This window comes from bacterium, assembly GCA_030690305.1.
GTDB lineage: Bacteria > Patescibacteriota > Minisyncoccia > Phycocordibacterales > JAGLPS01 > JBBUCK01.
The window spans coordinates 1-57,102 of sequence record JAUYHB010000022.1; the positions used below are offsets into that span (position 1 = coordinate 1).

Here is a 57,102-nt window from a genome sequence, read left to right on the forward strand (position 1 = left end):
TTGACCCAGGAAACCATACTGCTGCGGGTTTTTTTTGCCCATTTGCTGACTCCGATTGACTCGTCGTTTTCCGAGTTAATACCGAGGAAACAGAGTCCGTAGGCAACTGACCACATTGTGTCGAGGTTCTCACCCTCGGCCCCTTTTGACTGGAATACAGCGCGTTTAGAGGGCAATTTGAGGGCAATACGGGCGAAATCCTCAATAGTACCGATGCCTGAGCCTCCTCCCGTAATAATGATGCCTGCCGGCAATAAACCGTTTCTTCCGATTTTTTTAAGGTGCGCCTCCACAAGTTCGAACATGTCCGAAAGGCGGGCGCTGATTATATTTTCGAGTTCTTTCTGCGGGTACGTTGTTTTGGTAAGTGCTCCAAGTTTTATACTCTCTGCTTCTTCAAGCGGGATACGCAAACCGAGGGCGATATCGTTTGTAATATCCGTCGAACCGATAGGAAACACTTCAAGCGAAATGGGAATGTTATTTTCAAAGACGACAATTGAAAGTGTTTCCGCCCCGATGTTTGCGAGAACGCACCCCGCGATTTTTTGAGTTTTTGAAAGTGTTACAAAACTTGCGGCAATGGGGGAAGCGTACGCGTCAATGACTTCAATTCCCGCTTCCTCGATTCCTTCAATCAAGTCGTCGAGGTGGTGTTTAAGACACGTGACAAACAGAGTTCGCACTTCAAGCTTGCTCCCTTTCATTCCAAACGGCCGTCCCAAGACGGGTTTGCCATCGATTTTGTATTGAAGGGGGATAGTATGAATAATGGTTCTATTTAAAGAAAGCGAGGTGGGAATTTCACTTTCGCATACCTCGAGAGCCTTTGCCATATCAAGTTCGGTAACCGTTGAATCGGCGCGCGTAATAATGGTTCCTCCTTGAGAAATAAAACTTGAAAGTCCTATACCGCCTACGGAAATAAAGGCGCGTTTGATGGGAATACCCGCCGCTTTTGACGCCTGGAGAATCGCTTGTTTGACGCTCCGCACCGTATCACCCGTATTGATAATGTAACCGTGCCGAAGCCCTTTTGATTCGGCCATTCCTTTACCGATAATACGCGGAACATAATTTCCGTTTTTTTGAGTACCTTCGGTGATAATAACTTTCACCTGGTATGTTCCGATATCAATTCCTGTGACGATGTTTCTTGCCATTACTATAAAGAATGTTAAACCCTTTCTGTCGAAATAAACAAAAAACGCTCGCAATATCTTTTTTCAGAACACGCATATTCGTCTGCTGACGAATTGCTCTGCTCCTTACAGGAGCTGTCCACTCATTGGATCTTTTCTAAGAAAAGCTCTCAATGAGTCTTGCAAAAGCTCCACGTGTTCGCTTTCTCACGGCCCGTCGACCTGTGCAAGATTCTGAAAAAATAATTGCTCGCTTCAACTAGGGGAAGGAAAATCTAAATCCGACGAACACCAAACCGCGCGAGTACCTTCCTTTCCTCTCTCTCCATTTTACTACCGTGCGCGTATCCTTTCAAATGGAACAACGCGTGGATAAAGAGATATATTAAAAAATCATTCGGTTTCATCTTGTACGCGGCCGCTTCCGAAACGGCTTTCGACAGAACGATAAATATTTCTCCCGAAGAAGGTGACAGAGGAAACGAGAGTACGTTGGGGACATAATTCTTGCCGCGATACGTCCGATTGAGAGTCGCGCCTTTTTTTGGTCCCACAAATACGAGGCCCACGGAAAAATTTTTCCCCGCGACTGCATCTTTTATGCGAGAAAAAGGCAAGCGGGGAAGCTTGCTCTTAAGTGTGGTATGAAGGCTGAAGGAAGGCGTACGCACGGGCTTATCTCCTTGTTTTGAGGACGATTTTTCCGAGTTTTACGAGTTCATCGATTTTTACCTTTTTGACGAGGCGCTTGAGAGTTTTTTTCTTGCGTACCATCGGGGACGCGGAACGGCTGTAATAGCGCTCTCCTCTCACTTTTCTTAGAACTCCGGAACCTTGAACACGCTTGGTAAAACGGCGGAGCAAGCTCAAGCCGTTCTCATTGCTGTTCTTTTCAACTTTTACGTTCATTGCCATATTGGTTCTCTATGCTAACACAAGGCCAACTTTGCTTCAAGCCTTTGAAATCGACTTAAGATGGGTAGGTAAAGAAGCAAATGCCACGGTGTCTTGAAAACGGGTTTTCGAATCTCTTACCAGCACGGTATTTTCAATGGCTTCTTTCTGGCCGAAGATAAGCAAATAGGGTGTTTTGGTATTCTCGGCGGTTGATGCCTGTCCGCTGAATTTGTCTTTTGTGAGCCCGTGCGAAACAAGAATCTTCGAACGGCGGAGGGTTTCGATAACGGGTAAGCTTTTGAGTTTTGCATTATACCCGAGGTGGATGAAATAGAATTTCGGTTTCGGTAGTTTTTTTACTACTGTCGCTCTCTGGTGTTTCCCTGCGCGTTTCCAAGAGAGGGTAATTCCCACAGCCGGTATTTCTTTCTTCAGACCGATTTTTCTTGACAAATGATTATAACGATACCCGTGTCCCAAAACGAGGCGTTTTCCTTCTCTTTCCCCGCTTATGGAAAACGTCGTTTGCGACGCGTACTGCTTGCTTCCGACAAGGTGGTTGTCGATGGTATAGGGGATGCCGGAGCTTTCTATGAACTCAAGCACTTCTTTAAAATGCGCACGGCTCATGTCCGAAAGCGTTGAGAGGGGTTGGGGGGCGCCGACGACAAAACTTTCGAGTTTGGTATCCGTTGTCCGCAGAATTTCAAATATGTCCTTCTTGAATGCCTGACGGTACGGAGCGGGAAGTTCTTCGATATGACGTCTGTAATAAGCGACGAGCTCTCGTTCCAGGCGGGAAAGGGATTCCCTGTCCCCGACGCTATTGATTGCAATTTCTATATTTTCAAAACCTTCCTCCGAAAGTATCGCGGTAGCAGTCTGAATAAGAAGCGCTTCGGCGACGCTTTTTGACGAGCCAATGACATCAAGTCCGCATTCGAAATTACTTCCTCGTCTGCGCCCGCTTCCGCGCATTGGTTTTTCATAATAAAAAAATACGTGTTGGGGAAAAGCGTCCATCTCTTCCATATACAAACGGAGCAAACGGGCTTTCTCTTGAAGTTCATACGCTTCCTCCTTGTCATCCTGTATTCCCGCGCTTTTTGCGACACCCCGTGCCCGTTTTCCATCTTCCGCGTTAATCGAGGGAGTTTCAATGGGGCTGAATCCGTAATAAAAAGCAACCTCGCCCGGTTTTTCCACGGATGAAGCCAAGGCAATTTTCTTCAGCTCTTTTTCTTGCGGAGGTGGTACGTTTTTTTTCATGACTAATAGGAATCGCTTGCGTCACCGGGTAAAAGGGAAACTTCTCCTACCGGGAGAAGGCGCACAAACGGCTTCCCGATGAAAAAGCTTCGTTTCAAAGGTCCCCATGTCCGCGAATCAAGACTTCCGGCCCGGTTGTCTCCCATTACAAAATATTCATCATCCGCCAAAGTAACAGTCATATAAGAAGACTGGACATACTTAACGTACTCTTCGGAAAGTTCCAAACCTTCCGGATACGCGTCATTTTTTACCGTAACGTGTCCGTTCTGTATTTCTAGCGTTTCGCCGGGAAGTCCGATAATTCTTTTTATAAAGGCTTGGGAAGGGTTTTTAGGGTACTTGAAAATAAGAACCTCTCCGCGTTGCGGTTCCCCGAAGCGGTAACTGATTTCATCGACAATAAGATAATCCCCGTTTTTAAATGTCGGGTCCATGGAGGCACCGCTTACCACGAATGGCTGAGCGATGAACATCCTGAAAGGAATAATGATAAGAAGGGATAGGACCACAAAACTCACCAATTCCTTGATGGATTCTCCGATGCCGGACGGACGCTTTCCGTCCGTTTTTGCAGGCTCCGTATCGTTTGGGATGGAAGGTTCCATAAGAAGTTTTTCAATTGTAATACGCATTCCTTACTTGACGCAAGCAGATATGGTCATTACAATGACCGTATCTTTTTAGTATGTATATAATCGTTGGACTCGGAAATCCAGGCAGTGAATACGAAATGACCCGCCACAATACGGGCCGCATTGTCGTTGACGCTATTCGCAAGAAGGGTGATTTCTCCGAATGGAAGGAAGATAAGAAAAAAAAGGCGATGGTATCGGCAGGAAGTTTGTCCGGGGGGAAAGCAACACTTATTTTGCCGCAAACATTTATGAACAAATCGGGAGAAAGTCTTAAAGGGCTTATTACAAGTAAGAAAAAAGCGGAAACGCTTGTTGTTGTGCACGATGACCTTGACCTTCCGCTTGGGACCTTGAAGATGTCTTTCAATCGCGGTTCTGGGGGACACAGGGGAGTGGAATCGATTATTCGCGCCATAAAAACGGAAACATTCATACGATTGCGTGTCGGCATTTCTCTTTCCGATTCAAAAGGACGCGCAAAAAAGCCCAATGGCGAAAAAGCGGTCAGTGATTTTATTCTTCACAAATTCAAAGACAGCGAACAAAAAATCCTCTCCAAAGTTTCCCGCAAAGCGGTGACCGTCGCCGAAACGTTACTTGCGGACGGCAGGGAAAGAGCAACCGAAATCTGCAATCAAAACTAAAAACCGCCTTTCGGCGGTTTTTAGTTTTCTTAAGATATTTCCTATTCAGATTATTCCGCGATATAGGAAAGCGCCATTTTTCTTTCTTTCGGGTCAAAGAGAGTAATCTTAAACGTGTATGACTTTCCAAGTTCAAGTTTTTCGCGCAATGTCGCTTCGTTTCCGAACTCCGAAATATGCACAAGACCGGCAATGCCTTCCTCGATTGAGGCAAGCGCCCCGTGCTTGTTGTATTTGATGATGACCCCTTTGACAACATCATCTTTTTTGTATTTCTTTTCTCCGGCTACCCAGGGGTTTTCCTTCAACGCTTTGATTGAAAGGGAAATTTTTCCGTCTTTGATTTCGATGATTTTTGCTTTTACTTTTTCACCGGGACGGTACAAGGCTTTGGGGTCTTCAACCAAAGACCAGTCGATTTCCGAAATGTGTACGAGCCCTTCAAGTCCTTCCTGAATTTTGACGAATACACCAAAGTCAACGACACCGGTGATTTCTCCTTCGATTTCGTCACCGAGCGTGTATTTATCGATAATTTTCTCCTTGTTTTTCTGTTCGGGGTCTTTTTCCGAGAAGATAAGCTTACCTTCTTTCGGTGCCGCCGAAATGATTGATACGGATAATTTTCCCCCGACAAATTTCTTCAGTTCCTCAAGAATTTTATCTTTATCTCCGTCGCTTACCCGCGGATAGTGTTCCGTTTTAAGCTGGGAAGCGGGCAGAAAACCCTGAATCCCTTGCCATTCAAGAATAAGACCTCCTTTGTTGGCATCCATTACCGAAAGCTCAAGCACGCTTTTGTTTTTGATATGCGTTTCCGCCTCTCCCCAAATGAGCGCCTGTCTCGCTTCCTTGAGCGAGATTTCAATATAGCCGTCTTTGTTTGCAACCTCGACAACTTTTCCGGCGACACGATCTCCGACATTTACTTTTTTGATAATGTCGCGCGCGCTGATGTATTCACGTCCGAATATAATTCCGGTACCGAATGGCACAAGATCAACGTACACCGCGTCTTTGGTAATAGCGATTACCGGACCCTCAATCAGGTCACCTTCAAGCGGAGGGTTTTGGGTCGCGTTGAAAAAGCCCACCATAGGGGAATCTTTTTTCTTTTTTGATTCCTTTTCTTCTTTCTCGTCTCTTTCTTCTTTTACTTCTTCCGTTACTTCTAACTTCTCTTCCTGTTCTTTAATAGTCATTGTAATTGCACAAAGAAGGTTCGTCATGTCAGAACATATCCATTATCCTGACGAGGTTATCTTCTCTGTTTTTAATAAAAGATGTACCATCTTTTGTTGCCGTCGCTAACTCGGAAGTGCAAATATCAAAACATTTCCACTTCTCTCGTTGCGCTAGGCAATAAAAAGTCCTCCAAGAGGATTCCACGTATTATATAGCAAAAAATGGCCCTGTCCAGCCGTTCCGTTTTCCTGAAAGGTAGGTTATACTGAAGCGGCATGATTATCACATATCACGGTTTGGAGGCTTTTAAGGCTCAATTTGGCGATACTGTTCTCGCCTTTAATCCCGTTTCCAAGGATTCATCGGGCAAAGTCACCCGTTTTGGGGCGGATGTGGCTTTGGTAAGTCTTTGGGACAAAGACTTTAACGGGGTGGAAAATGTCACTTTCGGAGAAAAAATTCCTTTCGTTATTTCACAGCCCGGTGAGTATGATGTTAAGGGAGTTTTCATTCAGGGATTTCCGTCAAAATCTTCTTACGGGGGCAAAGAAAGAATCAACACGATATATTCCGTAATGTTTGAAGATATGCACCTGTGTTTTCTCGGAGCCATCAAAGACGCGCAAATAGCAAACGAAACTCTCGAAGCGCTTGAGGCCGTCGATATACTTTTTGTGCCTATCGGAGGAAACGGAACATTGGATGCGGCGCAAGCGTACCGACTCGCTGTTTCTCTCGAGCCAAAAATTATCATCCCGATGCACGACACTTCCGACGGTAAGGCGCTCAAGACTTTTCTTAAAGAAGGAGGGGAGGAATCACAATCTCCCATTGATAAACTGACCATCAAGCGCAAAGACATTGAAGGGAAAAAAGGAGAGGTGTTTATCCTTTCCCCCCAATAACTTTTTTCTCTGCCCGTCTATCCGAGAACAGACGACCGGTAAAATTTCACCCATGTTTAATTTTTTGGAAAAAATTCGACAGAAACCCGAACACGAAAGACATCACATTCTTATCGCAAGTTCCGTTATCATTACACTTCTTATTGTGTTTATCTGGGGTTCTCTGTTGTATGCGCGGTATCTCGGAACCTCACAGCAGAAAAAAACATTGCAGCACACCGCCTCCCCGTTTGAGGTTTTTTTCAAAGATCTCGGTGGACATTTTGAATCGTTTAAAAGCGGGTATAAAAGTGTGGAAGATATTATCTCCGATGTCTCTTTGGAGATAAACACGGAAAACTTTGCCGTCTCTTCTTCAACCGAAACTGCGGGGACGACAACACAATCGGAGAATTTACCCTTATCAAAAGAGGAACAAAACCCTTAAAAAATAGCCTAGAATATGCTATAATTAAAGATTAGTATGGCTTCCGCGCAAGACAAAAACAAAGAGGAAAAGAGGCCCGAACAGGCCCTTGGTATCGTCCCCAGAAACATAACGACTGAAATGAAAGAGTCGTATCTTGACTATGCGATGTCGGTTATTACCGCGCGCGCCCTTCCCGATGTCCGTGACGGGTTAAAGCCTGTTCAAAGACGCATTCTCTACTCGATGCACCACATGGGTCTTACCTCATCGGCCAAATTCAGAAAATCCGCTGTTGTTGTCGGAGACGTGTTGGGAAGTTACCACCCGCACGGAGATGCTTCGGTTTATGATGCCATGGTCAAAATGGCCCAAGATTTCGTCATGCGGTATCCGTTGGTTGCCGGACAGGGAAACTTTGGAAATATAGACGGTGATTCTGCCGCCGCCATGCGATATACCGAGGCAAAGATGTCCCGTCTTTCTATGGAGACGCTTCGGGACATTGAAAAAGAAACCGTCAATTTTCGTCCGAATTATGACGGTACGAAAAAAGAGCCGGAGGTGCTTCCGGCGGGAGTGCCCAATCTTTTGTTAAACGGAACGCTCGGTATTGCCGTCGGTATGGCGACGAACATTCCGCCGCATAACCTCCGCGAAGTTATCGATGCCACCGCGTATCTTGTCGATAACACAGAAGCGACAACCGAGGATTTGCTGCAATTCGTCAAAGGGCCCGACTTTCCGACGGGGGGAATTATTTTTAATGAAAAAGACATCCATCATGCCTACGCGACCGGCCGGGGCGGAGTTGTCACGAGAGGCGTTGCCGAAATAACGGAGTCTAAAGCGGATACATATCAGATAGTTATCAGTTCCATTCCGTATCGCGTCAACAAAGCCGACCTCATTATGCGTATCGCAGACCTTGTACGGGAGAAAAAAATCGAGGGTATCAAAGCACTCCGCGACGAATCGGCCAAAGATATCCGTATCGTTATTGAACTCAAAAGCGGAAGCCAGCCGCAAAAGATTCTCAATTTTCTTTATAAACACACGCCGCTTGAGGACACATTCCACTTCAACCTCGTTGCGCTTGTTAACGGTGCGCCGCTCACGCTTTCTCTGAAGGCAATTCTCCAGGAATTTGTTTCCCATCGAATTAACGTTATTCGCCGAAGAACCGAGTACGACCTGAAGAAAGCCGAAGAGAAAGAGCATATTCTTCTCGGTCTCAAGAAAGCGCTTGACCATATTGACCAAATCATAAAACTCATCAAGGCCGCCAAGGATGTGGTTACCGCCCACGCGAACTTGATGAAGGAATTCAAGTTCTCTGACAGGCAGGCGACCGCCATTCTTGAAATGAAGCTTCAGAAGCTCGCCGGCCTCGAACGAAAGAAGATTGAAGACGAACTGAAGGCGACACAAGATTTGATTGCCGAACTCAAGAGTATTTTGGGAAGCCCGAAAAGAATTCTTACCATCATTAAAAAAGAATTGTCCGATATTTCTGAAAGGTATGGCGATGAAAGAAAAACGCGGGTAATAAAATCCGGCGCGCGCATTATGGCGCCCGAGGACCTTATTCCCGATGAAGAAAATGCCCTTGTTTTGACCGCGGGCGGGTATATCAAACGGACCAATCCGGACGAATTTCGCCGCCAGAAAAGGGGAGGAGTCGGGGTTGTTGATCTTGATACCAAGGAAGAAGATTTTGTTACGACATTTCTAAACGCATCAACGCACAGCGACCTTCTTTTCTTTACGGACCGGGGCAAAGCATACCAAATAAAGATGTACGATATTCCCGAAGGAAAACGCGCCACCAAAGGCAAATCAATTATGAATTTTCTGTCACTTGAAGCGGAAGAGCATGTTACCGCGGTGCTTCCGATGCCGAAATCCACAAAAGAAAGCGATGTGTCAATCCTCATGGTGACACAGAACGGAGAATCAAAACGCGTTGCGGCGAAAAGTTTTCATGATGTAAGGAGAAGTGGAATTATTGCCATAAAACTCGCCCCAGGTGACCAGTTGATTTCAAGTTCGTTTGCGGCAAAAGGGGACACGGTCATTGTTGTAACCGCGCACGGACAGTCAATTCACTTCAAAGAGTCCGATATTCGGGAAATGGGAAGAAATGCCGGGGGGGTCCGATGTATCCGTCTGTCTAAGTCAGACAAAGTCATCGGCGCCCGGGTGGTCAAAAAAGAGGCTCAAACCCCGTCGCTTTTGGTACTGTCCGCAAACGGTTTTGGTAAGAAAACGTCTCTTAAAGAATATAAAATTCAAAAACGGGGTGGCTCGGGAATTCGCACCGCAAAAGTGACGGCAAAAACAGGACCGATTATATCCGCCCGCATTGTCACCCCGGAAGAAGAAGAAATCGTCGCTATTTCCAAAAAAAGCCAGGTAATACGCGTTTCACTCAATGAAATTTCCACTCTCTCGCGCGGTACCCAAGGCGTACGCATTATGAAATTGCGTGAAGGGGACGCCATCGCTTCTTTGATTTGTTTGTAAGCCCGTTCCCGCTTCTTTACTCCTCTGTTATAATTGAATGTGAGATAGTCTCACACTTTTTATGTTTTCCGACCCGGAAAAAAATATTGAAGAGCTCGGCCTTATGCCCGGCATGCACGTTGCCGATATCGGCGCGGGTTCCGGTTTTTACAGCTTGTCCGCGGCAAAAGCGGTAGGAAACAATGGAAAAGTGTATGCCATTGATGTCCAGAAAGACTTGTTAAGCAGAATCAAGAATGAAGCACAGCGACAACACATAAAAAACCTTGAAGTGATATGGGGAAATGCCGAAGAACAGGGGGGAACCAAGTTAAGAGAAAGTTCCGTTGATGCGGCCATAGTCGCCAATCTTTTGTTTCAAATTAAAAACAAAGAAGGTCTAGTCAAAGAAATAAAACGCATTCTCAAGCCAAAAGGTCGCGTTCTTCTCGTAGACTGGCAGGACTCTTTCGCCGGTATGGGCCCGCAATCGGGAGACGTGGTGCTGCCTGATTCCTCAAAGGAACTTTTCGAAAAAGGTGGACTTATCTTTGAGCGCCGCATGGGAGCGGGAGCGCAACATTACGGATTTATTTTTTCAAAACCATGAGCAAATTCCAACTTCTTATAATGTTCGTATTCGGGGCGTTTATCGTGCTCGGTGTCATTATCTTTTCTGCCTCGCGTGGCACATCGACAAAGCCTGAAAATAAAGTGACGATTTGGGGGACATTGCCGCTTAGTGATTTCAATACGATGCTCAAGGAACACCCTGTGAGCGAAAATAAAGAATTCGCCATCACGTATGTCCAAAAGCGCTCTACCGAATTTGACCAGGCATTTATTGAAGCGCTTGCGGAAGGCAAAGGCCCCGACCTTGTCTTCTTGCCGCATGATTCCTTGTGGAAACATCAAGGGAAACTGTTTCCCATTCCCTATAAGAGTTATTCCGAGCGCCTTTTCAAAGACACGTTTATAGAAGAGGGGGAGTTATACCTTTCTTCCAGTGGAATCATGGGATTGCCGATTCTTGTTGACCCATTGATGATGTATTGGAATCGCGACGTATTTTCAAATGCGGGCATTAGCCGACCGCCGGAATATTGGGATGAAATGTTTACCCTCGCTCAGACGCTTACCAAAAAAGACGAGTCGTTCAATATCACCGAAAGTGCCGTAGCGCTTGGAGAATTCAGAAACATAGCCAATGCCAAAGAAATCATAAGCGCGCTTATTACTCAGGCGGGAGGTCCGATTACACAGCGGACGGACAAAGGGGCGACAGTGGTATTAAATCAAAAACTTGACCAAACGATTGTTCCCGCGGAAGCGGCTATTAACTTCTATACCGAATTTTCAAACCCCATAAAATTGTTTTATTCCTGGAATCGTTCACTCCCGCGTTCGGACAATTTCTTTACGGCGGGTGACCTTGGCATTTACTTTGGTTTTGCCAGTGAGTTGGACCAAATAAAAGCAAAGAATCCAAATATTAATTTTGACGTCGCTTTGTTCCCGCAATCGCGCGAAGGACAAAATAAAACAACATATGGCCGCGTGCAGGCGCTTTCCGTCGTGAAAAGCAGCCGTAACATCGCCGCGGCAGTTTCCATCGCGGCTATTCTTACCGACAAAGAACACAGCGCCGCATTGAGTACTATTGCGGGATTGCCCCCTGTACGCCGCGACCTGCTTTCAAAAGCTCCATCCGGCGACGCGTACAGCATTCTGTTTTATCAAAGCGCCCTCCGCGCCCGAGGCTGGCTCGACCCCGATAGCGTGGCGACAACGGCGATTTTCCAGAGCATGATAGAATCAATTACGGCGGGGCGTTTGCGAACGAGTCAGGCGGTTTCCCGCGCCCATTCGGAAATGCAGGATTTATTTAACCAAACAAAATGAAACGCACTCTTTTGGTAGTTGTTTTTTTTGCACTTCTCCCGATTCTGGTTTTTGCCCAAGGGGGCCTTATTCCTTGCGATGGGGTAGACACCAAATGTGGTTTTCCGCAACTCATTGAACTGGGTAATAACATCATTAACTTCCTGGTTATTGCTTCGATTCCGCTTGCTGTTATCAGTTTTATTTATGCCGGCTTTCTTTATCTTACTGCGGGAGGTAACGAGGGGAAAATCAAACAGGCACACAGTATTTTCTGGAAAGTTTTGTGGGGCTTCATTATCATTCTCACCGCTTGGCTTATCGTTCAACTTATTATTAACGCTTTCTTGGTGCCGGGTTATTCACTTCTTGAAAATTAATATGAAACGATTTTTATTGTCTTTTTCTTTTCTGTCACTTCTTCCGTATGTCGTACTTGCCCAAAGCGGCGGGGGAGGCGGAGGCACGATGCTTGAAAATCCTTTCAAAGGGGGAGCCGATTCGTTGGGTGATTTTGTTCAAATACTTGCAAACGACGTTGTAATGCCCCTCGGCGCGGTTGTTGTGGTGCTGTATATGATTTATTCCGGCTTTCTTTTTGTTGTGGCTCAAGGCAATCCTGCCAAACTTGAGGAAGCAAAACGGGCTTTTCTGTATTCATGCATTGGTGCGATAGTTCTTCTTGGCGCGTGGACAATTGCCCAGGTTATTCAAAATACCATTGACCAAATCACTCAATAAATATGACTCGATTATTTTTCTTACTTCTCGCTCTTATATCGCCCGTTTCTTCTTTTGGGCAATCTCCACTCGGTCCGGATAATTTCGACGATGTGGTAAGTCTCCTTATCGGTATTATGGGTCTTTTATATCCGGCTCTTGTTGCATTGGCGCTTCTTGTTTTTTTCTGGGGCTTAGCGAAGTTTATGTCCGGGGGCGGAAACGAGCAGTCGGTTGAGGACGGAAAGAAACTTATGCTCTGGGGCATCATCGGGTTGTTTGTATTGGTTTCCATGTGGGGAATCGTACGCATTTTGGTTGACAGTTTCGGTTTTGACGGAGGATTTCCCCTTGCGCCTGAGTTTTAACACATTCACTTATGAAACATTTCAATATCACTTTGCCAATAGCATTTTTCTCTCTTTTTCTGTTTCCTGTGGGAGCGTACGCCATAGACAACCTGCAGGACCTCATCTACCTTTCAGTCGGTCTCTTCAATAATATTATTTATGTCATATTCTCTTTTGCCCTTCTCATGTTTTTCTGGGGTTTGGCGAAATTTATTGCAAGCGCGGGGAACGATAAATCTATTGCCGACGGGAAACGCCTGATGTTGTGGGGCGTTATAGCTCTTTTTGTCATGGCTTCAGTGTGGGGTATTGTTGCCTTTCTTCAGGACAGCTTTGATATTACGGATCCCTACTTTTAACTTTTATTACGACAAGCGAGGAGCGCGTGGACAATTCCGATTGTACACAGCGTCCGAGTCGAAGTCGTAACAAAGGTGAGAAGATCTGGGAAATCTTCGCAAGACTCATTGAGAGTCCGCCGTAGGCGGAATCCAATGAGTGGACAGAACCTGTAAGGTTTAATACCCCGCCCCTCTGGGGTGGGAGAGAGCGAGTCTTCGAGCACCAAATGGGTGCAGGGCTTGCCCCGCGGTTAATACCCTTTATTGTAGTTGCAGATTCATCCCCGCGGCAAGCCGCGAGGGTATTCTCTGCAACTACAAGAGAGAGGTCGGCGGAGCCGACACTTCTACAACAAAGTTTGCCCTGTTGCCTCGCCCAATACCCCGTCCGCTCCGCGGTGGGGACGGGATGAGGACAAACTTTATTTTAAGCCGCAATAATCGTCTTAACCTTGACGTCGGCTGTCAACATATTTTCTTGTTTTTCCACATGGGTGCGATACAATGTATGTATCAACTTTTTTATAAAAGTAAGGTCGTTATTTAGTTTATCCTTAATAACGTTTTCTAAAAATGAAGAAAGCACTCGCCTTAACAGCGACAATCGCAGCTCCGGCATTGGCATTCGCACAGTTGGGTAATGTCGAGGACATCATAAGCGCCATCGGCAGTATCGTTACCCTTCTTATTCCGATTGCCTTTTCTGCCGCTCTTCTCTTCTTCTTCTGGGGTTTGGCTCAGTACATTCTCTCAGCAGGAAATGAGGAAGCAAAAGCACAAGGTAGAAATATGATGATCTGGGGTATTGTCGCTCTCTTCGTTATGGCATCGGTCTGGGGTCTTGTCGCCTTTATAGGTGACGCTCTAGGAATCGACCAAAGCGGAGACATAGACGTTCCTGGAGTTCTTAACAACTAATACGTCGCTTACTTTTAGACTGTATGTCCATTGGAGAGTTTCTCAATAAGGTAAGCGAAGCAATCGTTAACCCTCTGATACGTCTGATGTTTGCGGCCGCAACAATCGTGTTCGCGTGGGGCATCGTTCAGTTCATAAGCAGTGCACAGAGCGATGAAAAACGCGAAGAAGGAAAAAGAACGATGTTGTGGGGCATCATTGGAATGTTTATCATGATATCGGTATACGGTATCGTCGCAGCCCTTCTCGGAACATTCGGAATCGATAGCGACTACTTCTAAAGTAAACCAGTATAGAACACAAAATCCCTCCGTCTTAAGCGGAGGGATTTTTGTAAATAAAAAGCGGGAAAGATTTTTTTAATCTTTCCCGCTTTGGTTTTCTACTGAGGGTTTTGAATATTAAGTCGCACCTCAACATCCTCTTGTGTTGCGGATTGGAAGCGGACGGCATATGTCGGGCTGGGTATTGAGACATCGGTATCTTTTTCGATGCGATATACCTCACCAGTATTAACCCTCATTACCTTAATTGGGTTTGGCCTTGATTCGAATTCCCATCGTGCTCCCCGAGGAATGTGAACAATTTCGCTCCACGTTTCCCGAGGTGCTATGACGGAGAATTCTCCCAGTCGGTACTGCACCTCCTCTTTGACAACTTTTTGTGGTTCTTTTTTCTTTTCGAAAAAGGCGTCCACAGACTTTTGGTCCATTCCCAAAATATTAAGGAAAAGAACCACAAAGAGAAGAATCACGATGGAGATCTTCTTTTTGAAGTCGAAAAAGACAGAAAGAAGAATACCACCGATGCTTACAAACCAGAAGAGATTCCCGTTGGCAAACCACTTGTGCCATGTTGTGGGCGAAAGCCCCCAAACGATTCCATAGGCGACAATGAGAGCAATAAGGAACTGCCACGCATGCGCCGGGATCCAAGAGGGGATAACGTTTCTCCAATCCTTGAGCCGGTCCAGGATTGAGTAATCAACCTTCTCTCCCTTTGCTGCTTTCAATTTTGCTGTTTTTTTCTCTGTTTCCGGTTTGATTTTACTTAGGAGCCAGAGACCAGCTCCAGCGATTGCAGTAAAAATTACCGTTCCAACAAGTATTTTAAACATATTAGCCACCCTCCTTTAAGATAGATTTTTTAAAGAACTGCTTTGAATTCCTAAGAACTATTATAGCATATTTTACAATTTAGTCAAATAAAAAGCCGGTCACGAAATCGTGACCGGCTGGTTTTTCACTATGTACTAACATCGTCTTTCTTTTTCTCTTTCTCCTTTTCAGTACCCTTTTTTTTCTTTTTGGGTTCAGTAGAAATCGGCAATAAGGTGGTGACACCTGTTTGTCCTCCACTATTTATTACCAAAGTACTAATCTCACTCTCTTGCCCCAGATTTCTGGTGGCAAGGTCAGTTTTAAGAAGATCAACACCTCCCTCGTATTTGTCTGCTACTTCGAGGAGTTTTTTCAAACCCTCTGCCTCTCCTGTTCTTCTTAAGAGGGCCGCTTGTTGATCCCCCTCTGCATCTTTGATTTTTGCTTCCTTGTTAAGTCTGGCAATTTCGATTGCTTGCAGAGCTTTGGTAACATCTGCCTGTGAAGCGGAAGGTTCAAGTTCCACAAAGTTAACCTGGGAAATCTCCACTCCATAATTTTCTCTCAGGCTATTATTGATAGACGTTACCTTTTTTACCAGGTCGGCATCATTCCCCTCCTTGTCCTGAGATCGGAGTGTCTCGAAATCCACCGTACCGCAATAAGAGACAAGTGCTCCCTGTATTGCTGCGATTACAGGAGAGAACCATTGCCCTTTGAATACAAAGATGGGCTTGTAGGGAAATACAACTTGCAGTGTGACAATGATGGTTATGTTGATCTTGAAGTTTCCTTTAAGTTCAACGTCTATTGCCTCAACAGGGTAGGGGTATTTCCAGAACAACGAATTTACCTGTTCATCACGAGGGACTATTTTATACCCAACCTTTTCTTTGATGAATTTTTCCCAAATAAACTCATAGGAATACACCCGAGTTCTGGGGTAATCAATACCAACAAAGTAAATTCTTTTTTTGTCCAATCCCAGACGTCTACTTAACCATCCAGGAATGCCCACATCATTCGGTGTTCCTTTTCCTTTCACGATTTCCGCTTCCATCCCTTCACCTTTAATGTAGTATCCGGGAATGTTGGCAAGAATTCGCTTAAGCGTATCGCCCTCGACGATAAATTTTATCTGACCTTCGGGCAATGTCGTGAAGTATATGTCTGCCCGCGCCAGAAAATAAACCGCGAGAGGAACAAATACAAAAACAACAAGCGAAAGCAGGGCTGCCGCTATCACAAACTGTCCCACAAAGATTAATATTTCCATTTCTCTACCTCCTTTAAGGTTTAGAAAGACAATGTAAAAGAACTGCCTTTTAGCTTTTTCCTAATAAGGACAGTACCACTTTTTTGGTAAAAAGTCAATAGATAGAAAGATAAAATAAAGAGCCTCAATAGGGCTCTTTATTTGTGGTGGGCAGAGGGAGACTTGAACTCCCATGGATTGCTCCGCTAGCTCCTAAGGCTAGTGCGTCTACCAATTCCGCCATCTGCCCGATGATATTTACTAAATACAGGATTTTCGGCTTCTTCGTGTTGTCGCGCTCCGTCTCGGACTCGCTTGTGTGTCGTCACAGATAAATTTGCTGACGCAAATTTTCTGCGACCCCGGCTCGTGGTTTTTGCCTTGAGCAAGGCTCAAACAAAAACATCACTGCGCCCCGGACAAGTTAAAAACTTTGCCTTGCAAACTTTTTTAACTTGTCCGCCCAGCAGGATTCGAACCTGCGACCGTTTGCTTAAGAGGCAACTGCTCTACCAACTGAGCTATGGGCGGGAATATATCAATTTCAAACTTGCATCGTGGCTGTTATCTGCCAAAACAGCTATGGGCGGATAATTCAATACTGTAACAAAGTTTTTTGCGATTGACTAACTTTACCGAACCGATTCATACGTTCCTTCCGTTTGATGTTTTCTGAATACAAACTGCCACAGTTGGTTATCCCGAACATGAAAAGTGGCAGCCGAACTCAAAAGGTAATATTTCCACATTCGATAGAATCTTTCTCCGTATTTTTCTTTAAGCGTAGGCCACGCGTTGTTGAACCGTTTAAACCACTCTCGTAATGTTGTTGCATAGTCCGGTCCGAAGTTTTGAAGGTCTTCCAGTATAAAATATGCCCGTGATGCTTTTTCTATCTGCGTAAGTTCGGGAAGCATGCAATTGGGAAAAATATATTTTTCAAACCACGGATCTCCTCGCACCCCCGGAGCGTTTGTGCCGATTGTGTGTATAAGGAAAACCCCCTTGTCCTTAAGAAGGGACAATACCTTTTTGAAAAAAATAGGGAAATATTTGTATCCCACATTCTCAAACATTCCGACTGAAACTATTCTGTCGAATTCTCCGACAGTGTCTCGATAGTCCTCAATACGAATTTCAATAGGGAGGTCTTTCACACGTTCTCTCGCCATAGCCGCTTGCTCTTTAGATACCGTAATACCCACTCCTTTTATTCCATAATTTCGTGCCGCATATTCCAAAAGGCCACCCCAACCACACCCGATTTCAAGCAACTTCATTCCTTTTTTGAGTTTAAGTTTTTTGCATATAAGGTCGAGCTTGTCTTCTTGTGCCTTATCGAGACTTTTTGCATTACGCCAATATCCGCACGAATAAATCATTCGCTTGTCGAGCATCTTTTCAAACATCTCATTTCCGAGATCATAATGTTTTTTAGCGCTTTCAAAAGCGCGTTTCTTCATTCCAATCACTCCAAAAAGACCGGCAATGTATTGCGAGGCTATGGATAATAACAGACGGGGGGAACGAATTATTTTGAGAGGAAGATTTGCTTTAAGAATTCTCCCGATAGTTTCTTCCAAATCATCCGATTCCCACCAGCCGTCCATATAAGACTCTCCAAGTCCGAGTGAACCGAAACGTACTAGGCGGTCAAAGAACCCTTCATCTTTTACCCGCATATCCCATGGTTGAGAACCGTTTATTGTGAACTCTGCTTCACGTGCCAGTGCCTCCACAAACTCTTTTGAAGTCATACTAGCGATTATTCCATGAAACAGGGGAGTATTTCAAGGGAAACTTATTTGTTCTTGGTGCCCGGGGCGAGAGTCGAACTCGCATGCCGTGAGGCAGAGGATTTTAAGTCCTCCGTGTATACCATTCCACCACCCGGGCAAAACCTTTAAAAGGTTGGAGGCGTAGGGGGGAATCGAACCCCCGCATGGCGGTTTTGCAGACCGCAGCGTTTCCACTTCGCCACTACGCCTTACACAAGTTCATCAATACGTTGTCGATTCTTCTCTCCTTTGTCGAGTGCAAATTCAAAAAAGGGAACTTTCCTGATTTTGATACGTTCAAGAACGTAATGTCTCAATTCTCCCGCTTTTCTTTTAAGAAAGTCAAGCGTTTCGGCTTCCAGTGCTTCCGGATACACACTTACAAAAACGATAGCCGTCTTAAGGTCGGGAGAAAGTCCCAGATTGGTAACTGTAACAATGGCCGAGTTTTCCAATGTACGTTGGACGAAATCGGCGGCAAGCGCACGCATCGTGTCGTTTGCTTTTTCTACTCTGTGGCTCATTTTTCGACAAAGATAACGGAATGCAATAAATCTCCGGTTGCAGGTTCGATTTTCGACTCAATGGTAATTCCACACTCTTCTCCTTCGGTGGCTTCACTTATTCTGTTTTTCAATTTTTGCATTTCACGTATTGAGCCGACCCCGATTTCCACTCCACGTCGAATAATCTTTACTTCGGTACCTGTCTTGATGGAACCTGTTTCCACCCGTCCCCCGACGATATATTTATTTTTCTCCGCACTGAATGTTTTAAGAACTTTCAATGTTCCTATGATTTCTTCCACGGTAATTTTCGGGGTTTTTTCTTTCAATACTTCTTCAATTCGTTCCAGAAGACCGTAAATAACATCGAATGTTTCAACCGTAATTCCCGAACGTTCTGCAAGGTCCTTTGCCCCACTGTCGATTTTCGTGCGAAACCCAAACACAATGGCGTTCGGATGGGAAATAGCAGACTTGATATCGCTTTCCGAAACGGCACCTATGCCCGCGCGGATAACTTTCATTTTTGCTCTTTCATTTTGGAGTACCTCGATTTTTTTCGTCAGCGCTTCCAAGGAGCCCGATGTGTCGGCCTCAATGATGACGGGGATAACAAAACGGAGGTCCTCACTCTCCTCTTTTTTGTTTTTAATTTCCACTTTATTTTGTCCTTCGGCATATTCCTGCGCTTCGTTTTTGGACAAAAAGGTTTTAAACAAAGCTCCGACGGGAGGAAGCGTGTTCCAGCCGATAATGCGCACCGGAGAGGAAAAACTTGCCTTCTCAATTTTTTCTCCCTTGAAATTTTCCATAATACGCACGGGTGCATATGCTCCGTCAGATGCGACAAAAGATCCGCTTTCAAGAGTTCCATTTTTGATAACCAGCGTTGCTGTTGAGCCTTTGCGCGGGTCGAGTTCATTTTCAAGTACGATGCCTTCCGCGGGGATGGACGGGTTTCCCGTGAGTTCTTCAAGTTCCGCAACGAGGAATATCATGTCCAAAAGTTCCGGCACTCCCTGTCCGGTTTTACCGGAGATGGAAACAAAAGGAATCGTGCCTCCGAAGCCTTCCACGTACACTTCGTTTTCCGCAAGGCTCATCTTTGTTTTTTCAATGTCCGCTTCGGGCTTGTCCACTTTGTTGATGGCGACAATGAAGGGGATACCGGCTTCCTTGATTTCTTGATACGCTTCCTTTGTTTGCGGTTTAACTCCTTCTTCCGCCGCCACAACAAGCACCGCAATGTCGGCGATTGCCGCGCCCCGGGCTCGGAGTGCGGAAAAAGCTTCATGACCGGGTGTGTCAAGAAATGTTAACTGTTTTTTGATTCCTGTTGCGGTCGTGTATGTCGCTTCATACGCCGAAATGTGCTGAGTAATCCCGCCGCTTTCCTTTTCCGTGACGTTTGTTTTGCGTATGTAATCAAGCAGGGTCGATTTACCGTGGTCGATGTGACCCATGACGGCGATGACTGGTGTTCGCTCCGACAAATTGTTTATTTTCTTTTCCATGACTAGTGATTACTTACCGAATGTTTAGCCTTCTCCAGAACGTGTTTTTCCTCGTCGGTCAATTCATATTCCGACGAGAATTCTTTTATAGGTTTTGAAAAAACGCTTACCCGTTCACGCGAGTACAGACTTGATATGACGACGCCGTTTCCTTCTTCGTTTACGAATGCTGTCGCGAAACTCTGATTTCCTCCCGCACCTGTGCCCTTAAAAGGATTGAAACGTACCGTCTCCACGGCGCGCGTGCCTGTCTTCATCCTTTTTTCAAGATTTTCAAGGTGGGCCGAAGTTTCTTTCCGTGAACGGTCAAGGGATTTAATGGCGCTGTGAATATAATGCACCACTTCCTCGAAATCTTTCGCCTTTTGTCCTCCAAACACTCTCTGTATTCTTACTTCAAGGCGGATAATCCACCCTATAAGGATAACGATAATTCCTGCGGCAATGTATAAAATTGTGTATATATCGGACATTGTGGAGAAAGTGCGTAACGTTACGGATTATACAAGAAAGGGACCGAAACGCAAAACAATTGAAATTTGAAACGGAAGTACGTAGAATGACGCCATGCCAATTTTTCCCAAGAAAAAAAGAATATTCCTCGATTACGCGTCAACGACGCCCGTATTGCCCGAGATAGCAAAGGTCATGGCACCGTTTTTGCAGGAACAATTTGCGAATCCGTCCGCACTGTATAAGGAAGGTGTGGAGGCACGGGCCGCCGTCAGTGAAGCGCGTCTTGCAATAGCCCGTACCCTCGGAGTCCGCAAAGATGAAATTGTTTTTACCGGTAGCGGTACCGAATCCATCAATCTCGCCATACTCGGGGTAGCGAACGCATACAAAGGTAAACGTCCTCCACACATCATCACGACAAAAATCGAGCATGCATCCGTGCGCAAAGCCGTTGAAGAGGTTGAGAGAATGGGAGGAAAAGTTACCGCTATTTCTCCGAACGAAGAGGGAATGGTTTCCGCTACCGATGTGTTTGAGGCAATTACCGAAGACACTGTTCTTGTTTCCGTTATGTACGCAAACAATGAAATAGGGACCATTCAGCCGATAAAAGAAATAGGAAGAACGATTCACGAATACAGGGAAGCACGCAAGAAAAAGTATCCATACTTCCATACCGACGCAAGCCAGGCGGCCAATTACCTTCCCGTTTCCCCGTCCCGATTTTATGCCGACCTTATGACACTTGATGCGACAAAAATGTACGGACCGAAAGGTGTCGGAATGTTGTATGTGAAAGAGGGGACGCATATCACGCCTATTATCCACGGAGGCGGGCAGGAAAACGGATTGCGTTCAGGAACGGAAAACACGGGAGCGATTGTTGGCATGGCCCGCGCGCTTCTCATCGCACAGACTGACCGGGAAAAAGAATTTGAACGGCTGAAAAATCTTCGCGATTATTGCATCTCACAAATTAAAAAATATTTTCCGAGCGCAACAATAAACGGCAGTGCGACGGAACGTCTTCCGAATAACGCAAATATATGTTTCCCCGGAATCGACTCGGAATTTGCCGTCATATCTTTGGATGCCGAAGGAATTGCCGTATCCGCCGCGAGTTCATGCCGCACGCTTGCAGAAAGATCGTCTTCTTATGTAATTGAAGCGATAGGGAAGAAAGAATGCGCATCATCAAGCCTGCGTTTTTCTTTCGGACGCTTTACGACAAAAGAAGAGGTGGATGCGTTACTCAAAGGCCTTGTACGGAGGATACGAAGCAATTGATTCTACGGCTTTTTTTGCTATCATTAAGCGCATGGAAGATCTCAGCAAACAACAACTCATACTCCTTACACTTTTATTGAGTTTCGTCACGTCAATTGCTACGGGAATTATCACCGTCTCTTTGCTTAACGAGGCCCCGCAAGAAGTGACGCAGACAATAAACCGGGTAGTCGAAAAAACGATTGAACGCGTTGTTCCTGTAGAAATTCCCGGAACGTCCACAACGAAAGAAGTTGAGAAAATCACCGTCATAGTAAAAGAGGAGGACCTTGTCATCGATTCCGTGGAAAAGAACAGCAAAAGCATCGTGCGTCTCAAAAGAACCGTTGGCGAAGGAACGGATACGTTCCAAGGCTTTGGTCTTATAGTGAATTCAAACGGTCTTACCGTTTTTCCCGAAAACGCTTTTGTTGAAGGAGGAACGTATCAAGGCGTGTTTTTTGATGGTGCGACAACCTCAATAAGTATTGCAAGTGCCGATACGAAAAACGATTTGGTCTATGTCCAACCTTCGGTCTTTTCTTCTGACCCGAAAAAACCGTACGCTTTTTTCCCGGTAACTCTTTCCAAGGCTGTGCCCAAACTTGCCCAGAGCGTCATCGTTCTTTCCGGTGTTGATACAACCTCAATCGCAACGGGCAGAATTTCAACGTTTGGTTTTACTGAAGTACCCGTGAAGGAAGGGGAGCCGAAAGCGAAAATTCTTTCTTCCATTAAAACGGACATTACTTCAAAAAACGAAGATCTCGGAAGTCCTCTTCTCAATTTGTCAGGAGAAGTAATGGGAATAAAAAGTGTTTTTACCGAGAGTGTTTACCTGCCTTCCTCGGTCTTGAAAACAAGCCTTGCCACAAGTACACCTGCCGCGCAGTAAAACGTTGACATACAGTTTTTATATTGTATTGTGATAATACTTATTTTTACGTATGCCGCCATTTAATCAATTTACAACCAAAGCCAAAGAAGCCATACGCAAGGCCCATGAACTTGCTATTGAGCGTGGGCAAAACCACGTAAATCCGCTTCATCTTCTTACCGCCCTCATTTTACAGGAAGAAAGCATGGTCACTTCCATACTCGACAAACTGGAGATTGATTCGGTGCTTCTTACCGATTCGCTTGTCGATTCCATAGACGGCCATGAATCACACGGAATGCTTTCTCCCTCATATCAGATTTATCTTACGCCGGAACTTGCCCAAATTCTTGAAGGCAGCGTGAAGGTCGCGGGGAGTCTCGGAGATGATTTTGTTTCCACTGAACATTTGTTTATTACGTTTCTTGACGTTCCGGGCGCCGCGCGCGAACTTTTGTCCCGATTTAAAATCAACAAGCATGATGTTCTGAAAGTCATTGAAGAATTAAAAAACAGCAACGTAACGGATTTGCAACAGCCAAAACGATTCAAATCTCTTGCCAAATACACGCGCAGTCTTACAAAACTTGCTTCGGAAAACAAACTCGATCCCGTGATTGGGCGTGAAAACGAAATCAATCGCATTATCCAAATTCTTTCCCGTCGGACAAAAAACAATCCGATTCTTATCGGAGAGGCGGGTGTCGGGAAAACGGCTATTGTCGAAGGTCTTGCCACAAAAATGGTAACCGGAGATGTTCCCGAATCGCTTCGCGAAAAAGAGCTCGTGTCTCTTGATCTGGGACTGTTGGTCGCGGGAACGAAATACCGCGGTGAATTCGAAGAACGATTGAAAAATATTTTGAAAGAAATCGAACGTTCCGAAGGTAAAATCGTTCTCTTTATCGATGAAATTCACACTATTGTCGGAGCAGGTTCGGCCGAGGGTTCCATTGACGCGTCCAACATGCTCAAACCTCCGCTTGCGCGCGGGGAGTTGCGCGCTATAGGGGCGACGACGCTCAAAGAATATCAAAAACACATTGAAAAGGATCCGGCCCTTACCCGCCGCTTCCAGCCTGTTTTTGTTTCCGAACCTTCCGTTGAAGATACCATTGCCATCCTGCGAGGCCTTAAGGAGCGCTACGAGCTCTACCATGGTGTTCATATCACCGACGAAGCTATTCAGTCCGCAGTCAATTTAAGTTCCCGCTATATCACCGACCGTTTTCTTCCGGACAAGGCTGTTGACCTTATTGACGAGGCGTCTTCGTTTTTGAAAATTTCCCTTGAAAATATGCCACCCGTGCTTTCGGAAACCCATTCACGCATCACAAAATTGGAAATTGAAAGAGAAGCTCTTAAAAAAGAAGCGTCCGAAACGAAAGGAAATACGAAAGCAAAATTGCGCATCAAGGAAATAGAAAAAGAAGTCGCCGATTTGCGCGAGCAAACATCCGAGCTTGAACTTAAATGGAAAAACGAAAAAGAAACGGTTACGGATATAAAAAGAATAAAAAAAGAACTCGATGTCCTGCGTATCGAAGGCTATAATGCCGAAGCCCAGTCCGATCTTACAAAAGCGGCGGAAATACGATATGGAAAAATCCCCGCGCTTGAGAAGGAACTTGAAACAAAAACACGAAGACTCAAACGTCTTCAGATTTCCCGCCGTATTCTCAAAGAAGAAGTCACCGAATCCGATATTGCCGACATTGTTTCCCGATGGACGGGAGTCCCTGTTTCCCGAATGCTTGAAAGCGAAGCGCAGAAACTTTCCCGAATGGATGAAGAACTTGAAAAACGGGTTGTCGGTCAAACGGATGCCGTCAAACGGGTGTCAGACGCTATCAAGCGCGCCCGCGCCGGAATTTCGGACCCGCAACGCCCTATCGGTTCTTTTCTTTTCCTCGGTCCTACCGGTGTCGGGAAAACCGAGCTTACCAAAGCACTTGCCGAATTTCTCTTTGATGACGACAAGGCGCTCATTCGCGTCGATATGTCTGAATTCATGGAAAAACATTCCGTTTCAAAAATCATCGGTTCGCCTCCCGGTTATGTCGGCTATGATGAAGGCGGCGGGCTGACCGAAAAAATCCGTCACCGACCGTACTCTGTCGTTCTTTTCGATGAGATAGAAAAAGCTCACCCTGAAGTGTTCAATATTTTGCTTCAAGTCTTGGATAATGGGACATTAACCGATGCCAAAGGACGAACGGTGAACTTCCGCAACGCCGTTATTATCCTCACCTCAAATATCGGTGCCCAGTATATCGATAAAATGGAAAAACTCGGTTTTGGAGGGCAGGGAGGTGATGCAGCGGTATACAACGACATCAAATCAAAAGTGATGGATGCACTCAAGGATTATTTCCGTCCTGAATTCTTAAACCGTCTTGATGACATCATCATTTTTGACATCTTGAACAGAGAAGCGGTTGCAAAGATTGTAGAAATCCAAATAGACCAGATTACCGAACGTCTGTACCAAAAGGAAATTTCGCTCGCTATATCGCCTGAGGCCATGGAATTTATCGCAAAGGAAGGATATAACCCGCAATACGGAGCGCGCCCTCTCAAGCGTTTGATTCAGACCAAAATCCTAAACCCAGTTGCTTCTTTGATTCTAAGTAAAGGAGTAATGAAGGGTGGAGTTGTATCGATAGGCTTTAAGAGCGGAGAATTTACTTTCGATATAAAAAAGGGAAGGAAGGGAAGTCTCATTGCTGAAAACATACTGACAACCGACTCGGTTTCTTAAACAAAAACCCCTTGCGTAAAGCGGGGGTTTTTGTTCGAAGGTGGGCACGGAGAGACTTGAACTCTCAAGGACAAAGTCCATACGCTTCTGAGACGTACGCGTATACCAATTCCGCCACGTGCCCATCTGGATTGTTTAGTTATACAACAATCTCCTTTACTTTTCTAATTTTTGCCTTTACATTTATCTGTATCGCGCAGGTGGCGGAGTGGTCAATCGCACCTGACTGTAAATCAGGCGGCTTATGCCTACGGGGGTTCAAATCCCTCCCTGCGCACACGAAAAAATGTCCAGCTTTGTGCTGGATTATTTTTTGTTGTCACTTTCACAAAGTATGCTATTCTTTTTTCAGACCGTGAGGGGAGCGATTCCCTCCTTTACATATATACGTTCTTTCACAAGAGAAACAAAAAAGATAGAAAAATCCCAAATATATCTTTGGAGAAAGGATTGAAGTAATGGATAAAAACAAAGTTGAGGTTGAGGCGCCTTTGCCCAATGTCAAACTCAATCAGAAAGAGAATCGTGTCATCAGTTTTTTCAAATACGCGACGCTTCTTGATTGGGAGGATTGGACTTGGCAGATGCGTAATCGTATTCAAGCTAAAGATAAGGGTGTTTTATCCAAGCTCATAAATCTGACACCTGAAGAAGAGAGGGGTATAGACGGGTGTAAAGACAAACTCACTATGTCTATACCACCGTACTGGGCAAGTCTCATGGACCCCGAAGATCCGACATGCCCGATACGTCTTCAGACTATCCCGCAAGGCCTTGAACTTGAAGAAGCAAGTGATGAAATGAAGGACCCGTGCGGGGAGGACAAAAACATGCCTGTGTACGGACTTGTTCATCGCTACCCGGACCGAGTTTTGTTTTTGGTGAATGAGATGTGTGCTATGTATTGCCGTTATTGCACACGCTCCAGGATGGTTGGAGATGGAAATCGGACGCTTCGGCCTGAGACATACGAGGCCGCGTATGATTATATACGCTCCAACAAAAAAATCCGTGACGTATTAATCTCCGGAGGTGACCCCTTAACCCTTGGAGACAGGATGCTTGAGGAGATTATCAAAAACCTCAGGGCGATTCCTCATGTGGAATTCATACGCATCGGAAGCCGTGTTCCTGTAACTCTGCCGCAACGCGTCACCAATGACTTTGTCGCCATGCTAAAGCGCAACGGCCCTATTTGGATGAGCATTCACTTCAATCATCCCAAAGAAGTGACCAAACGCGTAAAATTAGCCTGCGGTCTCTTGGCTGACAATGGTATCGTAATGGGAAGCCAAACGGTGTTACTCAAGGGAGTTAACGACAAGCCCTCAATCATGAAAAAACTTTTTCATGAACTTCTTCAGATACGGGTGCGTCCCTATTATATTTATCAATGCGATCCGATATTGGGTTCGAAACATTTTAGAACCCCAGTATCCGTCGGAATAAATATAATGGAAAAATTACGCGGACACACGACTGGCTATGCCGTTCCCACGTACGTCATAGACGGTCCGGGTGGTGGAGGCAAAATACCCATTGCTCCTCCCTACATTCTTTCCTACGAAAATGGAACAACAACTCTTCGTAACTATAACGGAGAGAAGTATGTTTACCATGATCCTTAACGGATCTTGTTTCTCAAAAGGGCAACCGCAACGGTTGCCCTTTTTGTTTGCTCCGATGCCGAAAACCCTGTATGATTAAGCCATATTATGACCGGACCCAAGAAATACTGCTACTTTAACGGGAAAATTATTCCGTTTTCACAAGCAAAAATAAGTGTAGACGACTTAGGGGTGACGCGGGGCTATGGTGTGTTTGATGTTTCAAAATCATATGAAGATGGAAAAGTGTTTCTTCTTGATGCTCACGTAAACAGATTTTTCCATTCCGCGGAAACAATTGGCCTTCTGCCTCCGATGTCAAAAAAGACCCTTGCCCGCATTATACAGACGCTTCTAAAGAAAAATGGCGGAGGAGAAGCGCAAGTGCGTGTTGTGATGACGGGCGGGGCGCCCGTGGACGGATTACGGTTTAATAAAAAGAAACCAACCATATTTATTTTAATAGAACCCTTCATTCCTTTTCCGCATTCCGTATATAAAAACGGCACAAAACTGATGACCCACGAATTCCAGCGTGCTTTCCCGAGGGCCAAAACAACCAACTATATTACGGCGGTTTCCTTGCAGGAAGAGCGGGTTAAAACAAAAGCAATAGAGATACTTTTTGTTTCAAGGGGATTTGTGCGAGAGGCGAGCACAAGCAACGTTTTTATTGTCAAAGGAAATAATGTGATTACGCCCTACGAAGGTATTTTGCTCGGTATTACTCGCGATTTTGTATTAAAACTTGCAAAACCGCTTTATCACATTGAAGAAAGAAATATCCGAACCGAAGAACTGTTTTCCGCAGACGAAGTGTTTTTGACCGCGACCAATAAAGAGATTGTTCCTATTGTAAACATCGATGGTAAAAAAATAGGAAACGGCAAGGTGGGGAAAAACACAAAACAGCTGATGCACCTTTTCAGAGAAAAAACAGGACCCTCCTCGATTCAGTTATTGTAAGCAAAGCTTGCAACGGCGGTGCTCGGCGATAAAGAATCCATAAATGTCTTCTTTACTCCTTGCTGGCCGTTGTAAGGTCGAAGTTTTTGCGATACTATCCCACAATATCGGGGGATTAGGTAAGTGGTATACCGGCGGTCTCCAAAACCGCATTCGGAGGTCCGATTCCTCCATCCCCCGCCGATGAAATACAACAAACTTGTGCGGGATAATATTCCCGAACATATCAAAAACAAAGGTGAAATGGCGCTTACCCACATTGCCGACGACAAGGAATATTGGCTGAAGCTTAAGGAAAAGTTATCGGAGGAAGTAAAAGAATTTTTCGGAAACGAGAGCATTGAAGAAATGGCGGATATTCTTGAGGTGATTGAGGCAATAAACACCTTTAAAGACTTCAACGGCAAAGAACTGTCCCAGGTGAAAGAGAAAAAAGCGGCAGAGAAAGGGAAATTCCAAAAAAGAATTATCCTTGATGAATCGTAAAAAATTTTACTTCCTTCTCTATTTTCGCCAAGTCTGTGAGGGTAAACCATTTAATGCGCGTATCTTTCTTGAACCAGGTCTTTTGTCTTTTTGCATATTTTTTTATCTCGCTTTCAAGCCTGGTAAGCATTTCATTCTTTGAAAGTCTTTTCTGAAGATACAAAGCAATATATTTGTATTCCAGCCCAAATGACTCAAGCCGTTTAAAAGAAAGCCCGTGGGCACGCAAATGTTTTACTTCCTCAGCCATTCCTTGCCCCACGCGTTCCAATAATCGGGTACGGATCTTTTTTTGTAGTATGTTGTTGTCTGTAGAAATTCCTATCTGAAGCGCATCGAATTTTGCCTTCCTTTTTAACGTCGGTACATGCCCCAATTGCTTTGCAATCTCGATTGCCCGAATCAAACGACGGGCATTTTTTGTGTCTATTGTTCTGTACCTCTTTGGGTCAAGTTTCTTCAGAATCTCGCCCAATTGTGTTACCGATTTTTTCTCCAAGTTACGACGTAATTTTACATTTGGTTTTACTTCGGGGAGAGACATATTATCTACTACCGCCTGGATATAAAACCCGGTCCCGCCGCACACAATCGGTAATTTTCCCTTTTTAATGATTTTATTTATCGTTTTTTCGGCAAGTTTTTTGTATTGAACAACAGTGAACGTTTTTTTGGGGGACGCAATGTCAAGAAGATGGTGGGGAATACCACCCATCTCTTTTTTTGTTATTTTCCCCGTTCCTATATCAAGCCCTTTGTATACCTGCCGTGAATCCGCGGAAATAATTTCTCCCTTGAATTTTTTTGCCAATTTGACGGCAAGTGCGCTTTTTCCCGAGGCGGTTGGCCCTAAAATGACAAGTATTTTTTCCATCACTTCACTCTAGAATAATCTCCAAATATTTGCTATCATCTCTCCTCAGGTCACGCGAAGTGCCTGACACCTTCATAATTGAAGGTCTCTCCCGGCACGCAAAGTTTTTTCAGGTGCTTCAAAGGCTTAAGAGCCTGTAAGGTCTTTCGACTTCTCCCTTTTAGGAAAGTCGCCTAAGCCTTAAAGCCAGGGACTAGAACGTCCCTGGCTTTTTATTTTGCATGCGGGTAGGGAGATATCTCACTTCTCGAAAACCCACGGTTTTCCGACGGGCTGCGCCCTGCCTTCCTACACGGGAAACTCCCGTTTCCCGACCCCTTCCCAGTTCGATTCTCCCTATGTAACTCGTAAAAATAAAATACCCGGCATAAAGCCAAGTATTTTATTTCTATGCGGGTAGGGAGAATCGAACTCCCGCCTCAACCTTGGGAAGGTCGCGTCCTACCACTAAACCATACCCGCGCTAGATGAATCTTATCAGTTTTCTCACTTTTTCTTCAACAAACAAAAAGCGTCAACAATGAAGTTGACGCTTTTGGATTCAGCCCTATTTGAGGGCTTCGGGAAGATAGGGGAAAGAAAGAGTTCCTCTGGGCTTTGTAAGCACGCCTTTCGAAAAATCGATGCCGCTCCTAATGGCTTCAAGAAATTTTTCCTTGTATTTCTGCGCGTAATACACCGGTGCCTCTCCTTCTTTCCGCTTGATCCGCAGATTGCCGTAGAAAGGGCTGTTGCATGCGCCGTACTCAATCAGCGCTTCCAAGTCGCATGCTTTGTACCCGAGTTCCACGTACTGTCTTTCAAATAGTTCCCAGGTTTCAAAAATGCTGTTGAATTTTTTCAACATCTTTCCGAAATTTTCAGGCAGGTCCCCGACCTTGGAATAAATGTAACTTACCACTTCCCCAAATCTGCTTCCCGCCTTCAGGTAAAATTCCTCCACCTTTTCCTCCGTCAGTGACTCTAAAAATTTCATATTCCCCCTCCTTTTTTAAGAACAAACCTATCCAACTTCTCTATTTAATAGAATAGCGCAAAACAAACTCCTGTCGAGTAAAAATCCCCGAAGGGATTATTATTTTTCGCGTCATACAACCCCGTATCAGGAAGATAGGAGCGAAGCGACGTAAGAAACCGCAGGTGTCTTAAGCGGGGGTCGGGGTTGTATGGTGCCGAGGGAGGGACTTGAACCCTCATGATGTTGCCACCGCGGGATTTTGAGTCCCGTGCGTCTACCAATTCCGCCACCTCGGCATACTGGTATACGTTACTACAAAGGCGGTGCCCTTTCAATTCGAAAAGTAAACGGGGTATGTTAAAATAGGTTATTACTCCGACCATGTCCAATTTCTACAACGATTCAATTTTCTGGATTGAAACCGAAAAAATAAAACCAAACCCTTTCCAACCGAGGCGTGATTTCGATTCGGCTCAGCTGGAAAGTCTTGCCGATTCGGTGCGCCAGTACGGAATTCTGCAGGCCCTTGTCGTGACGAGAAAGGAAGTGCCGATGGAGAACGGCGGATTGGCGGTTGAATACGAACTTATCGCCGGAGAACGCCGTCTTAGAGCGGCAAAGATCGCGGGACTCTCTTCGGTTCCGGCTCTTATCCGCACCGGAGAGGAAAGCGATTTGATGAAGCTTGAGATTGCCATCATAGAAAATATCCAGAGAGAAGACCTTAATCCAGTTGACCGCGCCCGCGCGTTCCAACGTCTTGTCGATGAATTCGGATTCAAGCATGGGCAGATAGGCAAGAAAGTCGGCAAAAGCCGAGCATATGTCACAAACACTATGCGTATTCTCTCTTTGCCCGTTGAGATTTTGGATGCATTGTCGGCGGGACAGATTTCGGAAGGACACACACGCCCCTTGATGATGCTTGAAGACAGGCCGGAAGAACAGACCACCCTCTTTAAGGAAATCATGTATAAAAAAATGTCGGTCCGGGAAGCTGAAGCAATTTCACGTAAAATCGCCTTTGACCGCATTCGAAACAAGGAATATATTCCCGACCCTGAACTTATGGAATTGGAAGGGAAATTGGCCGAGTCTCTCGGAACTCGTGTTTCAATCGAGCGCAAAGAAACGGGGGGAAAAATTCTTATCGATTTCTTCTCAAACGAGGACTTGAAAACCATTCTTGATCTTATCAACTCAAGCTCGACGAAACGTCCAAACGAAATGCTCAATCGCCATATTGCTTCTTTGGAAAATAAAAACAAGGAAGAGGTTTCCGGTGATTCCGTTGCCGATACGCCGCTTGATGACCGTTCTTCGGAGGAGAAAGGCGACGAAGACCTTTACTCGATAAAAAACTTTACCGTTTAGGGATTTTTTGTTCCGCTTTTTCTAATACCGTTTTAATGTGTCTGCGGGCAAGGCTTGTTTTGACAACCTCAAGCCATTTTTGTGTCGGCACGCTTGAAGGTTTAACGATAACCTCGACGATGTCGCCGTTTTTAAGAGACGAGTCGAATGAAACGAGTTTTCCGTTCACTTTGGCTCCCGCCATATGGTCTCCGATGTCCGAGTGAATGCTGTATGCGAAATCAATGGGTGTTGAATATATCGGCAAATCAACAACGTCTCCTTTTGGGGTAAAGACGAAAATACGTTCATCAAAAAAATCCGCCTTAAGATTGTCGATATAGTCCTCCTTTTCCGTTGCAAGAGCGGATTGGTATTCGGCGAGTTCCTTTATCCATGTCGGGATATCCGTCGCTTTTTCGCTTGATACAAAAGTCTCCCCGGCTGGCCCTTTTTCTTTCTTAAATAGGCGGGGAAGTAGTTTTGTAATCCAGGCAAACCACGCGAAAGCCGGATTCTCCCCTCCGCTGCTTTTTCCGAATTCTCCTTTATACGTGAGATGCGAAGCGATTCCATATTCCGATTCTTTGTGCATCTCTTCGGTTTTTATATGAACATCGATTATCGCTCCATCGCCGGTAAAAATCGTGGTATGTATCGCACGGTATCCGTTTGGTTTTGGGAAAGCGATGTAGTCTTTGATTCGTCCCGGAAGTGGCCGCCATGTCGCGTGAATGGTGCCGAGCACTTTGTAGCAGTCTTCAATCGTTGGAACGATAATGCGTATGGCAAGCACATCGTAAATTTTTTCTATGTTTTTTTCCTTCCGCACGTATTTTTTATACAAACTGAAAATACTCTTGATGCGATAATCGGTTTTGATTTTCGTGAGTCCCGATTTGGCAAGCGCTTTGACGATTGATTTATGAAATTTCTCAAGCCGCTGGGCATCTTCTTTCTTCCTTCCTTTTAAAATCGCCTCGATTTCCTTGTATTCCTTCGGGTGCACATAAGGAAACGAAAGATTTTCAAGCTCGCGTTGTAGTTTTCTGATGCCGAGGCGATAGGCGATAGGGGCGTAAATCTGCAGGGTTTCTTCCGCAATGCGGATTCTTTTGTGTTCGGGAACGTGCTGAAGCGTTTCCATATTATGCAATCGGTCGGCGAGTTTGATGATAAGTACCCGCACATCTTGAGACATTGCCACGAACAATTTCCTCAAACTTTCGTTATGCCGTTTGCTTCCGTGATAACGGATTTTCCCGAGCTTGGTAACGCCCTCAACAAGAAAAAGGATGTCTTTCCCGAATTGTTTTTCTATTTCCGATGCAGGAGCATTGCCGTCTTCCAAGACGTCGTGCAAAAGACCGGCGGCTATCGTTGTCGGTCCCATCCCGAGTTGAGCGAGGTTTCTCGCGGTTTCCGTCGTGTGGGTGAAGTAGGGCTCTCCCGAAAATCGTTTTTGATTTGCATGCACTTTTTCCGAAAAATGATATGCCCGTGCAACAAGGTCGGACTCCTCTTTCGAGGGTACAATTTTCATTGCACTTACGATTTCGGCAAGGGTAGCCATTGCCTTTTATTCTACGCAAAAGCGTTTGATACGCAATTAGCCTGTTTTTTCCGCAAGCTTATGCGGATTATGGTTTGGACAATTTTTATCACTGCATCGTTCCGGTATCGTTTTTGTACCTTCCATCATCAATGAGCTGCATAGGGGGCACGTGGTGCCTGTCGGTTTCGCCTTTATGGCGTATTTGCACCTGGGGTAGTTACTGCAACTGTAAAACGCGCCGAAGCGTCCGCGCCGTTCCATCATTTCTCCTTCTTTGCATGTCGGGCATTTGATTCCTGTCGTTGGACGTACCTGATTTGGATCGTCTTTAATAAAACGGCATTTGGGATATCTGCTGCAGGCAATAAAACGTCCGTACTTTCCCTCGCGTTCAACAAGTTTTCCCTTTTGGCAGTCCGGGCATATCTCGCCGGTTTCTTTTGCCGCTTCAACAACCGAACCATCCATGGTGCGCGCCCCTTTGCAGTCCGGAAACTTTTCGCAACTTAAAAATTTTCCTCCACGGCCGAGTTTAATCACCATTGCGCTTCCGCACACGGGACATCGCATACTTTTATCCGCTTCTCCGAGGGTTGTGATTTTTTCGCTGTTTTTTGATTTTTCTTTTACTTCTTTTGAAAATGGCCTGTAGAATGTTTTGAGTGTTTTTTCATACTCGCTCTCACCTTTGGCAATACTGTCGAGTTGGTCCTCCATTTCCGCGGTAAACGTGTCGCTGATATAATGCGCAAAATTCTTTTCCAAAAACTCACTCACCACTTCTCCGGTATCGGTCGGTTTAAGCATGCGTCCTTCCTTTGTGGTGTACCCGCGGTCAATCAGGGTTTTGATGGTGGAAGCATACGTCGACGGGCGTCCGATACCTCGCTTCTCAAGTTCTTTGACGAGTCCGGCTTCCGAATAGCGGAAGGGAGGTAACGTTTCTTTTTGTTCGTTACGCATTTCCGTCAAACTGAGATTTTCTCCTTTGGAAACTTTCGGCAATTCCACTTCTTCCCCACGTGCCCGCGTGTCGGCTTTAAACCACCCGTCAAAAGTGATATGCGAACCTGTTGTGGCGAATTCCGGGATATTCTCAATGGCAACGCTGATTTTTGTTCGGAGCATAACAGCGGGCTTCATCTGGGAAGCGACCGCCCGTTGCCAGATAAGCCGGTACACCGCTTTCTCCGCATCGTTTCCCCCCGCGATTTCTTTTGAAAAGTTAGTCGGGCGGATGGCCTCGTGCGCTTCCTGAGCATTTTTACTTGTCGTTTTATACGTTTGGGAAAGATGATAATTTTCTCCGTACTTTTCTTTTATTGTTGCGGCAATCTGACTTTGAGCCGAGGTGCTTAAAGCGGTGCTGTCCGTTCTCATGTATGTGATGAGACCGGCTTCATACAGTTTTTGCGCAAGGGACATTGTGCGCGACGGAGCAAGTCCCAGGCGGCTGCTTGCGGCCTGCTGAAGGGTTGAGGTGATGAAGGGTGCACGGGCGGGCCGTTTGACCTCGGTTTCCTTGATATCTGCAACCATCCACGCGGATTTTTTCCCGACTTCCAGAATTCGCTCGGTCTCTTTTTTATCGGTGGGTTCTTCGGCGCATGTGAGCGTGAACGCTTGACCTTTCTGCGTCGTCACATCGGCGTAAAGTATCCAATATGTATGAGGCTGAAAGGCGCGAATTTCCCGTTCACGTTCGGCAAGGATGCGTAAAGCGGGGGACTGCACGCGTCCGGCGGACAAACCGTAACGTACTTTTTTCCAAATAAGTCCCGAAAGGTCGTAGCCGACAAGACGGTCAAGCACGCGCCGCGCTTCCTGGGCTTCCTTAAGATTCATGTCGATTGGGCGCGGATGTTTAAGTGCGTCTTCGACGGCTTCTCTTGTGATTTCATGAAAAACGATTCGTTTGGGGTTTTTAAGACCGGCTGCCTCCTTCACGTGCCAGGCGATCGCTTCTCCTTCGCGGTCGGGGTCCGTTGCCAAATACACTTCGTCTGATTTTTTTGCAAGGGCTTTTATTTCCTGAATAATCTTTTCTTTCCCGTGTGGAATCTCATAATGGGGAATAAACCCATTCTCGATATCAATGGCTTTTTTTGCCGACTTTGGAAGGTCGCGCACATGTCCTACGGACGCCGTTACTTTAAAACTGTCGTCCAGATATTTTGAAATCGTTTTTGCCTTTGCAGGAGACTCGACGATCAGTAATTTTTTCATAATGTAAAGGGATTGAACCTTTGTTGTCGTCCCTCGTTCGGGAATAAAAAAGTTTTTTCATTCCCCTCACTCGCTAGACAATAACCCCATTAGTACTACAAAGAATTTTTTTTTGCAAATTAGAACATCTGCCGCTCTTTCATTTCAAACGGATTTCGCCGAGTGTTTCTTCAATGAGTCCTTTGATTTCAAGCATGGATAAAATCGCCTGTGCACGGCTTGTCCCCATTTTGCTTTTCCGTATCAAGTCATCCCGTCCAAGCGGTTCCCGAAGCAGTGCGATAATGGTTTTTTCTTCCGCCGAACAATCGTCATAATTTTTTTCTTTGCTGATTTCTTCTTTGAAACCAAGCGCCTCGCGCAAATCCGCCCCGCACGTAACGGGCGTAGCTCCCAGGCGGATTAAAAGGTGCGGTCCGGTTGAATTTGCCGAAAATATTGAACCGGGAACGGTGAAAACATCTCTATTATATTCGGAAGCCAACCGCGCCGTGATAAGCGTTCCGGATTTCTTTTCCGCCTCAATGACAAGTACGGCATGGCTTATACCTGCCATGATTCTATTGCGTTGAGGAAACGACCATACGGTCGCCTTGAAATCATCCTCGAATTCCGAAAGAAGCGCCCCTCCGGAAGAAAGGATTTCTTTTGCAAGTGCGCGATGAATACCGGGATACAAGACCGAATCCCCGAGTCCTGACCCGGGAACGGCGACGGTGGGGAGTCGTGCGGAAAGCGCCGCTTTATGGGCGATTGAATCGATGCCCAAGGCAAGGCCGGAGACCACAGTCACGGATAACCCCCTCAGTCCTTCAATCAATTCTTCGCATACCGATTTTCCGTACGGGGTGTATTTACGGGCGCCCACAACGCACAGGTATTTTTCGGTCGAAGGAAAAGTGCCCCGCAGGTGCAATTTCTTCGGAGGGTCGGTGATTTCCTTCAAAAGCGGAGGAAATTCCTTGGGAGTAAGAATAATGGAGGGAAATAGCATTTTTGTTTTGCTCTCTATATAATATGTAATACTACCAGACACCTATGCTTGATATAAAATTCATTCGCGACAACAAAGGCCTGATTGCCGCAGGCGCGCTCAAAAAACACATCGATTTTGATGTGGAAGCCCTTCTTGCGGCCGATGACAAGCGCCGGGAGCTTTTAAAAGATGTCGAGGAGAAACGAAGCCAGCAAAATGCTTTTAATTCAAAAATAACGGGAGCGAAAGACCCGGAAGAACGCCAAAAATATATAGACGCGATGAAAATTCTCAAAGCGGCGCTTGAAGGGGAAGAGAAAAAACTCAAGGATGTGATGAAAGACTGGCAGCACCTGATGCTCTCCGTTCCGAATATTCCCGATATTTCCGTTCCCGAGGGCGAAAGCGACAAGGACAACAGGGAAGTGAGAACGTGGGGGGAAAAACCGAAATTTTCTTTCACGCCGAAAAGCCACATTGAACTTATGGAAGCGCTTGATTTGGTTGATACGAAAAAAGGTTCCGAAATCGCTGGCTTCCGCGGATATTATTTGAAAGGGGACGGAGCGCTTCTTTCCTTCGCGCTCTGGCAATTCACGCTTGAACTTCTGACCGGCAAAGGATTTCGTCCGATGATCGTGCCGTCGCTTCTGCGCAAGGAAGCCTTTCTCGGAACGGGATATTTGCCGCAAGGGGAAGAAGACTTATACAAAACCCAGGACGAAACATATCTTGCCGGCACTGGAGAAGTTGCTGCCATGGGTTACTTCATGGATACGGTGTTTGATAAAAAAGATTTACCCATAAAAATCGCTGCATTTTCTCCGTGTTTCCGAAGGGAAGCGGGCGCGCACGGAAAAGATACCGCCGGAATCTATCGCTTGCACGAATTTTTCAAACTTGAACAAGTCATACTGTGCGAAGCGAACCACGAAACATCGGTTATATTTCACGAAGAAATTTTGGCGAACGCGGAATCTCTTATGCAGTCTCTCGGTCTTCCGTATCGTGTTGTCGCAAACTGTGGAGGCGACTTGGGACTGGGACAAGTAAAAAAATACGATATAGAAAGTTGGAGGCCGTCTCTTTCTTTGTACGGCGAAACTCATTCGGCCTCATATTTTCATGATTTCCAATCCCGCCGTCTCAACATCAAATACAAAGACGCCGACGGGAAAACAAATTTTGTTCACTCGCTTAACAATACCGCGGTGGCCACACCACGCATTCTCATCAGCTTGTTGGAAAACAATCAACAGGAAGACGGAACCGTCAGCATCCCCGAACCGTTGAGAAAGTATATGGGTGGCCGGGAGTACATCGGAAAATAAAACGACCATGTTCAAACGACGGGCGCTGCACTCGGTTCGCCGGGCGCAGAAAAGAAAAAAAGAACTGACAGCCAGGGTGCTCTTTATCGTTTTTCTTGTTGCGGCGATTTCCGCTTCCACTGTTTTTATTTTACGAAACGATTTTTTTCTTCTTCGCACGGTGACTTTTGAAGGCAATACGGTAACGACCGATGAGGAACTGACACGTGCCGTGTTTGAGAGTCTGAAGGGAACATATATAAGATTTATTCCGCAACAAAACGTACTTCTGTATCCCAAAGAAAAAATAGAGCCGTATCTGCTTTCCGCATTTCCGCGCCTTGAGCGTGTGTCCGTCCGTTTGTCGGGAACAGACTCGCTTGCGATTACACTCGCTGAGCGCGCGCCATCCGCCATGTGGTGCGGGGAAAGCAAAACAAATTCTGTGCCATGTTACTTTGTCGACAAGTGGGGTTTCATATTTTCCATTGCGCCGGAGTTTTCTTCTTCGGACGTGTATGTCAAATATTACGGGGCGGTTTCCGAAAGTCCTCTCGGGCAAACGTTTCTTCCGGATTCCTTTTCCCGCGTCGATTCCTTCGTCCAGTCCCTGCGGCAGATAAACCTTTCTCCGGTCACGTGCTCAATCGACGAAAAGGGCGATGGGGTTATCGCTTTGGAAAATAAAAGCGAATTGTTATTCAACCCATCGGAGGATTTGTCTGTGACATTTGAAAACCTGACGTCGTTCCTGCGGGAGAATCAAAAAGAATTTTCGCAAAAACCGTTTACCTACATTGATCTTCGGTTCGGAAACAAGATTTTTTATAAGCCCTGACAATTAACACAGGAAGCTTTGTAGACGAGGTATAATAAAAGTACTGTGCGTACCTTACTCGCATTTATTCCCCAATACCTTTTGTGGCATTACACCCGTGCCCTGCGGGAAATGTTTTCGGTGTTCGGGAACTTCATGTGGTTTCTCTACAACTATTTTTCCATTCCGCTTCTTGTAAAGACGTTTCTCTCTCCTTTTGAGCGTCTTGGGGAAGAATACAAAAAAGGTCTCAATATCGAAGCAATGCTCGGTACGTTCGTTATCAATACGATTATGCGTCTTGTCGGAGTGATAATGCGGGCTCTCGTCATTGTTGGAGGACTTTTCGCCCTGGTGCTGCTTTCCGCCGTATATGTGGGCGCATTTGCCTTGTGGCTTGCCATGCCGTTTCTGGTGCCGTTTCTTTTGATAGCCGGTTTTGTCGGGATATAGGATATGACATGGAAACAATTACAACAGAATACGCGTCCGTTTTATCCCGCGATTTTTATTGAGGAAATTTTTCCGAAAACTATTCGCACGTTTACGGTAATTATTTCTTCCATTGCTGTTCTTTTTCTTGTTTTTTCTTTTGCATTCGGTCTTAACTCTTCCGATGACACCGCGCTGCAGTCCATTTTTATTTTTCTTGCTATTTTTCTTCTCTCTTTCATGCTCCACGCGTTTTGTTTTTCATATACGCTTCGTGAATTCGGAACCGTGCTTCCCGAACGGGGAATTACTCCGGAGCGACTTTCCGTGTCATATGACGTCGCTTCGGTTGTGTATAAAACAAATCAGCATGATGTAACACGAGGATTCCTTTCTTCTCCCTGCGGTAGGGAAATAATGTCTCGCCTCGGTGTAGCCCCGCATGACGTATCGATGTTTCTTAAAACACGCTCATCGCACGTAGGGGGTATGGAACTTTCTTTCACCGACGCGGTAAGGCTAAGTGAATACGCGCGAGTTCTGTATTCCTCCGACCCCGATTTTTCCCGATTTCTTTTTTCAAAAAACATTCAAGAAAACGAATTTGTCGGCGCGGCCGCGTGGGTGGGACATATTCACGAACTTGTCCGAAGGCGGCAGCGTTGGTGGGGCAAAGAACATCTCGGGCGCATCAAGGGCATCGGTAAAGATTGGTCATACGGTAAAACGTATGCGCTTGACCGATACGCGCGTGGAGTGGCTCCCGTATCGGGAAACGAATCCCGTTACGGTGAAGAAATAAAGGCACTTGAAACCATTCTCTCGCGTTCTCAGGAAGCGAATGCTTTGCTTATCGGTGAAGAGGGTATGGGGAAAATGGAAGTTGTCGGCTTGCTTGAAGGAAGACTTGAAAACAAAACCGTTTTTCCTCCTCTTGAACATAAGCGCATGGTCATACTCGACACCGGGGCTTTGATCGCGGTCAATGGAGACAAGGCGAGCTTTGAAGGAGAAATAATTAAAATTTTTCGCCAATCGGTTAAAGCGGGCAACATCATTCTTGTCATTCCCGACTTTCCTTCTTTTATTAAAAACGCGATTTCCCTGGGAAGTGATGCCATTGCTTTGATGGACCCGTACATTGCGTCTCCGGACATTCAAGTCATCGCCCTTTCCGGACTGTCTCAATTTCACCAAGTGGTTGAACGTGACAGCCGCATCTCCCGCCGATTTGAAACGATTCTCGTGAAAGAAAGCAGTGGCGCGGGTATCGTGCGGCTTCTCGAAGAAAAAATCATTGAGGTGGAAAAAGAAGAAAAAATCGGTTTTACATACCAGGCCCTTTCCACGCTCGTGCGGGGCGTTGAGCGATACATAACGGATGGCATTCTCTCGGAAAAAGCACTCGACCTTCTGTATGAAATAGTTCCGACGGTCAAACGCTCCGGAAAAAAAGTCGTTGAAGAAAAAGACGTACTTGCCCTCATTGAAGAAAAGACGGGAATCCCGACGGGAGAAATCGGCATTAAAGAACGTGAGCACCTCAAAAAATTGGAAACCCTTCTTCATAAGCGCATTGTGGGCCAGGACATCGCGGTCTCTGCCGTCTCTTCCGCAATGAAGCGTGCCCGTTCGGGCATCATCAATCCCGACAGACCAACGGGCTCGTTTCTGTTCCTCGGTCCCACTGGTGTTGGTAAAACGGAAACCGCCAAGGCACTTGCCGAAGTCTTTTTCGGCGATGAAAACAAAATGACGCGTCTTGATATGTCCGAATACAACGGGGGGGACGCGCTCGACAAACTTATCGGTTCGTTCACGACGGGAACCGCGGGCGTTCTTTCATCCCTGATTCGAGAACGGCCGTACGGCGTGCTTTTGCTTGATGAGTTTGAAAAAGCCCACAACGAAGTGCACGATTTGTTTCTGCAAATTCTTGATGAGGGAATGTTTTCCGACATGTTTGGCAAGCGGATAAACGCAAGAAATCTTATCATTATCGCGACCTCAAATGCCGGTAGCGATATTATTTGGAATTTGATGAAAGAAGGGAAGCGTCTTGTGGACGAAAAGGATTCGATTATCGACACGCTTATCCAAAACAAATTGTTCCGTCCCGAACTCCTCAACCGCTTTGACGCCATTGTTTTGTTCCATCCGCTTGAACGGGAACATTTGGAAAAAATCGGCGGGCTCATGCTTCAAAAGTTACGCAAGCGTTTGTACGAACAGGGAATAGACCTTGTCATTACTCCGATTCTCATCGATTACCTTGTGCAAAAAGGAAGCGACCCGAAATTCGGAGCACGGCCTCTCAACCGTGCCATGCAGGAAAAAATAGAAAAAGTCATTGCTGAAAAAATGATAGCGGGCACATTGCCGCCCGGCTCGAAGATTGAATTGACCGAGCAAGACCTCCTCTAAAAAACCTTGCTTTAAGCACCTTTTTGTGTTATAAAGCGAGACAGATTTTTGTTTTTGAAAACCACATCAAGGAGGGAAATATGTCCTACATGAGAAACATTTTGGAAAGAGCACCCGTAGTCAGACGCGGTGGAAAGGTTAAAAGTTTTGGGAAATTTCTTAAAGTGGTACAGATGTCCTGGAGCTTCATGCGTTTTGGTAAAGAGGAAACAATGAAAGGGGCTAAACTTGCCCGCGCGTTGTGCGACTTGGAGATCGACCCTTTCACCGAAAGGTCTGTCGACAATTACAGGCACATACGAATCGTCAACCTCTTTTCGAAACTGCGCGATGCCGGCGTCATTAAATACTGGCAACCTTCATACGAGGTCAAATCAACGGTGTACCCAGACAGGTTTACGCGGGTGGGTGAATTCTCCGCCTTTGTGGAGAAAATAAAACCCCGTCTGCCTGGTGCGAAGTTTGTTGTAGAAGAAGTCCGGATGGGGGATTTGACCGTCATTCAATTATTTTTCGTAGCGTATGGAAGCAAGAAATTTTGCCTCGAAGCATGCGAAGAATTGAAAGAACTCAGGCAGGTGCTTGAGTCAAAAAAAGTGGAACTTTAATGTCTGTTACAAAACCCCGTCAGCCTAAGGCTAACGGGGTTTTTCTTTTGTAAAAATTTTTTTGTGCTATAAATAGGGGAGAAACGACGTTCTTTACAATGAAAGGAGGGGATTATGTCTCATCCGAAAGACCTGTTGGAAAGAAAGTGTCTTTCCGAGTACTGCCAGACGGTGCATGGCTATGCGAAAGTGAAAGAAGGTGTAAAGATTTTTTTCCACCTGCTTTTCTTTGGACCCCGAGCTGTTTCCGATGGTGTCGAGCTTGTCCGCGGACTCACCGATTTAAAAGTGCACATACTGACGTTTGAGTCGGTGGAAAAATACAAAGAGGCGCTCATTGAAAATTTTTTCGATGGCGCGAAAACGCTTGACTTATACGCGGAGCACAAGTATCCGCAGCCGGAAGAGACGTTCAGTCGCATTGAAGACATGATATGCGACTATTTTCCCGAACCTCTCAAGACGATAAGAACATCCCTTCCGAAAGCAAAATTTCTTATTGAAACACTTGAAATGTTCGGTACCCCGCTCACCAGTCTTCTTCTCATCGCTCAGGGCGATAAAAAGTTTTATCTTCATGTTTTTGAAGAGGAACTCATGGTTCAGAGAGTGGTAAGCCGTGCTTCCGGTCATATTGCCCCGTCTTTTTAGGAAGGCGGGGTTTTTTATATTAAGGAATTCTATCTTTTCTTTTCGTTTTCTTGACATAATTTTAGGGTATGCTATAATTAATGTTGTAAAGCTCTTTGCAACCCACTTTTCAGGAAAGGAGGCTCAACTCCATGGCGAAAGTCAATCGCGCGAAAAAGCGTAACCGAAAGAAACCATTGACCCGATCGTGATCGCGTCCCGGCCAGCTCCCAAGCAATAGTGCTTGGGAGTAATCTTCCAGACGAAAGGTCGTCTATGCCATTCTTCTGACGCAAAAAGTTGGAACTTCTTTTCCTCTCAATATAAGTTAAGGGGAAGCCACGGAGGGCCTGTCTCATTTTTTGAGACAGGCCCTATTTTTATACTTCGGAACTTATTGTAATGTTATTGTGATTGCGGAGAATACCCCGACGGCTTGCCGCGGGGATGAATCCGCAAGTAGAAAATGTATCGGCGGAGCCGACACATCTACAACAAAGTCTACCCCGATGCCTCGCCTAATACCCCGCCGAGGTACTCCGAGGGAACAGTTTACTGCGGGGATAAGACGAGGCTAAACTTTATCTCAATGAATCAAGGATTTTGGAAAAAACTAAAAAAGCCGATAATGGTGCTCGCACCTATGGCCGATGTTACGGACGCGGCGTTTCGCCGCATCATTGCCAAATACGGCAAACCCCCCGTAATGTGGACGGAATTTGTTTCTGCTGACGGGTTGTTTTTGGGCGGGAAAGACGCGCTTCTCCAAGACCTCGCATTTACCAAAGCGGAAAAACCCATTGTCGCGCAATTTTTTACCGCCAAACCCGACATGATGAAGAAAGCGGCGCAGCTTGCAGTCAAACTCGGTTTTGACGGTATTGATATTAATATGGGATGCCCGGACAGAAGCATTGAAAAGCAAGGCGCGGGCGCGGCTCTTATGAAAACTCCCGCGCTCGCGCGGGAGGTTCTTCGTGCCGCAATAGAGGGGGCAGGGAAATTACCTGTGTCCGTCAAAACCCGCATCGGCTATAAAATAAACGAACTTGAAACTTGGCTTCCGGAACTGCTTGCAGAATCTCCCGCCATGATAACTATCCATGCCCGCACACGGAAAGAAATGTCCGACGTGCCCGCGCATTGGGATTCGGTTAAGCGCGCTGTTGAAATCCGCGATAGTCTAAAAAGCGAAACGCTTATTTTCGGAAACGGGGACGTTCTTGATATTGCCGATGCCAAGGAAAAGGCAAAAGAGGCGGGAGCGGACGGAGTAATGCTCGGACGCGCTATTTTTGGAAATCCGTGGCTCTTCGCACCTTTGCATAAAGGTGCGAAGAGCCCTGAGCCCCTCGGTGCTGAGTCTCAGGACGAAGCGCAAAGTCGAAGGGCAGGTGAATCCCTCGATAAGACTCGGGACGAAATCGGCGCTTTATACAAACCGTCGATTTCGGAAAAACTGACGGTGATGGTGGAGCACACCAAACTGTTTGAAAAATTGTTCAAAGGCAAAAAGAATTTCGCCATAATGAAAAAACACTATAAAGCCTATGCTCACGGCTTTGAGGGAGCAAAGGAGCTACGTATGCGGCTTATGGAAGCGAAGGACGCGAAAGAAGTGGAAAAAGTCACAAAACACTACCTTAAAACTGGGGCAATGCTTTCTATATAAACCTTGACATATCCCTTTTTTGTATGTATAAAGTAAGAAGGAGTGTACTTTTTAAAAATCACAGAAGAAAGGAGCGGGATATGCCGGGAGTTTTTCCAAAAGAAAATGTACCCGTCGGACAAAGACGATGGATATGTCCGTTATGTGGCAGTATCATATTGCTTCCTCAAGGCTACGACGGCCTTGTGAAGTTTGGCTGTTGCGAAAAGGTTTTCGATATTCGACCCGCGTATGTCCACCCGAGGCCGCTGAGACTTACCGCCCGGGATTGCGTATGCGGGAAAACTATCTTTACCCTCTCACGGCATTCCGGTTTCATCAAAACGAAATGTTGCGGAAGAATTTTTTTAATCCGTCCCGACGACTCGGCACTTTTGTCCGGGGAAAGTATTCCGAAAGGGGAGGAACTTTTAGACCTTAAGAAATTCACGTATCATCGTGTTGTGCCCGCCGCAGTATGAAAATACTGCGGCGTGTTTTTTTTGACATCCTTGGTTTTTTGTACTATTATTGCCTTTAAGCCACGGATAATGTTCTTTGTATAAAACGGAAAGGAGGTAACCCTATGTTCCGAAAAATGTTGGCTGTGCTTGTGCTCATATGCGCCGTCATGCTTTTCGGCCTTGCTCCGCCTGTGTTTGCAGGTGGCGGATGGGGTGGACACCACAGAGGACACCGCTCCTCGGGTATTTCTCTGGACTTCAAAGTTGTCCTTGAGTCCAAAGGTGACCACGGACGTCATTACCGCCATCATCGTCACCACAGGTACGTGAAGTATCGGCCGTACCCTCGTCATGGGCCGATAATTGTCATCGTACGAGATGGACGATACGGTTACTAATAATTCTCCGGGATCAAGTTGTACCCGCCGCAGTATGAAAATACTGCGGCGTTTTTTCTTTTTTAAATCTTGTTATACTACCTGTAATGTCGCATACCGTTTTATACCGCAAATATAGGCCGCAAAAGTTTCCTGACGTCATTGGACAGGACCATATTGTCAAAGTGCTGGAAGGCTCGGCTAGAGAGGGGAATATCTCCCACGCATATCTTTTTTCGGGTTCGCGCGGCACGGGCAAAACATCCGTGGCCCGTATTTTTGCGGATGCGATTGGATGCAAAGGAAATGATTTATATGAAATAGATGCCGCGTCAAACCGCGGAATCGACGATATCCGCCAAATCCGCGAATCGGTTCTCGGAATGCCATTTGAATCGAAATTTAAAGTCTATATAGTCGACGAAGTCCACATGCTCACCAAAGAAGCCTTCAATGCGCTTCTGAAAACTTTGGAAGAGCCGCCGGCATACGTTGTTTTTATTCTCGCCACGACGGAAATGGATAAGTTGCCGGAAACTGTCGTATCCAGATGCCAGACATTTCAATTCAAAAAGCCCAATCAGCAAATTCTCAAGAAAATGATTTTGGATGTGGCAAAAGGGGAGAAGTTTGCCCTTGAACCGTCTTCCGCGGACTTGATTGCAATGCTTGGCGACGGCTCATTCCGCGACGCGCTCGGAATTTTGGAAAAAGTCATCGTCTCGTCTTCGGACAAAAAAATATCCGTCAAAGAAGTGGAATTGGTGACGGGCGCCCCGAAAACTGCTCTTATCAATGATTTCATAACGAGTATTGTTGAAAAGGATATGAAGAAGGGGCTGACAGCCGTGCGGGAAGGGGCGGAAAATAACATTGACCCGAAAGTATTTTTAAAACTCGTGCTCCGTTCCGTGCGCTATGTACTGCTTCTGCGCTATGCTCCCGAAATGGAGCAAGATATTGCAGGAGAAGTATCCGACGAGACGTTTGAGTTCCTAAAAAAGCTCTCGGGGAATAAAGATGCCAACATATCGGGAGAGACTTTGCGTACCCTTTTGACGGCGTATTCCGAAGCGGGGAAGACAGCGATTCCCGAATTACCACTTGAGCTTGCGTTAGTCAAAATAATCGGGCAAGCTGGATAATATTGCCGGATCGTCTAATGGTAGGACATGGGCCTTTGAAGCCTAGTATCTTGGTTCGAATCCAAGTCCGGCAGTCAATAAGATTTTTTTCCAGTAAAAACTCGATAATAATCATTAAAAAAAAGGTATCAAATGCTACCCTGTTTTGTGCTATAGTTTTGGTGCATTTGCGATTCCAAGTACGGCAGTTCCGAAAACTGATAAACAGTGAATTATGACATCAATATTAGAAAATTTTATAAAAGCAATCAGTGATAAATACAAAATTTCGTTAAACGAAGCTTTTGAAATTTTGTCCATGTTCTCCATATTAGGCCGTCCTTTGGATGAGATATATAAGGAATATTGGGTGGCAGGTACGAATGACGGCGGTATCGATGGTATTTACATAGATGAAGATACGGGGAATGTACATATCTTTCAATCAAAAAATTCAAAACAACTTAAACAAAAAGATATTCAAAAATTTAAAAGCGACTACAAAAATTTTTTCGAATCTGGAAACACATCTAATATTGAAATTAACGAAAAAATTCAGGCTTTTATTGATGAGATAAAAGATTTTGGTGAGAAAGGGAGAATCCTAAAACCTATTCTTTATTTCTGTTACTCAGGAGAAAATACTGATCCCCCAAATGCAAAAATATTTAAAAAATTCGCTAAGCTAGTGGGTAATCCTCCTTTTTTTATTAAGGATTCAGTATTACTTATAGAAAATTTAAAATCTTTGCAGGGAATACAAAGATCTTCAATAGTTGAGTTTTCCTTCCACCCAGTCTCAAGTGAAATATACCCTGGGGAACAAGCAATTTTCTCGTTCTACACTCAACAAATTAAAGCCGCAAATTTCCGAATAAGTGCTATTGAACTCTGTAAGTTAATTGATGAAGAAAAAAGTAAAAATGGTACCATAGACACGTTATTCTCTGAAAATATCAGAGGTTATCTAAAGGTAAATAAGACCAACAAAAAAATACTTGAAACACTTCTTGATTCATCTAAAAGAAGTTTCTTCCCTTTTTTGAATAATGGTCTTACTTTTATTTGTGAAAATATGCAAATTCCAGCTCAACCGCAGGTAAACATTTTTCTTCTAAGTGTGAAAAATCCATTAATTGTTAATGGGCAACAAACTGCTCGCATGATTTACAAAATTTACACAGAGAAAGGGGAGAAAACACTTGATAAAGTTTATCTAACAGTTCGGGCTTATGAAACTAAGGAGAATCGTCTCATAGACATGATTACTGAAGCGACAAATACTCAAACCACAATCAACTTTCGTGATCAAATGAGTAACAAGCACTTTAATCATTGGGCTCGTATAATGTTTGCCTCTAAAAAAGTAACCTATATAGCAAAACGCGGAGAGATACTTAACCCTAATCCTTTGGAGGGGGAATTGTCTGAATCAGTAGCAAATGACACTGTTCTTAAGTTTTGGTATGCGACCTATCATGAAGATCCTCACACTGCAAAAACTTCAAAATCTCGTGTTCTAGAATCAATTTTTCTTGCGACAAAAGAAGAAAACCCCTCTTTAGCAAAGCTATTTTCTGGAAATCCAAATTCTCCTGTCTACTCCCAGCTTTATAATGCGTATCAAATTTACAAGTTAGTATTAGAGAAAAGGAAAATCATTGAAAGTAAAAAACAAACTGACTTGGAATACATATTTCATGCTGATGAATTAATCTGCTACGGAATATATAAAAAATTACAAAAAAAGAAAAAATTAAAAAATCTTTCAAGTATAAATATTGAATCTTTATACGAAGAAGTTCGGTCAATAATTAATGAAGTTGTTAAAGAAGAAAAAGTTAACCTCGGGGAGGTATATGCACATTCAAAATATTTTAAAAGTGAAGGAATACTTGAGGATTATAAGTTAAAAGCAGGAATAAAATAAAGAACCTTCTGTATTTTTTAAAAATTTTTATATAAACCTACATGATACCGAAAAAGAAAATTAATCTAAGTGGAGAGAGTATTTTTAAAGACCTAGCAAAAGAATTAATACCGCATAGAGAGAAACCTATTGGGTCCATGCTTTTCATTGTAGAAGGTACTCAATTAGAGCCTCGTGTAGGAATACGTTATCCTGGTAGAAAACTCAGGCGAAGAACTGAAATAAAAAGAGCTAATAAAAGTACCGTTCTTTGGGCTAATCTCCTAGATTTTGAAGTTATTCCCTTTGAAAATGGGCAACCAGGAACATCAATACAATTCACATATACAAATTTACTTAAAGACTTCGAGGATTATAAAAAGAAAGACAATGAATTTTGGGATATGATTTTGGAACTTCATAGACGCAATCAAATTACTAAAATTCCCCCAAATCTTGGAGGAATTGAACCAAAGTTGTTTTTAGAGATGCTTAAGTGGATGTGGATACAGGAAGATGTTAACTATAAACTATCGCATAGCGATGTAGGGTCCCCATTAAAGTATAGACTAGAAACTAGAAGCCAAAAGCCAACAGGGAAAGGCGCAGGAAGAGACAAATTTTTTGCAGCGCTAATTTTAGTCAAAGAAGGTCATTTTTCTGCTGGAGAAATCAAAAAAATTATACCTTAAAAAAGTCATACGATTGTCTTTTTCCCATTACTAACTTATGCTCAGGGGCAATCTCTCCATTTGTTAGTCTTTTGTTTATAATATCGCAATATTTTTTATCAATTTCTGCAGATATAAACTGACGATTTAAATTTCTACACACATCTATTTCTGCACCACTACCTCCGAAGAGCGTAAAAACTACGTCTTTTGGTTTTGTTGATGCTTTAATCAACATCCCTGTTAGTTTTTGAGGAATTTGGCAGGCATGATATGTTTTTTCCTTGCTTACATTTTTAACAAGGTTGAATTCAAACCAAGAGTAGGGCATCCTACCTTTTGAACCATTTGCTAGATTTTGTTGAATCCTTTTGTCTGTTGGATTTTTGTATGGTAGTGCAACCCCATCTTTAAAAAATTTATTATTAACATTTTTTCTTACATGTAAAATACTTCTATGGGCTGTAGTAAATCTCTTAGGCGTATGTCCAACATTTGTGTTGTAAACCCAAACATATTCATGGATATTTGGGAAATATGAATCTAGATATTTAACACGAAGATGTGCATTCTGCTGTGGATAATTCATCATAAAAAGATTACCGTCTTCTTTAAGCACACGCATTGATTCCTTGGCAAGTTCTATATACCAGTTTATGTAATCTTCGAATTTTTTTGTGTAATTATTTTTACCGTATTTAATTCCAACGTTGTAATCAGGATCTCCAAAAATCATATCCACGCTGTTATCTGGTAGATCTTTCAAAACATGCATTACATCACCGTTGTAAACTCTGTTTAAATAATCGGACATCTTATCTTTTCGTTGAACATTTTTCTTTACAGGCAAAATAAAAGTTTGAGACGTTTTCTTTATTTCATTTGTTTTTACTACATCAAGTAAAATACCTTGTACAGTTAACTGCTGGTCATTTTTAATTATTATTGGCTGATAATTTTTGTTTGCTGGTTGTAATCTAATCTGCCCCTTTTCTTTGTAGAAAGTTTTAAGTGTTGCTTCATTTCCATTAAGCAGTGCAACTACCTTGTCTCCATTTTCAGCAACATTTTGTTTTTTTATCAGAATCGTATCTCCGTTATTTATTCCTTCATCAATCATACTGTCACCTTGTACTCGGAGGGCATATAATTCACCTGATTTTGAGATTTTATTTTTTGGTATTGCAATATTTTCTTTTTCTTCTTCAAAAATATGTATAGGTTCTCCAGCTGATATTGTCCCAAGAAGGGGAATGCTAACCATTGCTTGCGAAGACGTAATTTCAACCCCACGAATTTTATTCTTCTCTTTTTTAAGATATCCACCCTCTCTTAATTCTTCAAGGTGTTGGTGAATAGTTGATACAGCCAGGTTAAGGTGCTTAGCAATTTCTTTAATTGAAGGTGAAAATCCTTTTTGTTGATTATAAAAATCTAAAAAATCTAAAAGTTGTTTTTTACGAGGAGTAAGTCCCATGTAATACAATTATATCTAAATAGACCGAAAATAAACCGAAAGTTATCAACATTCAGTCATTTTGCACTAAAATAAAGTCCCACAAAATCCTCCCCTTGCTTTTTAGGACATAAAAGTGCACACTTATCAATAGCTATACTAATTAACACTATATATGGGAAATTTTGACCGTGGCGGGGGAGGCCGCTTTGGCGGGGATAGAGGAGGCAGGGGATTCGGCGGAAGAGATTCCGGCGGAGGAAGAAGCTGGGGAGGAGGAAAGCCATGGGACAAACAGGTTACCATGCACCAAGCTGTCTGCAGTAATTGCGGAAACAAGTGCGAAGTGCCTTTTAAGCCGAACGGCTCCAAGCCCGTGCTCTGCAATGACTGTTTTTCAAAGGCCAAAGCAGGAGGCGCTCCCGGAGGCAATTTTTCTCCAAGGAGAGATTCCAGGGATGGAGGTGGTTCAAGAGATTCCGGTTTTGCACCCTCTTATACGCCCTCATATCAGCCTTCTCAACCTCAAGGGGGAGACAAGAGAATCGATGACCTTAAAAGGCAATTGGATGTCGTAAACAGCAAGCTCGACACTTTGATTAAGGGAATGGAGAAAGCGGCTCTTGCCGAAATGTCCCTCGAAGAGAAAAAAACAACTCTCAAAAAATTGGTGAAAAAAGCTACTGCACCAAAAAAGACTGAGACAAAGACCGAGACAAAAAAGAAATAAAAAAACGCCTCACTATGAGGCGTTTTTTGTTACAATATAGTTATGTTCATGGCTTTCTACTCAAAGCATAAACTCGTTCTGGGGCTTGTTTTTGCTTTCATACTCCTACTCGGAACCATTCTTTCCTTTGGTTTATCAAAAAATAACGAAATTGCCTGCACGACGGAAGCGAAACTGTGCCCCGACGGCTCTGCTGTCGGAAGAACAGGACCTCTATGCGAATTTGCAAAGTGCCCCGGGGGAGGCAACGGTGGAACTGTCGGGGAATTTTGGGGCAATATTCTCGGCAACGTTCTCCTTGGTCCGACATGTCCCGTCATGATGGATCCTCCCGACCCCCGATGCGCCGATAGGCCCTATCAAACCCAACTTGTTCTTACGACCGTCGATCAATTACGCGTAATCAAGGAGTTCAGTTCCGACAAAGACGGCAAATTCAACATTGAAGTGCCGCCGGGAGAATACATAATTCGTTCCGCCGCGGCGGCAAACATCCTTCCATACTGCGCCTCAAACAATACGATTAAAGTGAATGCAAATACGTCCGTCGAGGTAACTGTCGGTTGTGATACCGGGATTAGATAAGTGGTTTTTTTATGTAGGATTTTTCTTGACGCATAAGGTTTTTTCTCGTATTCTAAGAAATGCCTCGGCCGCGAGGCGTTTTGTTTTATATAAAAATTATGGAAATTCGCAACATCGCAATTATCGCCCACGTTGACCACGGTAAAACGACACTTACCGACGCTTTGATGCGTCAAACAGGCGCCGCTGTCGAAGGGGTTTCAATGGACTCAAATGACCTTGAACTTGAGCGCGGAATTACCATATACGCCAAAAACGCGGCTATTTTCTATCCTTCTGCAGACTCGGGACGCCCCGTAACAAAAATAAATATTGTAGATACCCCCGGCCATGCCGACTTCGGCTCGGAAGTGGAGCGCGTCTTGCGTTCCATCGATTCCGTGCTTTTGGTTGTGGATGCCCAGGAAGGCCCGATGCCCCAAACCCGCTTTGTTCTCAAAAAATCTCTTGAGCTCGGTATTAAACCGATTGTCGTCATAAACAAAATTGATAAACAGGCGGCAAACCCGGCGCGCTGTGAGGAGCAAGTGCTCGAACTTTTTCTTGAACTCGGTGCCACGCATGAACAGGCGAGTTTCCCCGTCGTCTATGCCATCGGCCGCGAGGGTGTCGCTAAACTCAAACTCGAAGATGAAGCGAAAGACCTCACACCTCTTCTGGAAACTATTCTCAAATACGTCGCCCCCGCGTCAAACGCTTCTTCAGAGGCGTCGCTCATGCTTCAGCCATTCAATTTGGGGTATGACAATTTCATGGGCCGTCTTGCTGTCGCGCGCGTGTATGAAGGGACGGTGTTACCCGGACAGAGTGTGTTTGTAAAAAAGCCCAATGGCGAAACACGAACGGGAAAAATCACAAAAATTTTCACATTCAACGGATTGCAAAGAATCGATGCAGACAAAGCGACGGCGGGGGATATCGCCCTTGTCGCCGGCCTTCCCGACATCGATATCGGAGAAACGGTAACCGACAACGAAGCGGCAACACCACTGCCCGCCATTGCCGTTGACGAACCGACCATCAAACTTAATTTTCTCGTCAACAATTCTCCGTTCGGAGGACGCGACGGGAAATTCGTCACATCGCGCCAGATACGCGAACGCCTGGAACTTGAACTTGAAGTAAATGTCGGCTTGCGTGTTGATTTTTCTTCAACCGACAGTTTTTCCGTATCGGGACGCGGGGAATTGCACGTTGCCATTCTGCTTGAAAATATGCGCCGTGAAGGATATGAACTTCAGGTTTCCCAGCCGCAGGCGATTATCCGCGAAGAAAACGGAGTTAGGCTTGAACCGTTTGAAGAAGTAATTGTTGATACGCCGGCCGAATACCAGGGCATTGTCATAGAACGCCTGAGCATGCGTGGTTTTATACTGAAAAATATGCTCGCGCACGGACACGGAGACGCAACACGCCTGTTTTTTGAAGGTCCGACACGCGGACTTTTGGGATACCGAAACCAGTTTGTTATAGACACAAAGGGTGAGGGAATTCTCTCCTCCCGTTTTGTCGGTTTCAATCCGTATGCCGGAGAAATCAGAAAACGAATCGTCGGCTCGATGACTTCTATGGCGACGGGCAAAGCCCTCGGTTTTTCTTTGTGGAATTTGCAGGAACGCGGAGTACTTTACATCGGCCCGTCGGCGGAAGTGTATGAAGGAATGGTTATCGGCAATACCACGAAAGGGGAGGAACTTTTCGTAAACCCGACCAAAGGAAAAAATCTCACCAATGTTCGCGCGGCAGGAACGGATGAAGCTATCAATCTTGTGCCTCCGTTTACACTTTCTATTGAACGTGGACTTGAAATAATGTCGGAAGATGAATATCTGGAAATCACTCCCAAGAACGTACGCTTGCGCAAACAACTTTTGACTGACCTTGACCGTTCGCGCGCCCGCCGAAAAGACGGCACACTCTAAAACGTCTTTATTTGCTAGAATATATAGGTATGCGCGACTTTTTTAACTTACAGAAAAATGGAGCAGTGCTTGCCATCATATTTTTTATCGTACTTGGCGTTGCAATAGGGCTGGTGGCATATTGGCAATTAAGCGAATAGAATCCCGACCCCGCGGAAGACCGAATGGCCTAACTCTCGAACTCTAAACATTTTTTTTAAAAAAAAGTAACGCGGGTTTCTTTTCGTTGCTATAATAAAACGAATGAAGCATGGACCGTGTGTCGCCTATTTCTCGATGGAAGTTGCGTTTGCAACTCATATGCCCAACTATGCGGGGGGCTTAGGTATTCTTGCCGCGGACACGATAATGTCGGCGGCCGACATGGGAACAAACGTTGTCGGCATTTCTCTTCTGTATCACCAACATGACAATCCCGAATACATGTTTCGCGGAGAGCGTTATCTGACGCGCCGCACGGAAACCGTTGAGGTGGAAATCGAAGGAAGGAAAGTAAAAATCGCCATATGGCAAAAAGAAATCATCGGGCGGAGCGGAGCTGTCGTGCCGATTTTTTTCTTGAGTTCGTATCTTCCTGAAAACGAGAAATGGGACCGCGACCTTACCAAGCATTTATACGCCACCGACCGCTACACGCGTCTCGGGCAGGAAGTCATATTGGGCGTTGGCGGAGTGCGCGCTCTTGAAGCGCTCGGATACGACAAAGTTCACACGTACCATTTAAACGAAGGACACGCGGCATTCGCCACCTTCGAGTTATTGCGCAGGCATAATTACAATGAAAAGAAAGTGCGTTCGCTTGTGACATTCACGACGCACACGCCGATTCCGGCCGGACACGATTATTTCGATTACGGACTTGCGGGGAATGTTTTGCGGGAGATGATGCCGTTAAACATACGGGACTTTGCGGGGCAGGACGCTCTCGGCATGACGCAACTTGCGATGCATTTGTCCAAAAGCACGAACAGCGTTTCCAGGCGCCACCAAAAAGTCTGCGAAGAAATGTTCCTGGGAAAGAAAATCGCAAATGTTACCAACGGCATTTACGCGCCGCGCTGGGCGGGGGACTTCATGACCGAATTGTTCAACGCGCATTTGCCGGGCTGGGATGAAAATCCCGACGAGTTCAAAGAGGCCGTAAAAAAATTACCCTCGCGCGCGCTTCGCGACACGAAGATATTCGAGAAAAACGAATTGACGAATTGGATTAATTTCAACAAAACATTTTTCTCGGTTACGAATATTTCACGGGACGACTTTCTGAAAAACGACACGCTTACCATAGGATTCGCGAGGCGTTTCGTTCCGTACAAACGGCCCGACCTTATTTTCAAAGACCTCGACCGTTTGGGAAATCTTTCCCGCAACACGGTTCAACTTGTATTTGCCAACCGTTGTCACCCCGACGATTTTTATTGCAATGACCTGCGGGCAAAACTCAACGGGTATGGAGAAAAATTGCGCGGCAAAGTCAAAATCGTTCTTATTCCCGATTACGACATTAAAATTGCCAAAAAGCTCGTGGCAGGATGCGATATCTGGCTCAATACCCCGGTATCACCCCTTGAAGCAAGTGGCACAAGCGGCATGAAAGCGGCCCTCAATGGGGCGTTAAACGTCTCTACGCGCGATGGCTGGTGGCTCGAGGGATTGGAGAAGGAACCCCTAAGCGGTTGGGGATTCGGAGGGAAAGAAAGTTTTCCGAACGAACAGGCGCGTGATGAAGCGGAGGGGAAAGAACTTATGGAGGCCCTTGAAGAGGCGGCAAACTGTTATTATAAAACTCCCGACAAATGGGTTGAACGGATGAAGCACGCTATTACACTTACGGAATTTTTCAATACAAGCCGGCTTGTTAAGGAATACTCGAAAAATATTTGGAACAGATAAACATATAATATGGAACGCCTGAAAAAACTAATCATCTTCGATTTGGACGGCACGCTCGCCCAAAGCAAGATGCTGCCGGACGGGGAAATGACGGCGATTCTCTGTGACCTGCTTATGAAAACAAATGTTGCCGTAATATCGGGAGCTTCTTTCAAACAATTCAAGGACCAGTTTCTCACCACGTTGTTGATGTGCGCCGAAGCGCTTTCCCGACTGTATATAATGCCGGCGAACGGAAGCAGTCTGTATCAGTCCGGACAAGGCGGTTGGAAATCCGTATACGAAGAATTACTTCCGAAAGAAGACAGGATAAAAATCAAGCAAGCGATTGAGCAGGCGATCGCCACTGCCGGTATTCCTTTGCCGCAGCGGGTACACGGAGAGTTGATTGAAGACCGGGGAAGTCAGGTTACATATTCCGCGTGCGGACAAGACGCTCCGCTTGAAGTGAAAAGCGTGTGGGACCCCGACCATGCCAAACGCCAGAGAATAAAAAAAATACTCGTGTCTCTCCTTCCCGATTTTGAAGTCCGCATTGCCGGCACAACGTCGATTGACGTGACAAAAAAGGGAATTGATAAAGCATATGGCATCAGAAAAATCGGCGAACACCTCAACATCCCCATAGACGAAATGCTATTCGTGGGCGACGCGGTGTTCCCCGGAGGAAACGATTATTCCGCGAAAGAGCTTGGTGTGGAAACGATTCAGGTATCGGGCCCGGATGAAACAAAAAAAATTATCGATGATTTGCTGAGAAAGCACGTCAATGAATCGCACTAGCACATCTTTTCCCGCGCTCCTTCTCGGTTTGTTTTTCTTTTGTTACTCCATTTCCGGATTTTATTACATTGCCGTTTTTTCCAAACCCGTGCGACCGTTTCCGGACGAAAGCATTGTCATTGAGAAAAAAGAAAAGGAAATTGCCGTTCCCAAAACCGTGGCGGATATTGTAACCCCCGAAAGGGAAGTACAAACATATATTCCGCCCGCACCGTCGGCTTCTCCTCCTTCCTTGTCGCAGGTAGCATATCCGAAACCCTCACCCGAACCCGCGCCGACTCCATTGCCGACGGAAATCTCGGTTAGTGCCAATGTCACATATTCAACGTCAACTATTTACTATGACATTTATGGACTGACCGAAAACGAATTGCGCGCGGAGATGAGCGCCAAAGGACCGTCATATTCGGACGGTAAACGATATGACGGATTCACTTCCCGTTATTACACCTGGAAATATTTTCCCGCATGGGACGGGAAAAACTGTTATCCGAACGAGGTGTATGTGACCGTGGGAATAAAAATGACGCTTCCTCAATGGATGTGGTATATAAACGGAGGGGAATCTCTTAAAACAAAATGGACGAATTACATGAACGTTTTGATTTATCATGAGAGCGGGCATGTGGATATCAATATCAGAGGCGCGGACGATTTATACCAAAGGCTTATTAATGCGGGTCCATACCCGAATTGCGGGCAATTGGATACCGCACTGCACCAGATTGCAAACACTTTTTATAACGATATCGGAATTCAAAATGAAGCCTATGACGCTATAACGAACCACGGGGAAACCCAAGGCGCCGTGTTTCCCTGAATCTGATATTATTTGGGTATGAAAAATAAAGACTGGTATTTGGGTTTCTTGGGCTTTCTGGGGTTTCTGGGCATGCCCGGACTTTTAACTCAAGACTGGATGGACGCCCTATGGCTTTTATGGTTTACCTGGTTTCTTTACTTTCTCAAAAAATAAAGAAAAGCGGCCCAGTTACAAAGTT

General features: G+C 45.1%; 56 protein-coding genes and 10 tRNA genes. 41 read left to right on the forward strand and 25 right to left on the reverse strand.

What is annotated here, in order from left to right:
• From ftsA to lepB, 5 genes are all read right to left on the reverse strand, one after another.
• Positions 1-1,163 (reverse strand): cell division protein FtsA (gene ftsA, locus Q8O71_02670; GenBank protein ID MDP2705275.1); only part of this gene is annotated, 1,163 nt, incomplete at its 3' end.
• 254 nt (positions 1,164-1,417) lie between these two features.
• Positions 1,418-1,813 carry an rRNA maturation RNase YbeY gene (ybeY, locus tag Q8O71_02675; GenBank protein MDP2705276.1) on the reverse strand — a complete coding sequence of 132 codons (396 nt, stop codon included), beginning with the start codon at positions 1,811-1,813 and terminating at the stop codon, positions 1,418-1,420.
• A gap of 4 nt (positions 1,814-1,817) precedes the next feature.
• Positions 1,818-2,057, reverse strand: a complete 240-nt coding sequence (locus Q8O71_02680; protein ID MDP2705277.1) for a 30S ribosomal protein S21 — start codon at positions 2,055-2,057, stop codon at positions 1,818-1,820.
• A 36-nt stretch (positions 2,058-2,093) separates the two neighbouring features.
• The gene (locus tag Q8O71_02685) at positions 2,094-3,308 is read right to left on the reverse strand and encodes an ATP phosphoribosyltransferase regulatory subunit (protein MDP2705278.1); all 1,215 of its coding nucleotides are present in this window, start codon (positions 3,306-3,308) and stop codon (positions 2,094-2,096) included.
• A 2-nt stretch (positions 3,309-3,310) separates the two neighbouring features.
• Positions 3,311-3,943, reverse strand: coding sequence for a signal peptidase I (gene lepB / locus Q8O71_02690; protein MDP2705279.1), 633 nt, complete (start codon positions 3,941-3,943; stop codon positions 3,311-3,313).
• A 53-nt stretch (positions 3,944-3,996) separates the two neighbouring features.
• Here lepB and pth point away from each other — a divergent pair, with 53 nt between their 5' ends.
• Positions 3,997-4,590, forward strand: a complete 594-nt coding sequence (gene pth, locus Q8O71_02695) for an aminoacyl-tRNA hydrolase (GenBank protein MDP2705280.1) — start codon at positions 3,997-3,999, stop codon at positions 4,588-4,590.
• Between the two features lie 50 nt (positions 4,591-4,640).
• On the opposite strand, the gene Q8O71_02700 is transcribed toward pth, so the two are convergent.
• Positions 4,641-5,792, reverse strand: coding sequence for a S1 RNA-binding domain-containing protein (locus Q8O71_02700; protein ID MDP2705281.1), 1,152 nt, complete (start codon positions 5,790-5,792; stop codon positions 4,641-4,643).
• A 258-nt stretch (positions 5,793-6,050) separates the two neighbouring features.
• Here Q8O71_02700 and Q8O71_02705 point away from each other — a divergent pair, with 258 nt between their 5' ends.
• The 11 genes from Q8O71_02705 (at position 6,051) to Q8O71_02755 (ending at position 14,082) form a co-directional block, all read left to right on the forward strand.
• Entirely contained in the window at positions 6,051-6,680 is a 630-nt protein-coding gene (locus Q8O71_02705; GenBank protein ID MDP2705282.1) for an MBL fold metallo-hydrolase, read from the forward strand.
• Positions 6,681-6,732: 52 nt separating this feature from the next.
• Positions 6,733-7,107 carry a hypothetical protein gene (locus Q8O71_02710; protein MDP2705283.1) on the forward strand — a complete coding sequence of 125 codons (375 nt, stop codon included), beginning with the start codon at positions 6,733-6,735 and terminating at the stop codon, positions 7,105-7,107.
• 36 nt (positions 7,108-7,143) lie between these two features.
• Complete coding sequence (gyrA, locus tag Q8O71_02715; GenBank protein MDP2705284.1) at positions 7,144-9,612, forward strand: DNA gyrase subunit A; 2,469 nt, start codon at positions 7,144-7,146, stop codon at positions 9,610-9,612.
• A 61-nt stretch (positions 9,613-9,673) separates the two neighbouring features.
• On the forward strand, positions 9,674-10,201 hold the full coding sequence (locus tag Q8O71_02720; protein ID MDP2705285.1) for a methyltransferase domain-containing protein: 528 nt from the start codon (positions 9,674-9,676) through the stop codon (positions 10,199-10,201).
• Complete coding sequence (locus Q8O71_02725; GenBank protein MDP2705286.1) at positions 10,198-11,493, forward strand: extracellular solute-binding protein; 1,296 nt, start codon at positions 10,198-10,200, stop codon at positions 11,491-11,493. The genes Q8O71_02720 and Q8O71_02725 overlap by 4 nt, the downstream gene beginning before the upstream one ends.
• A complete protein-coding gene (locus Q8O71_02730; protein ID MDP2705287.1) occupies positions 11,490-11,852 on the forward strand; it encodes a hypothetical protein in 363 nt (120 codons plus the stop codon). Before Q8O71_02725 ends, Q8O71_02730 begins: the two co-directional genes overlap by 4 nt.
• Before the next feature lies 1 nt (position 11,853).
• On the forward strand, positions 11,854-12,213 hold the full coding sequence (locus tag Q8O71_02735; protein MDP2705288.1) for a pilin: 360 nt from the start codon (positions 11,854-11,856) through the stop codon (positions 12,211-12,213).
• Positions 12,214-12,215: 2 nt separating this feature from the next.
• Complete coding sequence (locus Q8O71_02740) at positions 12,216-12,560, forward strand: hypothetical protein (GenBank protein ID MDP2705289.1); 345 nt, start codon at positions 12,216-12,218, stop codon at positions 12,558-12,560.
• An 11-nt stretch (positions 12,561-12,571) separates the two neighbouring features.
• A complete protein-coding gene (locus tag Q8O71_02745) occupies positions 12,572-12,901 on the forward strand; it encodes a hypothetical protein (protein MDP2705290.1) in 330 nt (109 codons plus the stop codon).
• Between the two features lie 555 nt (positions 12,902-13,456).
• On the forward strand, positions 13,457-13,801 hold the full coding sequence (locus tag Q8O71_02750) for a hypothetical protein (GenBank protein MDP2705291.1): 345 nt from the start codon (positions 13,457-13,459) through the stop codon (positions 13,799-13,801).
• 23 nt (positions 13,802-13,824) lie between these two features.
• Complete coding sequence (locus Q8O71_02755) at positions 13,825-14,082, forward strand: hypothetical protein (GenBank protein ID MDP2705292.1); 258 nt, start codon at positions 13,825-13,827, stop codon at positions 14,080-14,082.
• Positions 14,083-14,183: 101 nt separating this feature from the next.
• On the opposite strand, the gene Q8O71_02760 is transcribed toward Q8O71_02755, so the two are convergent.
• The 10 genes from Q8O71_02760 to Q8O71_02805 all read right to left on the reverse strand — a co-directional run bounded on the left by Q8O71_02760 (position 14,184) and on the right by Q8O71_02805 (position 20,427).
• Complete coding sequence (locus tag Q8O71_02760; protein MDP2705293.1) at positions 14,184-14,918, reverse strand: hypothetical protein; 735 nt, start codon at positions 14,916-14,918, stop codon at positions 14,184-14,186.
• 128 nt (positions 14,919-15,046) lie between these two features.
• On the reverse strand, positions 15,047-16,177 hold the full coding sequence (locus tag Q8O71_02765; protein ID MDP2705294.1) for a hypothetical protein: 1,131 nt from the start codon (positions 16,175-16,177) through the stop codon (positions 15,047-15,049).
• Between the two features lie 144 nt (positions 16,178-16,321).
• Positions 16,322-16,406, reverse strand: a tRNA-Leu gene (locus tag Q8O71_02770).
• A gap of 208 nt (positions 16,407-16,614) precedes the next feature.
• Positions 16,615-16,687 (reverse strand) — tRNA-Lys (locus Q8O71_02775).
• Between the two features lie 101 nt (positions 16,688-16,788).
• Positions 16,789-17,913 (reverse strand): cyclopropane fatty acyl phospholipid synthase, encoded by a 1,125-nt coding sequence (gene cfa / locus Q8O71_02780; protein ID MDP2705295.1) that lies wholly within the window; start codon positions 17,911-17,913, stop codon positions 16,789-16,791.
• Between the two features lie 55 nt (positions 17,914-17,968).
• Positions 17,969-18,052, reverse strand: a tRNA-Leu gene (locus tag Q8O71_02785).
• Positions 18,053-18,068: 16 nt separating this feature from the next.
• Positions 18,069-18,143, reverse strand: a tRNA-Cys gene (locus Q8O71_02790).
• Positions 18,144-18,458, reverse strand: a complete 315-nt coding sequence (locus Q8O71_02795; GenBank protein MDP2705296.1) for a ribosome-binding factor A — start codon at positions 18,456-18,458, stop codon at positions 18,144-18,146.
• Positions 18,455-19,954 (reverse strand): translation initiation factor IF-2, encoded by a 1,500-nt coding sequence (gene infB / locus Q8O71_02800; protein ID MDP2705297.1) that lies wholly within the window; start codon positions 19,952-19,954, stop codon positions 18,455-18,457. The genes Q8O71_02795 and infB overlap by 4 nt, the downstream gene beginning before the upstream one ends.
• Before the next feature lie 2 nt (positions 19,955-19,956).
• Positions 19,957-20,427: a DUF4446 family protein gene (locus Q8O71_02805; GenBank protein MDP2705298.1), complete on the reverse strand. Its 471-nt coding sequence runs from the start codon at positions 20,425-20,427 to the stop codon at positions 19,957-19,959.
• 94 nt (positions 20,428-20,521) lie between these two features.
• Between Q8O71_02805 and Q8O71_02810 the strand changes: the two genes are divergently transcribed.
• The 3 genes from Q8O71_02810 to Q8O71_02820 are packed head-to-tail and all read left to right on the forward strand — an operon-like array spanning position 20,522 to position 25,314.
• Positions 20,522-21,697 (forward strand): cysteine desulfurase family protein, encoded by a 1,176-nt coding sequence (locus Q8O71_02810; GenBank protein MDP2705299.1) that lies wholly within the window; start codon positions 20,522-20,524, stop codon positions 21,695-21,697.
• A complete protein-coding gene (locus tag Q8O71_02815) occupies positions 21,654-22,571 on the forward strand; it encodes a hypothetical protein (protein MDP2705300.1) in 918 nt (305 codons plus the stop codon). Before Q8O71_02810 ends, Q8O71_02815 begins: the two co-directional genes overlap by 44 nt.
• 52 nt (positions 22,572-22,623) lie before the next feature.
• Positions 22,624-25,314, forward strand: a complete 2,691-nt coding sequence (locus Q8O71_02820) for an AAA family ATPase (GenBank protein MDP2705301.1) — start codon at positions 22,624-22,626, stop codon at positions 25,312-25,314.
• A gap of 41 nt (positions 25,315-25,355) precedes the next feature.
• Here the strand turns inward: Q8O71_02820 and Q8O71_02825 are convergent.
• Positions 25,356-25,438 (reverse strand) — tRNA-Leu (locus Q8O71_02825).
• Between the two features lie 70 nt (positions 25,439-25,508).
• On the opposite strand from Q8O71_02825, the gene Q8O71_02830 reads away from it, so the two are divergent.
• From Q8O71_02830 to Q8O71_02850, 5 genes are all read left to right on the forward strand, one after another.
• Positions 25,509-25,591 (forward strand) — tRNA-Tyr (locus Q8O71_02830).
• 181 nt (positions 25,592-25,772) lie between these two features.
• Entirely contained in the window at positions 25,773-26,942 is a 1,170-nt protein-coding gene (locus Q8O71_02835; protein ID MDP2705302.1) for a KamA family radical SAM protein, read from the forward strand.
• Positions 26,943-27,029: 87 nt separating this feature from the next.
• Positions 27,030-27,887, forward strand: coding sequence for an aminotransferase class IV (locus Q8O71_02840; protein ID MDP2705303.1), 858 nt, complete (start codon positions 27,030-27,032; stop codon positions 27,885-27,887).
• Between the two features lie 109 nt (positions 27,888-27,996).
• Positions 27,997-28,067: transfer RNA gene (locus Q8O71_02845), tRNA-Trp, on the forward strand.
• A 3-nt stretch (positions 28,068-28,070) separates the two neighbouring features.
• Positions 28,071-28,373: a nucleoside triphosphate pyrophosphohydrolase gene (locus Q8O71_02850; GenBank protein ID MDP2705304.1), complete on the forward strand. Its 303-nt coding sequence runs from the start codon at positions 28,071-28,073 to the stop codon at positions 28,371-28,373.
• Here the strand turns inward: Q8O71_02850 and miaA are convergent.
• The 4 genes from miaA to Q8O71_02870 all read right to left on the reverse strand — a co-directional run bounded on the left by miaA (position 28,354) and on the right by Q8O71_02870 (position 30,501).
• On the reverse strand, positions 28,354-29,247 hold the full coding sequence (gene miaA / locus Q8O71_02855) for a tRNA (adenosine(37)-N6)-dimethylallyltransferase MiaA (protein ID MDP2705305.1): 894 nt from the start codon (positions 29,245-29,247) through the stop codon (positions 28,354-28,356). The two genes, Q8O71_02850 and miaA, sit on opposite strands and share 20 nt — an antisense overlap.
• A 391-nt stretch (positions 29,248-29,638) precedes the next feature.
• Positions 29,639-29,709: transfer RNA gene (locus Q8O71_02860), tRNA-Gly, on the reverse strand.
• Between the two features lie 85 nt (positions 29,710-29,794).
• Positions 29,795-30,223, reverse strand: coding sequence for a hypothetical protein (locus tag Q8O71_02865; GenBank protein ID MDP2705306.1), 429 nt, complete (start codon positions 30,221-30,223; stop codon positions 29,795-29,797).
• A 191-nt stretch (positions 30,224-30,414) separates the two neighbouring features.
• Positions 30,415-30,501 (reverse strand) — tRNA-Leu (locus Q8O71_02870).
• A gap of 85 nt (positions 30,502-30,586) precedes the next feature.
• Between Q8O71_02870 and Q8O71_02875 the strand changes: the two genes are divergently transcribed.
• The gene (locus tag Q8O71_02875) at positions 30,587-31,579 is read left to right on the forward strand and encodes a ParB/RepB/Spo0J family partition protein (protein MDP2705307.1); all 993 of its coding nucleotides are present in this window, start codon (positions 30,587-30,589) and stop codon (positions 31,577-31,579) included.
• Here Q8O71_02875 and Q8O71_02880 read toward each other — a convergent pair.
• The 3 genes from Q8O71_02880 to dprA form a co-directional block, all read right to left on the reverse strand.
• Positions 31,569-33,131 (reverse strand): HD domain-containing protein, encoded by a 1,563-nt coding sequence (locus Q8O71_02880; GenBank protein ID MDP2705308.1) that lies wholly within the window; start codon positions 33,129-33,131, stop codon positions 31,569-31,571. The two genes, Q8O71_02875 and Q8O71_02880, sit on opposite strands and share 11 nt — an antisense overlap.
• A gap of 36 nt (positions 33,132-33,167) precedes the next feature.
• Positions 33,168-35,339 (reverse strand): type I DNA topoisomerase, encoded by a 2,172-nt coding sequence (gene topA / locus Q8O71_02885; GenBank protein ID MDP2705309.1) that lies wholly within the window; start codon positions 35,337-35,339, stop codon positions 33,168-33,170.
• 139 nt (positions 35,340-35,478) lie between these two features.
• Positions 35,479-36,333: a DNA-processing protein DprA gene (dprA, locus tag Q8O71_02890; protein ID MDP2705310.1), complete on the reverse strand. Its 855-nt coding sequence runs from the start codon at positions 36,331-36,333 to the stop codon at positions 35,479-35,481.
• Positions 36,334-36,377: 44 nt separating this feature from the next.
• Here dprA and serS point away from each other — a divergent pair, with 44 nt between their 5' ends.
• The 13 genes from serS to Q8O71_02955 all read left to right on the forward strand — a co-directional run bounded on the left by serS (position 36,378) and on the right by Q8O71_02955 (position 48,753).
• Positions 36,378-37,646, forward strand: coding sequence for a serine--tRNA ligase (gene serS / locus Q8O71_02895; protein ID MDP2705311.1), 1,269 nt, complete (start codon positions 36,378-36,380; stop codon positions 37,644-37,646).
• A gap of 7 nt (positions 37,647-37,653) precedes the next feature.
• On the forward strand, positions 37,654-38,463 hold the full coding sequence (locus Q8O71_02900) for an FtsQ-type POTRA domain-containing protein (GenBank protein MDP2705312.1): 810 nt from the start codon (positions 37,654-37,656) through the stop codon (positions 38,461-38,463).
• 45 nt (positions 38,464-38,508) lie between these two features.
• Positions 38,509-38,895, forward strand: coding sequence for a hypothetical protein (locus Q8O71_02905; GenBank protein ID MDP2705313.1), 387 nt, complete (start codon positions 38,509-38,511; stop codon positions 38,893-38,895).
• 3 nt (positions 38,896-38,898) lie between these two features.
• Positions 38,899-41,298: an ATP-dependent Clp protease ATP-binding subunit gene (locus Q8O71_02910; protein ID MDP2705314.1), complete on the forward strand. Its 2,400-nt coding sequence runs from the start codon at positions 38,899-38,901 to the stop codon at positions 41,296-41,298.
• A gap of 80 nt (positions 41,299-41,378) precedes the next feature.
• The gene (locus tag Q8O71_02915) at positions 41,379-41,906 is read left to right on the forward strand and encodes a hypothetical protein (GenBank protein MDP2705315.1); all 528 of its coding nucleotides are present in this window, start codon (positions 41,379-41,381) and stop codon (positions 41,904-41,906) included.
• Between the two features lie 114 nt (positions 41,907-42,020).
• Positions 42,021-42,557, forward strand: a complete 537-nt coding sequence (locus tag Q8O71_02920; protein ID MDP2705316.1) for a hypothetical protein — start codon at positions 42,021-42,023, stop codon at positions 42,555-42,557.
• Positions 42,558-43,125: 568 nt separating this feature from the next.
• On the forward strand, positions 43,126-44,208 hold the full coding sequence (locus tag Q8O71_02925; protein MDP2705317.1) for a tRNA-dihydrouridine synthase: 1,083 nt from the start codon (positions 43,126-43,128) through the stop codon (positions 44,206-44,208).
• An 80-nt stretch (positions 44,209-44,288) separates the two neighbouring features.
• The gene (locus tag Q8O71_02930) at positions 44,289-44,669 is read left to right on the forward strand and encodes a hypothetical protein (GenBank protein ID MDP2705318.1); all 381 of its coding nucleotides are present in this window, start codon (positions 44,289-44,291) and stop codon (positions 44,667-44,669) included.
• Positions 44,670-44,773: 104 nt separating this feature from the next.
• Entirely contained in the window at positions 44,774-45,049 is a 276-nt protein-coding gene (locus tag Q8O71_02935; GenBank protein ID MDP2705319.1) for a hypothetical protein, read from the forward strand.
• An 86-nt stretch (positions 45,050-45,135) separates the two neighbouring features.
• The gene (dnaX, locus tag Q8O71_02940; protein ID MDP2705320.1) at positions 45,136-46,173 is read left to right on the forward strand and encodes a DNA polymerase III subunit gamma/tau; all 1,038 of its coding nucleotides are present in this window, start codon (positions 45,136-45,138) and stop codon (positions 46,171-46,173) included.
• Positions 46,174-46,176: 3 nt separating this feature from the next.
• Positions 46,177-46,247, forward strand: a tRNA-Gln gene (locus Q8O71_02945).
• A gap of 140 nt (positions 46,248-46,387) precedes the next feature.
• A complete protein-coding gene (locus Q8O71_02950) occupies positions 46,388-48,082 on the forward strand; it encodes an AIPR family protein (protein MDP2705321.1) in 1,695 nt (564 codons plus the stop codon).
• A 41-nt stretch (positions 48,083-48,123) separates the two neighbouring features.
• Positions 48,124-48,753 (forward strand): hypothetical protein, encoded by a 630-nt coding sequence (locus tag Q8O71_02955; protein MDP2705322.1) that lies wholly within the window; start codon positions 48,124-48,126, stop codon positions 48,751-48,753.
• Here the strand turns inward: Q8O71_02955 and lexA are convergent.
• The gene (gene lexA / locus Q8O71_02960; protein MDP2705323.1) at positions 48,743-50,209 is read right to left on the reverse strand and encodes a transcriptional repressor LexA; all 1,467 of its coding nucleotides are present in this window, start codon (positions 50,207-50,209) and stop codon (positions 48,743-48,745) included. The two genes, Q8O71_02955 and lexA, sit on opposite strands and share 11 nt — an antisense overlap.
• Before the next feature lie 154 nt (positions 50,210-50,363).
• On the opposite strand from lexA, the gene Q8O71_02965 reads away from it, so the two are divergent.
• The 7 genes from Q8O71_02965 to Q8O71_02995 all read left to right on the forward strand — a co-directional run bounded on the left by Q8O71_02965 (position 50,364) and on the right by Q8O71_02995 (position 57,077).
• Positions 50,364-50,918 (forward strand): hypothetical protein, encoded by a 555-nt coding sequence (locus tag Q8O71_02965; GenBank protein MDP2705324.1) that lies wholly within the window; start codon positions 50,364-50,366, stop codon positions 50,916-50,918.
• A gap of 48 nt (positions 50,919-50,966) precedes the next feature.
• The gene (locus Q8O71_02970; GenBank protein MDP2705325.1) at positions 50,967-51,503 is read left to right on the forward strand and encodes a hypothetical protein; all 537 of its coding nucleotides are present in this window, start codon (positions 50,967-50,969) and stop codon (positions 51,501-51,503) included.
• A 98-nt stretch (positions 51,504-51,601) separates the two neighbouring features.
• Positions 51,602-53,425, forward strand: a complete 1,824-nt coding sequence (gene typA / locus Q8O71_02975; protein ID MDP2705326.1) for a translational GTPase TypA — start codon at positions 51,602-51,604, stop codon at positions 53,423-53,425.
• 243 nt (positions 53,426-53,668) lie between these two features.
• On the forward strand, positions 53,669-55,318 hold the full coding sequence (gene glgP, locus Q8O71_02980; GenBank protein MDP2705327.1) for an alpha-glucan family phosphorylase: 1,650 nt from the start codon (positions 53,669-53,671) through the stop codon (positions 55,316-55,318).
• Positions 55,319-55,327: 9 nt separating this feature from the next.
• On the forward strand, positions 55,328-56,101 hold the full coding sequence (locus Q8O71_02985) for an HAD-IIB family hydrolase (GenBank protein MDP2705328.1): 774 nt from the start codon (positions 55,328-55,330) through the stop codon (positions 56,099-56,101).
• A complete protein-coding gene (locus tag Q8O71_02990) occupies positions 56,088-56,921 on the forward strand; it encodes a DUF922 domain-containing protein (GenBank protein MDP2705329.1) in 834 nt (277 codons plus the stop codon). Before Q8O71_02985 ends, Q8O71_02990 begins: the two co-directional genes overlap by 14 nt.
• Positions 56,922-56,939: 18 nt before the next feature.
• Complete coding sequence (locus Q8O71_02995; protein ID MDP2705330.1) at positions 56,940-57,077, forward strand: DUF3796 domain-containing protein; 138 nt, start codon at positions 56,940-56,942, stop codon at positions 57,075-57,077.
• Positions 57,078-57,102 lie beyond the last annotated feature (25 nt).

Excerpts from the sequence above, each read along its gene's own strand:
- Q8O71_02915 (MDP2705315.1), top strand. The coding sequence starts at position 41,379 with ATGTCCTACATGAGAAACATTTTGGAAAGAGCACCCGTAGTCAGACGC.
- Q8O71_02720 (MDP2705285.1), top strand. The coding sequence starts at position 9,674 with ATGTTTTCCGACCCGGAAAAAAATATTGAAGAGCTCGGCCTTATGCCC.
- Q8O71_02995 (MDP2705330.1), top strand. The coding sequence starts at position 56,940 with ATGAAAAATAAAGACTGGTATTTGGGTTTCTTGGGCTTTCTGGGGTTT.
- Q8O71_02910 (MDP2705314.1), top strand. The coding sequence starts at position 38,899 with ATGACATGGAAACAATTACAACAGAATACGCGTCCGTTTTATCCCGCG.
- Q8O71_02710 (MDP2705283.1), top strand. The coding sequence starts at position 6,733 with ATGTTTAATTTTTTGGAAAAAATTCGACAGAAACCCGAACACGAAAGA.
- Q8O71_02835 (MDP2705302.1), top strand. The coding sequence starts at position 25,773 with ATGGATAAAAACAAAGTTGAGGTTGAGGCGCCTTTGCCCAATGTCAAA.
- Q8O71_02880 (MDP2705308.1), bottom strand. The coding sequence starts at position 33,131 with ATGGCTACCCTTGCCGAAATCGTAAGTGCAATGAAAATTGTACCCTCG.
- Q8O71_02955 (MDP2705322.1), top strand. The coding sequence starts at position 48,124 with ATGATACCGAAAAAGAAAATTAATCTAAGTGGAGAGAGTATTTTTAAA.
- serS (MDP2705311.1), top strand. The coding sequence starts at position 36,378 with ATGCTTGATATAAAATTCATTCGCGACAACAAAGGCCTGATTGCCGCA.
- gyrA (MDP2705284.1), top strand. The coding sequence starts at position 7,144 with ATGGCTTCCGCGCAAGACAAAAACAAAGAGGAAAAGAGGCCCGAACAG.
- Q8O71_02805 (MDP2705298.1), bottom strand. The coding sequence starts at position 20,427 with ATGTCCGATATATACACAATTTTATACATTGCCGCAGGAATTATCGTT.
- Q8O71_02700 (MDP2705281.1), bottom strand. The coding sequence starts at position 5,792 with ATGACTATTAAAGAACAGGAAGAGAAGTTAGAAGTAACGGAAGAAGTA.
- Q8O71_02725 (MDP2705286.1), top strand. The coding sequence starts at position 10,198 with ATGAGCAAATTCCAACTTCTTATAATGTTCGTATTCGGGGCGTTTATC.
- Q8O71_02840 (MDP2705303.1), top strand. The coding sequence starts at position 27,030 with ATGACCGGACCCAAGAAATACTGCTACTTTAACGGGAAAATTATTCCG.
- Q8O71_02935 (MDP2705319.1), top strand. The coding sequence starts at position 44,774 with ATGTTCCGAAAAATGTTGGCTGTGCTTGTGCTCATATGCGCCGTCATG.
- Q8O71_02810 (MDP2705299.1), top strand. The coding sequence starts at position 20,522 with ATGCCAATTTTTCCCAAGAAAAAAAGAATATTCCTCGATTACGCGTCA.
- Q8O71_02730 (MDP2705287.1), top strand. The coding sequence starts at position 11,490 with ATGAAACGCACTCTTTTGGTAGTTGTTTTTTTTGCACTTCTCCCGATT.
- Q8O71_02850 (MDP2705304.1), top strand. The coding sequence starts at position 28,071 with ATGAAATACAACAAACTTGTGCGGGATAATATTCCCGAACATATCAAA.
- typA (MDP2705326.1), top strand. The coding sequence starts at position 51,602 with ATGGAAATTCGCAACATCGCAATTATCGCCCACGTTGACCACGGTAAA.
- miaA (MDP2705305.1), bottom strand. The coding sequence starts at position 29,247 with ATGGAAAAAATACTTGTCATTTTAGGGCCAACCGCCTCGGGAAAAAGC.
- dprA (MDP2705310.1), bottom strand. The coding sequence starts at position 36,333 with ATGCTATTTCCCTCCATTATTCTTACTCCCAAGGAATTTCCTCCGCTT.
- lepB (MDP2705279.1), bottom strand. The coding sequence starts at position 3,943 with ATGCGTATTACAATTGAAAAACTTCTTATGGAACCTTCCATCCCAAAC.
- infB (MDP2705297.1), bottom strand. The coding sequence starts at position 19,954 with ATGGAAAAGAAAATAAACAATTTGTCGGAGCGAACACCAGTCATCGCC.
- cfa (MDP2705295.1), bottom strand. The coding sequence starts at position 17,913 with ATGACTTCAAAAGAGTTTGTGGAGGCACTGGCACGTGAAGCAGAGTTC.
- Q8O71_02760 (MDP2705293.1), bottom strand. The coding sequence starts at position 14,918 with ATGTTTAAAATACTTGTTGGAACGGTAATTTTTACTGCAATCGCTGGA.
- Q8O71_02900 (MDP2705312.1), top strand. The coding sequence starts at position 37,654 with ATGTTCAAACGACGGGCGCTGCACTCGGTTCGCCGGGCGCAGAAAAGA.
- Q8O71_02750 (MDP2705291.1), top strand. The coding sequence starts at position 13,457 with ATGAAGAAAGCACTCGCCTTAACAGCGACAATCGCAGCTCCGGCATTG.
- Q8O71_02735 (MDP2705288.1), top strand. The coding sequence starts at position 11,854 with ATGAAACGATTTTTATTGTCTTTTTCTTTTCTGTCACTTCTTCCGTAT.
- Q8O71_02965 (MDP2705324.1), top strand. The coding sequence starts at position 50,364 with ATGGGAAATTTTGACCGTGGCGGGGGAGGCCGCTTTGGCGGGGATAGA.
- Q8O71_02755 (MDP2705292.1), top strand. The coding sequence starts at position 13,825 with ATGTCCATTGGAGAGTTTCTCAATAAGGTAAGCGAAGCAATCGTTAAC.
- Q8O71_02990 (MDP2705329.1), top strand. The coding sequence starts at position 56,088 with ATGAATCGCACTAGCACATCTTTTCCCGCGCTCCTTCTCGGTTTGTTT.
- Q8O71_02765 (MDP2705294.1), bottom strand. The coding sequence starts at position 16,177 with ATGGAAATATTAATCTTTGTGGGACAGTTTGTGATAGCGGCAGCCCTG.
- Q8O71_02875 (MDP2705307.1), top strand. The coding sequence starts at position 30,587 with ATGTCCAATTTCTACAACGATTCAATTTTCTGGATTGAAACCGAAAAA.
- Q8O71_02950 (MDP2705321.1), top strand. The coding sequence starts at position 46,388 with ATGACATCAATATTAGAAAATTTTATAAAAGCAATCAGTGATAAATAC.
- topA (MDP2705309.1), bottom strand. The coding sequence starts at position 35,339 with ATGAAAAAATTACTGATCGTCGAGTCTCCTGCAAAGGCAAAAACGATT.
- Q8O71_02930 (MDP2705318.1), top strand. The coding sequence starts at position 44,289 with ATGCCGGGAGTTTTTCCAAAAGAAAATGTACCCGTCGGACAAAGACGA.
- Q8O71_02865 (MDP2705306.1), bottom strand. The coding sequence starts at position 30,223 with ATGAAATTTTTAGAGTCACTGACGGAGGAAAAGGTGGAGGAATTTTAC.
- pth (MDP2705280.1), top strand. The coding sequence starts at position 3,997 with ATGTATATAATCGTTGGACTCGGAAATCCAGGCAGTGAATACGAAATG.
- Q8O71_02795 (MDP2705296.1), bottom strand. The coding sequence starts at position 18,458 with ATGAGCCACAGAGTAGAAAAAGCAAACGACACGATGCGTGCGCTTGCC.
- glgP (MDP2705327.1), top strand. The coding sequence starts at position 53,669 with ATGAAGCATGGACCGTGTGTCGCCTATTTCTCGATGGAAGTTGCGTTT.
- Q8O71_02815 (MDP2705300.1), top strand. The coding sequence starts at position 21,654 with ATGCGTTACTCAAAGGCCTTGTACGGAGGATACGAAGCAATTGATTCT.
- Q8O71_02685 (MDP2705278.1), bottom strand. The coding sequence starts at position 3,308 with ATGAAAAAAAACGTACCACCTCCGCAAGAAAAAGAGCTGAAGAAAATT.
- Q8O71_02680 (MDP2705277.1), bottom strand. The coding sequence starts at position 2,057 with ATGGCAATGAACGTAAAAGTTGAAAAGAACAGCAATGAGAACGGCTTG.
- lexA (MDP2705323.1), bottom strand. The coding sequence starts at position 50,209 with ATGGGACTTACTCCTCGTAAAAAACAACTTTTAGATTTTTTAGATTTT.
- Q8O71_02705 (MDP2705282.1), top strand. The coding sequence starts at position 6,051 with ATGATTATCACATATCACGGTTTGGAGGCTTTTAAGGCTCAATTTGGC.
- Q8O71_02920 (MDP2705316.1), top strand. The coding sequence starts at position 42,021 with ATGTCTCATCCGAAAGACCTGTTGGAAAGAAAGTGTCTTTCCGAGTAC.
- Q8O71_02820 (MDP2705301.1), top strand. The coding sequence starts at position 22,624 with ATGCCGCCATTTAATCAATTTACAACCAAAGCCAAAGAAGCCATACGC.
- Q8O71_02745 (MDP2705290.1), top strand. The coding sequence starts at position 12,572 with ATGAAACATTTCAATATCACTTTGCCAATAGCATTTTTCTCTCTTTTT.
- Q8O71_02740 (MDP2705289.1), top strand. The coding sequence starts at position 12,216 with ATGACTCGATTATTTTTCTTACTTCTCGCTCTTATATCGCCCGTTTCT.
- Q8O71_02985 (MDP2705328.1), top strand. The coding sequence starts at position 55,328 with ATGGAACGCCTGAAAAAACTAATCATCTTCGATTTGGACGGCACGCTC.
- Q8O71_02925 (MDP2705317.1), top strand. The coding sequence starts at position 43,126 with ATGAATCAAGGATTTTGGAAAAAACTAAAAAAGCCGATAATGGTGCTC.
- Q8O71_02970 (MDP2705325.1), top strand. The coding sequence starts at position 50,967 with ATGGCTTTCTACTCAAAGCATAAACTCGTTCTGGGGCTTGTTTTTGCT.
- dnaX (MDP2705320.1), top strand. The coding sequence starts at position 45,136 with ATGTCGCATACCGTTTTATACCGCAAATATAGGCCGCAAAAGTTTCCT.